Source organism: Phenylobacterium sp. (assembly GCF_030697305.1).
Taxonomy (GTDB): domain Bacteria; phylum Pseudomonadota; class Alphaproteobacteria; order Caulobacterales; family Caulobacteraceae; genus Phenylobacterium.
This window is the reverse complement of sequence record NZ_JAUYQL010000115.1, coordinates 1-53,796: the sequence shown is the minus strand read 5'-3', so window position 1 is coordinate 53,796 and position 53,796 is coordinate 1. Positions and strand designations below refer to the sequence as shown.

The 53,796-nt window shown below is 68.0% G+C and carries 59 protein-coding genes, 1 tRNA gene and 1 riboswitch; of the genes, 21 read left to right on the top strand and 39 right to left on the bottom strand.

The genetic code is table 11. The features are described 5' to 3' along the window. On the bottom strand, positions 1–143 hold a 143-nt coding region (locus Q8R27_RS14505; RefSeq protein WP_371134697.1), incomplete at its 3' end, for a Mur ligase domain-containing protein. 40 nt (positions 144–183) lie between these two features. Continuing rightward, positions 184–1,686 (bottom strand): glycerol kinase GlpK, encoded by a 1,503-nt coding sequence (glpK, locus tag Q8R27_RS12460; protein ID WP_305699323.1) that lies wholly within the window; start codon positions 1,684–1,686, stop codon positions 184–186. Between the two features lie 206 nt (positions 1,687–1,892). Between glpK and Q8R27_RS12455 the strand changes: the two genes are divergently transcribed. Then, positions 1,893–1,968: transfer RNA gene (locus Q8R27_RS12455), tRNA-Asn, on the top strand. A gap of 52 nt (positions 1,969–2,020) precedes the next feature. Here Q8R27_RS12455 and Q8R27_RS12450 read toward each other — a convergent pair. After that, a complete protein-coding gene (locus Q8R27_RS12450) occupies positions 2,021–2,455 on the bottom strand; it encodes a DUF3995 domain-containing protein (protein ID WP_305699322.1) in 435 nt (144 codons plus the stop codon). 11 nt (positions 2,456–2,466) lie between these two features. Beyond that, the gene (locus tag Q8R27_RS12445) at positions 2,467–3,513 is read right to left on the bottom strand and encodes a hypothetical protein (protein WP_305699321.1); all 1,047 of its coding nucleotides are present in this window, start codon (positions 3,511–3,513) and stop codon (positions 2,467–2,469) included. A gap of 178 nt (positions 3,514–3,691) precedes the next feature. Between Q8R27_RS12445 and Q8R27_RS12440 the strand changes: the two genes are divergently transcribed. Both Q8R27_RS12440 and Q8R27_RS12435 read left to right on the top strand, forming a co-directional pair. Then, positions 3,692–4,138 (top strand): phasin family protein, encoded by a 447-nt coding sequence (locus tag Q8R27_RS12440; RefSeq protein WP_305699320.1) that lies wholly within the window; start codon positions 3,692–3,694, stop codon positions 4,136–4,138. A 47-nt stretch (positions 4,139–4,185) separates the two neighbouring features. Next, a complete protein-coding gene (locus Q8R27_RS12435; RefSeq protein ID WP_305699319.1) occupies positions 4,186–4,359 on the top strand; it encodes a hypothetical protein in 174 nt (57 codons plus the stop codon). 59 nt (positions 4,360–4,418) lie between these two features. Here Q8R27_RS12435 and Q8R27_RS12430 read toward each other — a convergent pair whose 3' ends face one another. Both Q8R27_RS12430 and Q8R27_RS12425 read right to left on the bottom strand, forming a co-directional pair. Continuing rightward, positions 4,419–5,246, bottom strand: coding sequence for an aldo/keto reductase (locus Q8R27_RS12430; RefSeq protein WP_305699318.1), 828 nt, complete (start codon positions 5,244–5,246; stop codon positions 4,419–4,421). Between the two features lie 22 nt (positions 5,247–5,268). Beyond that, positions 5,269–5,709, bottom strand: a complete 441-nt coding sequence (locus tag Q8R27_RS12425; protein ID WP_305699317.1) for a VOC family protein — start codon at positions 5,707–5,709, stop codon at positions 5,269–5,271. A gap of 222 nt (positions 5,710–5,931) precedes the next feature. On the opposite strand from Q8R27_RS12425, the gene Q8R27_RS12420 reads away from it, so the two are divergent. After that, the gene (locus tag Q8R27_RS12420) at positions 5,932–7,008 is read left to right on the top strand and encodes an efflux RND transporter periplasmic adaptor subunit (protein WP_305699316.1); all 1,077 of its coding nucleotides are present in this window, start codon (positions 5,932–5,934) and stop codon (positions 7,006–7,008) included. A gap of 22 nt (positions 7,009–7,030) precedes the next feature. After that, positions 7,031–10,258, top strand: a complete 3,228-nt coding sequence (locus tag Q8R27_RS12415) for an efflux RND transporter permease subunit (RefSeq protein WP_305699315.1) — start codon at positions 7,031–7,033, stop codon at positions 10,256–10,258. Positions 10,259–10,263: 5 nt separating this feature from the next. Here the strand turns inward: Q8R27_RS12415 and Q8R27_RS12410 are convergent, their stop codons facing one another. Together Q8R27_RS12410 and Q8R27_RS12405 are read right to left on the bottom strand one after the other, a co-directional pair. Next, the gene (locus Q8R27_RS12410; protein WP_371134695.1) at positions 10,264–12,111 is read right to left on the bottom strand and encodes an ABC transporter ATP-binding protein/permease; all 1,848 of its coding nucleotides are present in this window, start codon (positions 12,109–12,111) and stop codon (positions 10,264–10,266) included. A 10-nt stretch (positions 12,112–12,121) separates the two neighbouring features. Next, complete coding sequence (locus tag Q8R27_RS12405; RefSeq protein ID WP_305699314.1) at positions 12,122–12,874, bottom strand: hypothetical protein; 753 nt, start codon at positions 12,872–12,874, stop codon at positions 12,122–12,124. A 132-nt stretch (positions 12,875–13,006) separates the two neighbouring features. Between Q8R27_RS12405 and Q8R27_RS12400 the strand changes: the two genes are divergently transcribed. Continuing rightward, positions 13,007–13,609 carry a TIGR00730 family Rossman fold protein gene (locus tag Q8R27_RS12400; RefSeq protein WP_305699313.1) on the top strand — a complete coding sequence of 201 codons (603 nt, stop codon included), beginning with the start codon at positions 13,007–13,009 and terminating at the stop codon, positions 13,607–13,609. On the opposite strand, the gene Q8R27_RS12395 is transcribed toward Q8R27_RS12400, so the two are convergent. From Q8R27_RS12395 to Q8R27_RS12385, 3 genes are all read right to left on the bottom strand, one after another. Continuing rightward, complete coding sequence (locus tag Q8R27_RS12395; protein ID WP_305699312.1) at positions 13,606–15,270, bottom strand: NAD+ synthase; 1,665 nt, start codon at positions 15,268–15,270, stop codon at positions 13,606–13,608. The two genes, Q8R27_RS12400 and Q8R27_RS12395, sit on opposite strands and share 4 nt — an antisense overlap. A gap of 43 nt (positions 15,271–15,313) precedes the next feature. Continuing rightward, a complete protein-coding gene (gene dksA / locus Q8R27_RS12390; RefSeq protein ID WP_371134694.1) occupies positions 15,314–15,748 on the bottom strand; it encodes an RNA polymerase-binding protein DksA in 435 nt (144 codons plus the stop codon). A 95-nt stretch (positions 15,749–15,843) separates the two neighbouring features. After that, positions 15,844–16,278: a flagellar assembly protein FliX gene (locus tag Q8R27_RS12385; protein WP_305699311.1), complete on the bottom strand. Its 435-nt coding sequence runs from the start codon at positions 16,276–16,278 to the stop codon at positions 15,844–15,846. 185 nt (positions 16,279–16,463) lie between these two features. Here Q8R27_RS12385 and Q8R27_RS12380 point away from each other — a divergent pair, with 185 nt between their 5' ends. From Q8R27_RS12380 to uvrA, 6 genes are all read left to right on the top strand, one after another. Continuing rightward, positions 16,464–17,579, top strand: a complete 1,116-nt coding sequence (locus Q8R27_RS12380; RefSeq protein ID WP_371134696.1) for a flagellar basal body P-ring protein FlgI — start codon at positions 16,464–16,466, stop codon at positions 17,577–17,579. Beyond that, positions 17,579–17,890 carry a rod-binding protein gene (locus tag Q8R27_RS12375; protein ID WP_305595055.1) on the top strand — a complete coding sequence of 104 codons (312 nt, stop codon included), beginning with the start codon at positions 17,579–17,581 and terminating at the stop codon, positions 17,888–17,890. The genes Q8R27_RS12380 and Q8R27_RS12375 overlap by 1 nt, the downstream gene beginning before the upstream one ends. Before the next feature lie 9 nt (positions 17,891–17,899). Further along, the gene (locus tag Q8R27_RS12370; protein WP_305699310.1) at positions 17,900–18,340 is read left to right on the top strand and encodes a flagellar basal body protein; all 441 of its coding nucleotides are present in this window, start codon (positions 17,900–17,902) and stop codon (positions 18,338–18,340) included. 93 nt (positions 18,341–18,433) lie between these two features. After that, positions 18,434–18,586: riboswitch (FMN riboswitch) on the top strand. 91 nt (positions 18,587–18,677) lie between these two features. After that, complete coding sequence (locus tag Q8R27_RS12365) at positions 18,678–19,175, top strand: 6,7-dimethyl-8-ribityllumazine synthase (protein ID WP_305699309.1); 498 nt, start codon at positions 18,678–18,680, stop codon at positions 19,173–19,175. A 78-nt stretch (positions 19,176–19,253) separates the two neighbouring features. After that, a complete protein-coding gene (locus Q8R27_RS12360) occupies positions 19,254–19,964 on the top strand; it encodes a 2OG-Fe(II) oxygenase (RefSeq protein WP_305699308.1) in 711 nt (236 codons plus the stop codon). 112 nt (positions 19,965–20,076) lie between these two features. Next, positions 20,077–22,974 (top strand): excinuclease ABC subunit UvrA, encoded by a 2,898-nt coding sequence (gene uvrA, locus Q8R27_RS12355; protein WP_305699307.1) that lies wholly within the window; start codon positions 20,077–20,079, stop codon positions 22,972–22,974. An 18-nt stretch (positions 22,975–22,992) separates the two neighbouring features. Here uvrA and Q8R27_RS12350 read toward each other — a convergent pair whose 3' ends face one another. Beyond that, on the bottom strand, positions 22,993–23,895 hold the full coding sequence (locus tag Q8R27_RS12350; RefSeq protein WP_305699306.1) for a glycerophosphoryl diester phosphodiesterase membrane domain-containing protein: 903 nt from the start codon (positions 23,893–23,895) through the stop codon (positions 22,993–22,995). A 148-nt stretch (positions 23,896–24,043) separates the two neighbouring features. Here Q8R27_RS12350 and trmFO point away from each other — a divergent pair, with 148 nt between their 5' ends. Next, a complete protein-coding gene (trmFO, locus tag Q8R27_RS12345; RefSeq protein ID WP_305699305.1) occupies positions 24,044–25,447 on the top strand; it encodes a methylenetetrahydrofolate--tRNA-(uracil(54)-C(5))-methyltransferase (FADH(2)-oxidizing) TrmFO in 1,404 nt (467 codons plus the stop codon). Between the two features lie 123 nt (positions 25,448–25,570). Here trmFO and Q8R27_RS12340 read toward each other — a convergent pair whose 3' ends face one another. The 6 genes from Q8R27_RS12340 to yajC all read right to left on the bottom strand — a co-directional run bounded on the left by Q8R27_RS12340 (position 25,571) and on the right by yajC (position 30,315). Next, positions 25,571–26,245 (bottom strand): squalene/phytoene synthase family protein, encoded by a 675-nt coding sequence (locus tag Q8R27_RS12340; RefSeq protein WP_305699304.1) that lies wholly within the window; start codon positions 26,243–26,245, stop codon positions 25,571–25,573. Positions 26,246–26,315: 70 nt separating this feature from the next. After that, positions 26,316–26,921 carry a urate hydroxylase PuuD gene (locus Q8R27_RS12335; protein ID WP_305699303.1) on the bottom strand — a complete coding sequence of 202 codons (606 nt, stop codon included), beginning with the start codon at positions 26,919–26,921 and terminating at the stop codon, positions 26,316–26,318. A 140-nt stretch (positions 26,922–27,061) separates the two neighbouring features. After that, positions 27,062–27,421 (bottom strand): Mth938-like domain-containing protein, encoded by a 360-nt coding sequence (locus Q8R27_RS12330; protein WP_305699302.1) that lies wholly within the window; start codon positions 27,419–27,421, stop codon positions 27,062–27,064. 18 nt (positions 27,422–27,439) lie between these two features. Further along, positions 27,440–28,408, bottom strand: coding sequence for a protein translocase subunit SecF (gene secF / locus Q8R27_RS12325; RefSeq protein WP_305699301.1), 969 nt, complete (start codon positions 28,406–28,408; stop codon positions 27,440–27,442). Between the two features lie 11 nt (positions 28,409–28,419). Then, positions 28,420–30,024 carry a protein translocase subunit SecD gene (gene secD / locus Q8R27_RS12320; RefSeq protein ID WP_305699300.1) on the bottom strand — a complete coding sequence of 535 codons (1,605 nt, stop codon included), beginning with the start codon at positions 30,022–30,024 and terminating at the stop codon, positions 28,420–28,422. Between the two features lie 15 nt (positions 30,025–30,039). After that, entirely contained in the window at positions 30,040–30,315 is a 276-nt protein-coding gene (yajC, locus tag Q8R27_RS12315; RefSeq protein ID WP_305597909.1) for a preprotein translocase subunit YajC, read from the bottom strand. Between the two features lie 196 nt (positions 30,316–30,511). Here yajC and Q8R27_RS12310 point away from each other — a divergent pair, with 196 nt between their 5' ends. After that, complete coding sequence (locus Q8R27_RS12310) at positions 30,512–31,378, top strand: ATP-binding protein (RefSeq protein ID WP_305699299.1); 867 nt, start codon at positions 30,512–30,514, stop codon at positions 31,376–31,378. A 109-nt stretch (positions 31,379–31,487) separates the two neighbouring features. Here Q8R27_RS12310 and Q8R27_RS12305 read toward each other — a convergent pair whose 3' ends face one another. From Q8R27_RS12305 to Q8R27_RS12250, 12 genes are all read right to left on the bottom strand, one after another. Beyond that, on the bottom strand, positions 31,488–32,942 hold the full coding sequence (locus Q8R27_RS12305; protein ID WP_305699298.1) for a peptidoglycan DD-metalloendopeptidase family protein: 1,455 nt from the start codon (positions 32,940–32,942) through the stop codon (positions 31,488–31,490). Between the two features lie 89 nt (positions 32,943–33,031). After that, positions 33,032–33,688: a protein-L-isoaspartate(D-aspartate) O-methyltransferase gene (locus tag Q8R27_RS12300; protein WP_305699297.1), complete on the bottom strand. Its 657-nt coding sequence runs from the start codon at positions 33,686–33,688 to the stop codon at positions 33,032–33,034. Between the two features lie 11 nt (positions 33,689–33,699). Next, positions 33,700–34,476 carry a 5'/3'-nucleotidase SurE gene (surE, locus tag Q8R27_RS12295; protein WP_305699296.1) on the bottom strand — a complete coding sequence of 259 codons (777 nt, stop codon included), beginning with the start codon at positions 34,474–34,476 and terminating at the stop codon, positions 33,700–33,702. After that, on the bottom strand, positions 34,473–35,753 hold the full coding sequence (gene serS / locus Q8R27_RS12290) for a serine--tRNA ligase (RefSeq protein WP_305699295.1): 1,281 nt from the start codon (positions 35,751–35,753) through the stop codon (positions 34,473–34,475). Before serS ends, surE begins: the two co-directional genes overlap by 4 nt. A gap of 93 nt (positions 35,754–35,846) precedes the next feature. Then, positions 35,847–36,740: a twin-arginine translocase subunit TatC gene (tatC, locus tag Q8R27_RS12285; RefSeq protein ID WP_305699294.1), complete on the bottom strand. Its 894-nt coding sequence runs from the start codon at positions 36,738–36,740 to the stop codon at positions 35,847–35,849. Beyond that, on the bottom strand, positions 36,737–37,246 hold the full coding sequence (gene tatB, locus Q8R27_RS12280; protein ID WP_305699293.1) for a Sec-independent protein translocase protein TatB: 510 nt from the start codon (positions 37,244–37,246) through the stop codon (positions 36,737–36,739). Before tatB ends, tatC begins: the two co-directional genes overlap by 4 nt. Positions 37,247–37,319: 73 nt before the next feature. Further along, entirely contained in the window at positions 37,320–37,532 is a 213-nt protein-coding gene (locus Q8R27_RS12275; protein WP_305598123.1) for a twin-arginine translocase TatA/TatE family subunit, read from the bottom strand. Between the two features lie 135 nt (positions 37,533–37,667). Beyond that, positions 37,668–38,333, bottom strand: coding sequence for an SMC-Scp complex subunit ScpB (gene scpB / locus Q8R27_RS12270; protein WP_305699292.1), 666 nt, complete (start codon positions 38,331–38,333; stop codon positions 37,668–37,670). Beyond that, positions 38,330–39,133 (bottom strand): ScpA family protein, encoded by an 804-nt coding sequence (locus tag Q8R27_RS12265; protein ID WP_305699291.1) that lies wholly within the window; start codon positions 39,131–39,133, stop codon positions 38,330–38,332. The genes scpB and Q8R27_RS12265 overlap by 4 nt, the downstream gene beginning before the upstream one ends. Beyond that, entirely contained in the window at positions 39,130–40,152 is a 1,023-nt protein-coding gene (gene nagZ, locus Q8R27_RS12260) for a beta-N-acetylhexosaminidase (RefSeq protein WP_305699290.1), read from the bottom strand. Before nagZ ends, Q8R27_RS12265 begins: the two co-directional genes overlap by 4 nt. Further along, positions 40,149–40,961 (bottom strand): SPOR domain-containing protein, encoded by an 813-nt coding sequence (locus Q8R27_RS12255; RefSeq protein ID WP_305699289.1) that lies wholly within the window; start codon positions 40,959–40,961, stop codon positions 40,149–40,151. The genes nagZ and Q8R27_RS12255 overlap by 4 nt, the downstream gene beginning before the upstream one ends. A gap of 165 nt (positions 40,962–41,126) precedes the next feature. Next, entirely contained in the window at positions 41,127–42,305 is a 1,179-nt protein-coding gene (locus Q8R27_RS12250) for a deoxyguanosinetriphosphate triphosphohydrolase (protein WP_305699288.1), read from the bottom strand. 81 nt (positions 42,306–42,386) lie between these two features. Here Q8R27_RS12250 and erpA point away from each other — a divergent pair, with 81 nt between their 5' ends. The 3 genes from erpA (at position 42,387) to Q8R27_RS12235 (ending at position 44,401) form a co-directional block, all read left to right on the top strand. Beyond that, the gene (erpA, locus tag Q8R27_RS12245; protein WP_305597178.1) at positions 42,387–42,719 is read left to right on the top strand and encodes an iron-sulfur cluster insertion protein ErpA; all 333 of its coding nucleotides are present in this window, start codon (positions 42,387–42,389) and stop codon (positions 42,717–42,719) included. A gap of 149 nt (positions 42,720–42,868) precedes the next feature. Beyond that, a complete protein-coding gene (xth, locus tag Q8R27_RS12240; RefSeq protein ID WP_305699287.1) occupies positions 42,869–43,648 on the top strand; it encodes an exodeoxyribonuclease III in 780 nt (259 codons plus the stop codon). Positions 43,649–43,702: 54 nt separating this feature from the next. Beyond that, a complete protein-coding gene (locus Q8R27_RS12235; protein WP_305699286.1) occupies positions 43,703–44,401 on the top strand; it encodes a hypothetical protein in 699 nt (232 codons plus the stop codon). A 42-nt stretch (positions 44,402–44,443) separates the two neighbouring features. Here the strand turns inward: Q8R27_RS12235 and ilvD are convergent, their stop codons facing one another. From ilvD to Q8R27_RS12220, 3 genes are all read right to left on the bottom strand, one after another. Next, positions 44,444–46,177 carry a dihydroxy-acid dehydratase gene (gene ilvD / locus Q8R27_RS12230; RefSeq protein WP_305699285.1) on the bottom strand — a complete coding sequence of 578 codons (1,734 nt, stop codon included), beginning with the start codon at positions 46,175–46,177 and terminating at the stop codon, positions 44,444–44,446. A 101-nt stretch (positions 46,178–46,278) separates the two neighbouring features. After that, a complete protein-coding gene (locus Q8R27_RS12225; RefSeq protein ID WP_305699284.1) occupies positions 46,279–46,755 on the bottom strand; it encodes a glutathione peroxidase in 477 nt (158 codons plus the stop codon). 35 nt (positions 46,756–46,790) lie between these two features. Further along, entirely contained in the window at positions 46,791–47,714 is a 924-nt protein-coding gene (locus Q8R27_RS12220; protein WP_305699283.1) for a Gfo/Idh/MocA family protein, read from the bottom strand. A gap of 134 nt (positions 47,715–47,848) precedes the next feature. Here Q8R27_RS12220 and Q8R27_RS12215 point away from each other — a divergent pair, with 134 nt between their 5' ends. Further along, positions 47,849–48,850: an NADP-dependent oxidoreductase gene (locus Q8R27_RS12215; protein WP_305699282.1), complete on the top strand. Its 1,002-nt coding sequence runs from the start codon at positions 47,849–47,851 to the stop codon at positions 48,848–48,850. Between the two features lie 4 nt (positions 48,851–48,854). On the opposite strand, the gene Q8R27_RS12210 is transcribed toward Q8R27_RS12215, so the two are convergent. Next, positions 48,855–49,193, bottom strand: coding sequence for a copper-binding protein (locus Q8R27_RS12210; protein WP_305699281.1), 339 nt, complete (start codon positions 49,191–49,193; stop codon positions 48,855–48,857). 124 nt (positions 49,194–49,317) lie between these two features. Between Q8R27_RS12210 and Q8R27_RS12205 the strand changes: the two genes are divergently transcribed. After that, positions 49,318–50,217 (top strand): cobalamin biosynthesis protein CbiG, encoded by a 900-nt coding sequence (locus Q8R27_RS12205; protein WP_305699280.1) that lies wholly within the window; start codon positions 49,318–49,320, stop codon positions 50,215–50,217. A 10-nt stretch (positions 50,218–50,227) separates the two neighbouring features. Here Q8R27_RS12205 and Q8R27_RS12200 read toward each other — a convergent pair whose 3' ends face one another. From Q8R27_RS12200 to Q8R27_RS12190, 3 genes are all read right to left on the bottom strand, one after another. After that, positions 50,228–50,671 carry a hypothetical protein gene (locus Q8R27_RS12200; protein WP_305699279.1) on the bottom strand — a complete coding sequence of 148 codons (444 nt, stop codon included), beginning with the start codon at positions 50,669–50,671 and terminating at the stop codon, positions 50,228–50,230. After that, on the bottom strand, positions 50,653–51,111 hold the full coding sequence (locus Q8R27_RS12195; RefSeq protein WP_305699278.1) for a hypothetical protein: 459 nt from the start codon (positions 51,109–51,111) through the stop codon (positions 50,653–50,655). Before Q8R27_RS12195 ends, Q8R27_RS12200 begins: the two co-directional genes overlap by 19 nt. A gap of 321 nt (positions 51,112–51,432) precedes the next feature. Next, positions 51,433–52,071, bottom strand: coding sequence for a hypothetical protein (locus Q8R27_RS12190; protein WP_305699277.1), 639 nt, complete (start codon positions 52,069–52,071; stop codon positions 51,433–51,435). On the opposite strand from Q8R27_RS12190, the gene Q8R27_RS12185 reads away from it, so the two are divergent. After that, entirely contained in the window at positions 52,070–52,210 is a 141-nt protein-coding gene (locus Q8R27_RS12185) for a hypothetical protein (protein ID WP_305699276.1), read from the top strand. The two genes, Q8R27_RS12190 and Q8R27_RS12185, sit on opposite strands and share 2 nt — an antisense overlap. An 11-nt stretch (positions 52,211–52,221) precedes the next feature. On the opposite strand, the gene Q8R27_RS12180 is transcribed toward Q8R27_RS12185, so the two are convergent. After that, the gene (locus tag Q8R27_RS12180; protein WP_305699275.1) at positions 52,222–52,404 is read right to left on the bottom strand and encodes a DUF1508 domain-containing protein; all 183 of its coding nucleotides are present in this window, start codon (positions 52,402–52,404) and stop codon (positions 52,222–52,224) included. Here Q8R27_RS12180 and Q8R27_RS12175 point away from each other — a divergent pair. Beyond that, the gene (locus Q8R27_RS12175) at positions 52,403–52,633 is read left to right on the top strand and encodes a hypothetical protein (RefSeq protein ID WP_305699274.1); all 231 of its coding nucleotides are present in this window, start codon (positions 52,403–52,405) and stop codon (positions 52,631–52,633) included. The genes Q8R27_RS12180 and Q8R27_RS12175 overlap by 2 nt on opposite strands. A gap of 57 nt (positions 52,634–52,690) precedes the next feature. Here Q8R27_RS12175 and Q8R27_RS12170 read toward each other — a convergent pair whose 3' ends face one another. Beyond that, complete coding sequence (locus tag Q8R27_RS12170) at positions 52,691–53,629, bottom strand: IS1595 family transposase (RefSeq protein ID WP_305699273.1); 939 nt, start codon at positions 53,627–53,629, stop codon at positions 52,691–52,693. Positions 53,630–53,796: the final 167 nt, after the last annotated feature.

Sequence of the window (53,796 nt, the reverse complement as noted above, 5' to 3'; positions counted from 1 at the left end):
GGAAAGCCCAGGCCGGCGACATAGGTCGACATCGGCGGGAAGACGTCCTCGTCCGACCCGGAAACCTGATGGCCGGCGTCGCGCATCATCAGCGCAGCCGCGCTCATGCCCGCCCCGGCGACCCCGGTGAAATGGATGCGCACAACGGCTCCGATTCGACTGGGCTAACAATCCTCCCGCTGACTAACCTTGCGCGTCGTCGGCGTCGACCCAGTCAAGAGAGCGGTCCACCGCCTTGCGCCATTTGCGATAGCCGCGCTCGCGGACCTCCGCCGACGCTTGCGGCGCCCACTCCGCGTCATGCCGCCACTGGGCGCGAAGGGTCTCCAGGTCCGGCCAGACGCCGACCGCCAGACCCGCAGCATAGGCGGCCCCAAGACAGGTGGTCTCGGCGACCGCGGCGCGGATCACCGGCGCGCCCAGGGCGTCGGCCTGGATCTGCATCAGCAGGGCGTTGCGGGTCATGCCCCCGTCGACCCGCAGGGACGCCAGCGGTGTCCCGGTGTCCGAAGCCATGGCGTCGGCGACCTCTCGGGTCTGCCACGCCGCCGCTTCCAGCACCGCGCGGGCGATGTGCGCCTTCGTGATGTAGCCGGTCAGGCCGGTGATCACGCCACGCGCGTCGCTGCGCCAGTGCGGCGCGAACAGCCCCGCGAAGGCCGGGACGAAATAGCACCCGCCGTTGTCCGCGACACTGGCGGCCAGCGCCTCGATGTCGGCGGAACTCTCGATCAGGCCGAGATTGTCGCGCACCCATTGGACCAGCGCGCCGGTCACCGCCACCGAACCCTCAAGCGCATAGGCCGCCGGCTGGTCGCCGATCCGGTAGGCCGCCGTGGTCAGCAGGCCGTGGCTGGAGAACACCGGCTCGGTGCCGGTGTTCACCAGCAGGAAGTTGCCGGTGCCGTAGGTGCACTTGCCCTCTCCCGCCGCGAAGCAGGTCTGGCCGAACAGCGCCGCTTGCTGGTCGCCCAGGGCGGCCGCCACCGGCACCCCGGCCAGGCCATCGCGGGCCTCGCCATAGACCTCGGACGAGGCGCGGATCTCGGGCAACAGGCTGCGTGGCACGCCCAGGCCGTCCAGTAGGGCCTCGTCCCAATCCAGCGTCCGCAGGTTCATCAGCATGGTGCGGCTGGCGTTGGTCACATCGGTGACGTGCCGCCCGGTGAGGTTCCAGATCAGCCAGGTGTCCATGGTGCCGAACATCAGCTCGCCCGCCTCGGCGCGGGCCTGGGCGCCCGCCACATTGTCCAGCAGCCAGCGGATCTTCGGGCCCGAGAAGTAGGTCGCCAGCGGGAGGCCGCAGATGTCGCGGAACCTGTCGGGGCCCGCCTCCCCGCCGATCTCACGGACCAATCGGTCGGTGCGGGTGTCCTGCCAGACGATGGCGTTGTGGATCGGCTTGCCGGTATCGCGCTCCCAGATGACTGTAGTCTCGCGCTGGTTGGTGATGCCCACCGCGGCCAGATCCGCCGCGGCGATGCCCGCCGCCTCCAGCGCCTCGCGCACCACCTGCTGCACATTGTCCCAGATCTGCACCGCGTCGTGCTCCACCCAACCGGGCCTCGGGAAGATCTGGCGGTGTTCCTTCTGCGCCATGGCGACGATGGCGCCCGCCTTGTCGAAGACGATGCAACGCGACGAGGTGGTCCCCTGGTCGATGGCGGCGACGTAGGCGGTGCTCATAGGAAGGACTGCGAAGCGGTTGGCGTCATTTACAATTCCTTAACCATGAGAGCCGAGTCTCACAGCGTCTTCCTTGAAGACACCCACCATCACCGACTTTTTAAGCCCGGCGCACGCGTCGGGCTTTTTTTTGAGACAGTAGGGTTGGCCCGGCGCTTGCTTCCATGGAATGGCCAGCGTATACGGCCGGCCCGCTACGGTGCTGTTCCTCGGTAGCTCAGTTGGTAGAGCAGTCGGCTGTTAACCGACTTGTCGCAGGTTCGAGTCCTGCCCGAGGAGCCAGCAGCGCCCGATTAGGCGGTGTTTTTGCAGCCCGTCGCAGAGGTCGAGCCGATCAGAGCGAACTGCGCTCGATCCACATCAGGCTGGCGACACCGATCCCTAGCACCAGGCAAAGCGGCGAATAGAATAATGTGTCGAGCCGCGCGAAGCGGCTGCCGTTCGGCCGTTTGAAGAAGCCGACGAGCTTGAAGTCGCCGATGGCGCGCGCCAACAGCACCAGCGCCAGTCCGATGGCGGCGAACGCCAGTATCCAGTGCGGAACCGGCGTCGGCAGGACGCCCGCCAACGCCCCGAGCAATGCCGCGGCGCCCATCAGCGCGACCGCCACCAGCAACGTGCCAGCCCGCGATGGCCGGAATGTCGCCACCCCATCCACCTGTGGAACGGCTGCGGCCTTTCCGTGCTGACCGCCCATCGCCCAATAGACGTGCGTCAACGAGAGCACAGCGAAGACGCTCGCGAGCAACACCCCCAGAACCACGCCCATCGACGCCTCCTTCAGCGCAGCTTCAGCGCCAGGATCACCAGCAGCGCGGACACCCCGAGATGCACGAGCATGAAGCGCACGAGCACCTGACTGTTCGACCAGCCCAGTTCCTTGCGGCAATGGTCGTGGAGCGGGAATCTGACGCCGCCCAGCACTTTCAGGCCCAGGAAGCGCATCAGCGCGACCTTCACCAGGCCCGTAGCGCCATTCAGCAGCAGCATCGAGGCCACCAACGCCAGGAACAGCGGATTGTTTGTGGCGACCACCAGCATGCCGATCATCAACCCGATCGGCCGGGAGCCTGCGTCGCCCATCAGCACTTGGCTGGGCGGTGCGTTGTACCAGAGGTAGCCCGCGAGGCAGCCGACCATCAGGAACGCCATGATCGCCCAATTGGCGCCTTCACGGACGAACGGGATGTGCAGGTGACGGACGACCTGCTCATTGCCGAGGACCGCGTACAGCAGGCCTCCGAGCAGCATCATGGCGGTTGCGCTCAGGCTTCCCGACACCCCGTCGACCCCGTCGGAGCAATTGGTGGCGTTGATCGCCAACCAGATCACGCCGGTCGCGATAAGTGTGGCGAGCCAGGGTGCAAGCACGACCGCATCCCTCCAACCCGGCAGCCAGATTGCGGTCGGCTTCAGGCCGTAGACCACCATCGCCGCGCCAAGCGCGATGACCAGATCCATGACCGCCAACTGATACTCGGTGAACCCGCCGCGGCGATCGTCCAGGTAACCGACGACCATGGCCGCGAGGATGAAGGGCAGCGTCAGCAGCGGTCGCGCCGTCAGCGGAACGAACAGCGCAGCAGCGATGCAGAAGATGGTTACGAAGATCAGGCCGGCGCTTATCGGCTTGCCGACGCTCTTGTCGGCGTCGACCGCGAAGGCGCGTCCCCGGTCCATGGGCAAACGGGCCCAGAGCTTCGGCAGTGCGACCCAGGTGGCGAGCGCGGACACCGCGAAGCCCGTGGCCGCAAGAAAGAAGAACGAGTCGAACAGGCGAAGCGGCCCCCAGGCGTGGCCGGCCACCTCGTAGATCCAATTCAGCATGCGATTCGACCCCGACTCGGCGACCGATCATCGGTTCCCCAGGCGCGCGTGTCGATCAACCCGTTGCTGGCCGGTCAGTGTCCGAGGCTACACACCCCAGCGGTATTCTTCTTGGTGGCGGAACCGCGCCCGACCCATCCCGCTTCCAATCGTGACGCGTACAGCCAGCGAGGAACAGATGAGCGATCCCCTAGGACAGTCCCCGCTCGGCGGTGGCCCGGAGGTGTTGAAGGACGTGCTTCAGCGATCGCAATCGGCGATGCAGGAGCTGAATGTCGCCACCCGCCACAGCCTCGAGGCCATGGCCGTCAGCGTCCAGACCGCGCAGCGTGGGGCGGAAGCCGTGCGCGCGCAGACGCTGTCTTACTGCCAACAGGTGGCGCAGGACGCGAGCGCCGCGGCCCACGCGATCGCTTCGGCCAAGACCCCCATCGAGGCGTTCCAAGTGCAGGCCGACTACAGCCGCAAATGGTTCGAAGGTTACATGACCGCGCTGCGAGGCATCTCGGAGGCGATGGGCTCGTCGGTGCAGGCGACATTGCAGGCGACGCAGAACGCCATGCCTTCAGCGACCAAGCCCCTGGGCGACCGGCCCGCGCATGCAGAAGGCGGTGTAGAGTCCTGACGCGCGCGCCGTCCCGAAATCTCATGACCATAGGAGTTCAACGGGTGATGACCGCCAAGGACTATCGCGCGCGCGCCGACGAAGCGCTGGAGATGGCCGATGTCGCGTTCAGCTATGACCTGATCCTGACCTACGAACGCCTTGCCCGCGATTGGATGAGGCTGGCGACAGCCTGCACCATCGGGCGCGACGACCGCTCAAGGCCCGCCGACCCGCGGTAGCGCCGCGCCGAAGCCCCACAGCGCGAGCGCGTCCGCGTCGATCGTGCGCCGTAGCCTACTCAGCCGAACGCGGCAGGGTCCGGGCCGATGCGGCCATTGGCGTCGTCCAGGGCGCTGATCGCGGCGATGTCCTGGGCGTCGAGCTTGAAGTCGAACACCTGGAAGTTCTCGACGATGCGCGACGGCGTGACGCTCTTGGGGATCACCATCAGGCCTAGGTCCAGGTGCCAGCGGATCACCACCTGAGCAGGCGTGCGTCCGTGCTTGGCGGCGATGGCGACCAGGGCCGGATCTGCCAGCAACACGCCCTGACCCAGCGGGCTCCAGCTCTCGGTGATGATCCCCAGGGCGGCATCCAGGTCGCGCATGGCCTGCTGCTGCCAGCGCGGATGCAGCTCGATCTGGTTGATCGCCGGCGTCACCCCGGTCTCGTCGATGATCCGCTTCAGGTGCTCGGCTTTGAAGTTCGACACGCCGATGGAGCGGGCGCGGCCCTCCTCCTTCAGGCGGATCAGCGCGCGCCAGCTGTCGACGTACAGCTCGCGCGACGGGCACGGCCAGTGGATCAGGTAGAGGTCGACGTAATCGAGGCCCAACCGCCCCAGGCTGTCGTCGAACGCCTTCAGCGCGCTGTCGAACCCCTGTTGTTCGTTCCACAGCTTGGTGGTGACCGCCACGTCGGCGCGCGCCACGCTGGCGGCGCGAAGTCCCTCGCCGACGCCCTTTTCGTTGCGGTAGATCGCAGCGGTGTCGACCGACCGGTAACCGGTGTCGAGGGCGGCCTTCACGGCCTGCGCCGTCTCGTCGGCTGGGGTTTGCCAGACCCCGAGGCCCAGTTGCGGCATTTCGCGCCCGTCGTTGAGACGCAGGCTCGGTTGTACGCTCATGATCACTTCCTGTTTCGTGTGTTCACCAGACCCCGACGTTCGGGGCCGACATCCAGGGCTCGGCTGGCGCTAACGCCGCGCCGGCCTGGAGCAATTCGATTGAAACGCCGTCCGGCGAGCGGACGAACGCCATGCGACCATCGCGCGGCGGGCGCGAGATCGTAACGCCGCCAGCCTGCAGCCGAGCGCAGGCGGCGTAGATGTCGTCGACCTCATAGGCCAGGTGGCCGAAGTTCCGGCCTCCCGTGTAGTCTTCGGGATCCCAGTTGTAGGTCAGCTCCACCAGGGGCGCACGGCCGGCCCGCGCGGCCTCGACGTCGTTCGGGGCGGCGAGGAACACCAGGGTGAAGCGGCCGTTCGGGTTTTCCGAGCGCGACACCTCCTCCAGGCCCAGCTTCGCGCAGTAGAAGTCGAGCGAGGCCGGCAGGTCGCGCACGCGCACCATGGTGTGCAGATACTTCATGGGCAGCCTCCCGCTTGTGCAGTCCATCTCGTCGGACGGCGTCGTCGCCCCGCTGTTCCGGGATGCTTAACGACCTTCGGCGCACTATGCCCGCGCGCCAGCCCGAGGGGGAATTTTCATTTCAGATTCACGTAACGGTGGCATCAAAAGATCGGTCTCCGCAAGCGGCGGCCGGGGCGCGGTCGGCCGCATGAAAGCGGGTCGTTCGCACGGGAAAGTCGGATGCGCGTAAAATCCTCTTACCTGTTCGTCGCGGTGGTCGCCGCGGCGGTGGCGCTCTACTTCATCGTGGGGTCGTTGCTGCACGCCGGCAAACCCTCTGGCGAGGCCCAGGCCAAGGCGGCGGCGAGGCCCGTCGACGCCATACCGACAGTCCAGGTCCAACTCGCCGAACCCGCGGCGCGCGAACAACTGATCCTGTTGCGGGGCCGTACGGAGGCCGCGCGCAATGTGACGGTGCGCGCAGAGACCGCCGGCGTGGTCGCCCGCACGCCCGCCGTCGAAGGCTCCCAGGTCGGCAAGGGCGCGCTGCTCTGCCAGCTCGCTGTCGACGCGCGCCAGGCCGCCGTCGACCAGGCCCGCGCCGCGCTGAGGTCCAAGCGCCTGCAGCAGCAGGCCTCTGCCGAACTCGCCCGCAAGGGCTACCGCTCCCAGACCCAGGTCCTGCAGAGCCAGGCCGAACTCGATGCCGCCCAGGCTGTCGCCCGGCAGGCGGAGATCGCGCTGGAGCAGGTCAACATCCGCGCTCCGTTCGCCGGCGTATTCGACCGCCGCGAGGCCGAGATCGGCAGCTATCTCGCGCCCGGCCAGCCCTGCGGCACGGTGATCGAGCTCGACCCCATACTCATCGTCGGCGATGTGCCCGAGACCCAGGCCTCGCAGCTCCGCGTCGGCTCCGGCGCGCGCGCCGCTTTGGTTTCCGGCGGTACGTTGGACGGCACGGTGCGCTACGTGGCGCGCGACGCCGACCCGCAGACCCGCACCTATCGCGTCGAGATCACCGCCCGCAATCCCAGCCTGCTGGCCCGCTCGGGCCTGTCGGCGGACGTCAGGATCAACGCCGGGATGGGCGCCGCCCATCTGATCCCGCTATCCTCGCTCGTGCTGGATTCCGCCGGTCGCCAGGGCGTGCGTTTCGTTCAGGCGGACGGGCGCGTCGCCTTCGGCGCGGTGACCGTGCTGGAAGAAACACCCCAGGGCGTCTGGGTGTCCGGTCTGCAAGGAGCGGTTCGGGTGATCACGGTCGGCCAATCCTATGTGGCGGAGGGCCAGAAGGTCCGCCTGGCGGCGGCCCACTGATCATGCCCGTGGATCGCCAGGCATGATCTCGGCCCTGATCCAGGGCGCCATCGCGCGTCGCAAGGTGGTGCTGGGCGTCACCCTGGTCGCCTTCCTGTTTGGCGTCGGCGCCTATGTGTCGATGCCCAAGGAGTCCAACCCAGACATCCCCTTCCCGTTCGTCTCGGTGGTGGTGCCTTATCCCGGCGTGAGCCCCGAGGACGCCGAGCGTCTGCTGGTCAAGCCGATGGAGGTGCAACTCCAGACCATCGAGGGCGTCAAGGAGATGAACGCCGTGGCCCGCCAGGGCACTGCGATCGTCAATCTCGAGTTCGAGGCGAACTTCGACAAGGATAAGGTCATCGAAGACGTCCGCGCCAAGGTCGACCTGGCCCGCGCCAAGTTCCCGCCGGACGCCGAAGAGCCGATCATCTCCGAAGCCAACGCCAACGACAGTCCGGTGATCGGCATCGTGCTGTCGGGCGCCGCGCCTGAGCGTGAGCTCTATCGGCTGTCCCGCGAACTGAAGGACCGGTTGGACAGCCTGCCCGGCGTCCTCGAGGCCGACATCCGCGGCGCGCGCGACGAGGTGCTGGAAGTCACCATCGATCCACTGCGCATGGAGACCTACAACGTCACCACCGGCGAACTCGCCCAGGTGATCGGCCGCAACAACCAACTCGTGCCTGCCGGCGACCTGCGCTCGGGCGCCGGCCAGTTCGCGGTCAAGGTGCCTGGCGTCGTCGAGAAGCCTGAGGACATCCTGTCGCTGCCGGTGAAGACCAACGGCGACCGGATCGTCACCGTGGGCGACATCGGCGAGGTGCGCCGCACTTTCAAGGAACCCTCGACGATCACCCGCATCGACGGTCGCCCCGCCTACACCGTCGAGGTCACCAAGCGCACCGGCGCCAACATCCTGAAGACCGTCGAGGCGATCCGCGCCGTGGTCACCGAGGAGCAGGCGCGCTGGCCGGAAACGATCCGCGTCGACTACACCTTCGACGAAAGCGAGTTCATCGGACGCAGCCTCTCGGTGCTGGAATCCGGCCTGCTGATCGCCACCCTGCTGGTCATGCTGATCGTCGTCGCCAGCCTGGGCGTACGCCAGGGCCTGATGGTGGGTGCGGCGATTCCCGTCTGCTTCATGCTGGGCTTCCTGATGCTGCATGCGCTGGGCGTCACGCTGAACCAGATGGTGATGTTCGGCATGGTGCTGGCCGTGGGCATCCTGGTCGACGGCGGGATCGTCGTGGTCGAATACGCCGACCGCAAGATGGCCGAGGGGATGCCGCGCGCGGAGGCGTTCGCCGCCGCCGGCACGCGGATGTTCTGGCCCGTGGTCAACGGCACCATGACCACGCTGTGCGCCTTCATCCCGTTCATGTTCTGGAACTCGATTCCGGGCAAGTTCATGAGCTTCCTGCCCCTGACGCTGTTTTTCGTGCTGGGGGCCTCGATCTTCGCCGCGCTGGTTTTCACCCCGGCGCTGGGCTCTCTGGTCGGCCGCTCGACCGGCGTCGATGCGCGCCACCTGATTGAGATCGAGAAGTCCGAGCACGGCGACCCGCGTACGATGACCGGCTTCATGGGCCGCTACGCCCGCGCCATTGCGTTGCTCGGCCGCCACCCGTTCATGGTGGGGGCGGCGGCGATCGCTTGCGTGGCGCTGATCGGCGTGTGGTTCGCGATGACACCGCATCGCACTGAGTTCTTCCTGGAGTCCGACCCGGAGACGGTGTCGATCTACGTCAAGGCGCGAGGCAACCTGTCGCCCGAGGCCGACGACGTGCTGGTGGGCCAGGTGGAACGTCGCCTGCAGGGCCTGTCCGGCGTGAAGTCGACCTATGTCCGCACCGGCGCGATGAGCCCGGCCGGCGGCGGTTACGGCCCACCCAACGACACCATCGGCCGCATCCAGGTCGACTTTGTCTCCTACGAGGATCGCAAGGCGTTGGGCCTGAGCGGCCGCGCTCTGTCCGACGAGATCCGCAAGCGCGTCGCCAACCTTCCCGGCCTTCAGGTCGAGGTGCGCGAGCCGCAGAACGGGCCGCCGACCGGCAAGGACATCCAGGTCGAGCTCCGCAGCCAGGACGCCGCCGCCCTCGATCGGGCCGCCAACCTCGTGAAGGCCAAGCTCGCCGCCGACCCGCAACTGGTCGAGCTGGAAGACAATCGCACCTCCCCAGGCATCGAGTGGAACCTCAGCGTCGATCGCCAGGCGGCCGGCCGCTACGGCGTCGACGTGGTCAGTGTCGGCCAGGCGATCCAGTTCGTCACGGGCGGCGTGCTTGTCGGCCGCTTCCGGCCAGACGACGCCGACGACGAGCTGGACATCCGGATGCGCTTCCCGATGGGCGCGCGCGGCATCGGCGCCCTGGACGAACTGAAGATCCCGACGCCGTCAGGCCCCGTTCCGGCCAGCTACTTCATCAAGCGCACGCCGACCCAGCAGGTGACCAATATCCAGCGCCGCAACGGCCAGCGCGTGGTGATCATCCAGGCCAACGCCGCCGACGGCGTCGCAGCCAATCAGAAGATCGAGACCATCAAGCCCTGGCTGGAGAAGGCAGGCATCGAACGCAGCGTGCGCTGGAAATTCCGCGGCGCCGATGAAGAGGGCCAGAAGGCGGCGCAGTTCTTCGGCATCGCCATGCTGGTCTCGCTGTTCATGATGGGCGTGATCCTGCTGTGGCAGTTCAACAGCTTCTACGGCGTGATGGTGACGCTCTCGGCGGTGGCGCTGTCCACGGTCGGCGTGCTGCTGGGCGTCCAGGTGAACCTGGGGCACACCTTCGACTACATCTCGGTGATCATGCTGGGCACCGGCGTGGTGGCTCTGGCCGGCGTGGTGGTCGGGCACAACATCGTGCTGGTCGACACTTTCTACCAGCTCAGGCGCGCCGGCTACGCCGCGGACGACGCCTCGGTGCGGGCCGCGACGCAGCGGTTCCGCCCGGTGATGCTGACCACCGTGGTGACTGTGGTGGGCCTGCTGCCGCTGATGTTCCAGATCCACCCGAACTTCCGGTTCGGCACGCTCGAGTACAAGGCGCCTGGCTCCGAATGGTGGGTGCAGCTTTCCGGAGCCGTGGTCTGGGGCCTCAGCTTCGCGACCCTGCTGACCCTGGTGGTCACCCCCGTGCTGCTCGCCGCACCCAAGGTGGTCGCCGACCGCTTCGACACGCTGCGCCGCAGGTTCAGTGGCCGGCCGGCGACGCCGCAGGATCAGCCCGAGGCGCGGCACGACTATCCCGCGGCGGCCGAGTAACCACCTCAGGCCTCGCGGGTCTGACGCCGCCACAGCGCGGCGTACTCTCCAGCGTTCTCCAGCAACTCGGCGTGCGTGCCGCGCTCGACGATGCGGCCGCGCCGCAGCACCAGGATCTGGTCGGCGTCGACGATCGTCGACAGCCGGTGGGCGACAACCAGGGTCGTGCGGCCGGCGCGCACCCGGCGCAGGGTGTCCTGGATCGCAGCTTCGGTCGGTCCGTCGAGTGCGCTGGTGGCCTCGTCGAGGATCAACAGGCGGGGGTTGGCCAGCAGGGCGCGGGCGATGCCGACCCGCTGGCGTTCGCCGCCGGAGAGTTTCAGGCCACGCTCTCCCACCCGAGTGGCCATGCCTTCGGGCAAGCCGTCCACGAAAGCGCCAAGCTCGGCGGAGTCGGCGGCGGCGCGCACCTCGTCAGGGCCGGCGGCTGGCCGCGCGAAGGCGATGTTGGCGTAGAGCGTGTCGTTGAACAGGGCGACATCCTGTGGAACCAGGGCGATCGCGCCGCGCAGACTGGTCTGGCGTACATCGCGCAGATCGAGCCCCTCAAGCGTCACCGCCCCGCCCTGGGGATCGATCAGACGCAGCGCCAGGCGCACCACGGTGGTCTTGCCGGCGCCGGACGGGCCGACCAGCGCCGTCGTCGTGCCCGGGGCCGAGACGAAGCTCACGTCCAGCAAACCGGAGGCTCGCGCGTCGTGGCGGAAGTCCACATGCTCGAACGCGAGCGCCGCGCCGCGCCCAGTGGCCGGCGGCAGGTCGACCGCGGCCGGCGCGTCGGTGATATCTGGCTGCACGCCGGTCAGCACCGCCATCTGCTCCATGTCGATGAACGCCTGCCGGATCTCGCGATAGTTCGAGCCGAGCGTGTTCAGAGGCGTGTAGACGCCGATCAGCAGCAGCACCGCGGTGGTGACATCGCCGACGCTCATGCGTCCGGCCAGCACCTCCGTGCCGGCCATCACCGCCAGCAGCGCCAGCCCGCCGTTCAGCACCACCGCCTGGACGCCGTTGAGCAGCTGCAGCGACACGTTGGAGCGCACGGCGGCCTGCACATAGTCCTGCATCGCGCCTTCGTAGCCGCTGACGGTGCGCACCTCGGAGCCGAAGGTCTTGACCGTCTCGTAGTTGATCAGCGCATCGACCGAGAGGCCGGCGGCGCGGCTGTCGGCCTCGTTCAACTCGCGTCGGTGGGCGATGCGCCAGTTGGTGATGCGGAAGGTCACCGCGCCGTAGATCAGGATGGTCGCCGCCGTGGCGACCGCGAAACGCCAGTCGAGCCGCACCGTCATCACGACCATGGCCATGATCAGTTCCAGGCCCGTGGGACCCAGGTTAAACACCACGCTGCGGATCAGGAATTCGGTGGAGCGGGCGCCGCGGTCGATGATCCGCGAGAGCGTGCCCGTCTGCTTGGTCTGGTGGAAGTCCAGCGACAGCACCAGGGAGTGCGCGAAGGTCTCGGTGGCCGCCTTGGCCATGGTCGATTGGGCGACGGGCGTGAAGATCGCGTCTCGGGCGTAGGGCGCGCAAGCCGACACCAGCCGCAAGAGGGCGAACACCACCGCCAGCGCCACGAAGCTCGCCCCCACGCCAGTCGCCACGCCGACGGTGGTCGTCGCAGGCGCGAGGCGATTGATTGCGGCGCCGATCGCCACAGGCGCCGCGACGCCCGCGGCTTTGCCGACCACCACCAGAGCCAGCGCCGCCGCCAGCCTGTAGCGCAGGTTCGGAGCGCCGGAACGCAGCACCAGACGCCAAAGCTCGGCCATCGAAGCCCAGCCGTCGAACTTGACGCCAGCGGGCGCTACCGGTCCAGCCCGACCGCCTGCGCGCATATTGGCGAATGTCATCGCCCGCCCCTCAGTTCAGCAGCAGGGTCGACTGAACCCCGCCGCCGGGCGTGATCCAGTCCACCCGCAAGCCGTAGGGGGTGTTGATTGCGCGATACGGCTGGCCGGCCAGCGGGGCGGCCGGCGTCACGCCGACCTCGACAGTGCGCCCCCCGGTGTCGCCGGTCAGCGCGAAGCTGTGCGAACCCTGGCGCAGCGGCTGGGTGAGCGCCAGCGTCAGGCGGCCAGATGCGTCGGCCCGTCCGGTGGCGGATGGTCGACCGTCGATCTCCAACGCCAACGGAGCGTCCGGCTGGGCGACGCCCGAGACCACCGCCCCGCCGCCCTGGTCGAAGTCGATGGCGGTCAGGCGCGTCGCTTGGCCCGCGGCCAGCACCGCGGCCCCCGCTCCGGCGCGGAGCTGCGCCACCTCGCCAGCCGGGGTCACCAGCACATAGCCCTGGGCCTGGGCGACGCGGCCCGCGAGGTTCATCGACAGGCCGAAGATCCTCGCCTCCCCGGCGTTCGGCAGCACCAGGCTCCAGGCGCCGCGCGCGTCGGCCTGGGCGGTACGAGCCTCGCCGGCCGGAGTAGCCAGGCGCACGCTGGCGCCCGGCGCGGCCTGACCTAGCAGCGCCACCTGGCTCGACTCGCGACGCACGCCGCGAATCGACGGTGGCGCGAGATAGCCGGAGTCGCCAACCGCCTCGGGCTTCGCCGCAGGCCCCGATGGCGGCCGGCTCGGCGCGTCGCAGGCGCACAGCGACAGCAGCGCAGCCGCCACGGCGGCGCGACCGGCGTACAGCCCTGCGGCGAACGACGTCGTCAGCTTGCAACTCCCTGATCCAGGCCATAGCTAATCGGGCTTTCGGCGGTCATGTACAAGCCGCCCGCCCTCCAAAGGAGACGCTCGCCGATGCGGCGCCCGCCCGAACGCCTCGAATCGGTCTGCGTGTTCTGCGGCTCGTCTGACGACGCCGACCCGGCGCTGTTGCTCGACGCTGCGGGCGTGGGCCGCGAGCTGGCGCAGGCCGGGCTGAAGCTGGTCTATGGCGGCGGCGGCGTCGGCCTGATGGGCGCCTGCGCGCGGGCCGCCCACGAGGCCGGCGGCGCGGTGCTGGGCGTGATCCCGGACTTCCTCACGGCGCGGGAAGGCGCTCTCGATCTGGTGGAGACCCTGGTCGTCACCTCGATGCACGAGCGAAAGCAGATCATGTTCGACCGCTCCGACGCCTTCGTGGTGTTGCCTGGCGGGATCGGCACGCTGGAGGAAGTGGTCGAGCTGTTGTCGTGGCGCCGGCTCGATATCCATCGCAAGCCGGTGGTGTTCTACAGCCCGCAGGGGTTCTGGACGCCGCTGTTCCAACTCTTCCAGCACACCGTCGACCACAGGCTGACGCCGGTCGAGTTCATGGATGCGTGGACGGCCGTCGACTCGGTCGAGGGCGTGGTCCCGGCTTTGCGTGCGGGGTTCACCGGCGAGACCGACACCGCGCCCGCGGCCCTGCGCCTGACCTAGCGCGAGACCATGTCGCGAAAGCCGTTGACCAGCGGATAGCGGCGGTCGCGGCCGAACGCCTTGCCGCCGATCTTCACACCGGGCGGGGCCTGGCGGCGCTTGTATTCCGACCCGTAAAGCAGCCGCTGAATGCGCTCGACCGTCTCCGGCGCGTGACCGCGCGCGGCGATTTCGTCCAGGGTCGCCTCCTGCTCCACCAGGCCGAACAGGATATCGTCCAGGTCCTCGTAGGGCGGCAGGCTGTCCTGGTCCTTCTGGTCGGGGCGCAGCTCGGCCGACGGCGGCTTGGTGAGGATGCGGATCGGGATGGGATCGGCGGCGACGCCGAACGGGTCGTTGGCGTTGCGCCACTCGCAGACCGCATAGACGTCGGTCTTGTAGAGGTCCTTGAGCACGTTGTAGCCGCCGCACATGTCGCCGTAGAGGGTGGCGTAGCCCACCGCCATCTCCGACTTGTTGCCGGTGGTCAGCAGCATCAGCCCGAGCTTGTTGGACAGCGCCATCAGCGCCACGCCGCGGCTGCGGGCCTGCAGGTTCTCTTCGGTGATGTCCGGCGCGCGGCCTTCGTAGAGCGGGCGCAGCATGCCGTCGAAGGCGGCGACCGCAGGCTCGATGTCGATCTGGTCGAGACGGACGCCGAGCGCCTGGGCGCAGCCGGCGGCGTCCTCCAGGCTTTCGGTGCTGGTGTACTTGGACGGCAGCATGAAACAGCGCACGGCGTCGGGACCCAGGGCGTCGGCGGCGACCACCGCGGTGATCGCGGAGTCCACCCCGCCGGACAGGCCCAGCAGCACGCCCGGGAAGCCCGACTTGCGCACATAGTCGCGCAGGCCCAGCACCATGGCGCGGTAGATCTCTCCCGGCCCGGTCGGCCAGTCGACCATCGGCGCCTCGACGCAAGCCCAGCCGCCTTCGCCGCGCTCCCAGACGCTGAGCGCCAGCGCCTCCTCGAACATCGGCAGGCGCATGCAGATCTCGCCCGCCGCGGACAGCGCGAACGAGCCCCCGTCGAACACCAGCTCGTCCTGGCCGCCGACCTGATTGACGTAGACCATCGGCAGGCCGGTCTCGGCCACGCGAGCGCGCGCGGCGCGCATCCGCTCGTCGTCTGCGGTGCGGCGGTAAGGCGATCCGTTCGGCACCAGCAGGATCTCCGCGCCATGCGCCTTGAGGTCGGCGCAGACCTTGTCGGCCCAGATGTCCTCGCAGATCGGCGCGCCCAGCTTGATCCCCTTGAGGTCGAACACCTCGGGGCCGAGGCCCGGTTCGAACACCCGCTTCTCGTCGAACACGCCGTAGTTCGGCAGGTCGCATTTGAAAGCCACGCCCTTGATTACGCCTTCGGCGAGATAGGCGAGCGCATTGCGCGGACGCCCGCCCTCCTTCTCGGGCGGCCAGATCAGGCCGATCAGGGCGGCGCAGCCGTCGGCGGTGTCCGGGGCGAGGTCTTCAAGCGCACGCTTGCAGGCGCGCCAAAGCGCCGGCTTCAGGGCCAGGTCCTCCGGCGGATAGCCGACCAGGAAGAGTTCGCTGAACAGGGCGATATCGGCGCCGGCGGCTCGCGCCTCAGCCAGCTTTTCACGCGCCAGGGCCGCGTTGCGCGCCACGGCGCCCACGGTGGGATTGGCCTGAACGGAGGCGATCACGAGACGGTCGGACATGGCGGTCATTTAGACCGCCATCGCGTGTCGCGCCACTGGGGCCTCAGTCGTCGCGGTGGACGCGTTCGCGGCGCTCGTGCCGCTCCTGGGCTTCCAGGCTGAGGGTGGCGATCGGCCGGGCGTCGAGACGCGCCACGCCGATCGGTTCGCCGGTCTCTTCGCAGTAGCCGTAGCTGCCGTCCTCGATACGGCGGATCGCCTCGTCGATCTTGGCGATCAACTTGCGTTGTCGGTCCCGGGTGCGCAGTTCAAGGGCGCGATCGGTCTCCGACGACGCGCGGTCGGCGATATCGGGATGATTTTCAGTTTCGCTCTGAAGATGAGTCAGCGTTTCGCGCGACTCCTTCAGAATGTCTTCTTTCCAGTTCAGCAGCTTTTGTTTGAAGTACTCAAGCTGCCGCAGATTCATGAACTCCTCGTCCTCGGATGGACGATATTGCGAGTCCGCAATCAACACTTCATCAGACGTCACCGACATCGTAAACCCCCAGACGCCCCCAGGAACACACCGTCGAGGCGCGGCTTATATCAAAACATCCGCCGGTTTCAATGAACCGGCAGAACGGCGTGCGATTACGCCGCACGACCGCCTTGTTCAAGCTTGGCCATCTCAACCGCAGCGCGGGTCTCGATCTGATCGAGCAGCGCTTCAAGGCCGGGATCGTCGGTTTGCGAGCGTTCGTCGCGAATGGCGCGGCGAAGCCGGTCAAGGTCGCCGCCGTCCAGCGCGCCGTCGAGCAGCGCCACCTTCACATCGTCCAGCACGTCGAGGATTCGCCCTGCTCGGCCAACCGCACGGCGGCGACGCTCCAGCGGTCCGCCGACATCCTGCAAGGCCAACAATGCGTCGACGCTGGCGACGCCCGCGACGCCGTTGGCGCGCGCGGTCTGCGCAGGCCCCGCGGCCGGCGCCGCAGTGTCTATCCGGAATCCGCCACCGACCCCGGCGGGTCGCGCGGCCTTCGCCCCGCTGGCCGATCCGACGCCGCTGGTTCCGTTGACCTTCATGCACGTCCTTCGCGCGAACGCATTACTCTAGGCTCCTTCATCGCACGCACGTGCTTAGGGCATGGTTAATGCCGGGCAATTTCTGCCCAGGGTCGAGGATGCGTGGGCTCCCCATCTCGCCACACGCTGAATTTGCTTCCTTTTCAGGCTGGCACGGGGATCGCAAGGCGTGCGCGGTGAAACACATCGCCCCCCGCCTTCCCCTGCGCCTGTTCGCCGCCGCCCTGCTGGCCGCGGCGTTTTGCGCGCAGCCGGCGTCCGCCAAGTCGCGGATCAAGGACATCGTCGAGTTCGAGGGCGTGCGCGAGAACATGCTGGTCGGCTACGGCATCGTCGTCGGCCTGAACGGCACGGGCGACTCCCTGCGCAACGCGCCCTTCACCAAGCAAAGCCTCGAGGCGATGCTGGAACGGCTGGGCGTCAACACGCGCGACGCCAACCTCAACACCAAGAATGTCGCCGCCGTGATGGTCACCGCGCGCCTGCCGGCGTTCGCCGCCACGGGCGCGCAGATCGACACCTCGGTCTCGGCGATGGGCGACGCCAAGAGCCTCCTGGGCGGCACGCTGCTGGTCACCCCGCTGCTCGGCGCCGACGGCCAGGCCTACGCCGTCGCCCAGGGCACCGTTCAGACGGGTTCGGTCAGCGCCGGCGGCGCCTCAGGCTCCAGCGTCTCCAAAGGCGTGCCGACCGCCGGCCGCATCGCCTCGGGCGCCTTGGTCGAGCGCGAGATCGGCTTCCAACTGGCGAACATGACCCAACTGCGCCTGACCCTGCGCAATCCGGACTTCACCACCGCGCGACGCATCGCCGACGTGGTCAATTCAAGCTTCCCCGGCACCGCCGTCGCCGAGAATCCGACGATCGTCGCGGTGCGGCCGCCGGCGGGTCAGGACATGACCAGCTATCTCGCCCGCGTCGAGAACCTCAGCGTCGAGCCGGATGGTCCGGCCAAGGTGGTGATCGACGAGGTCGCCGGCGTGATCGTCATGGGCGACGCCGTGCGCCTGTCGACCGTCGCCATCCAGCAGGGCAATCTGACGATCACCGTGCGCGAGAGCCCGCAGGTCAGCCAGCCTGCCCCCTTCAGCCGGACCGGCGAAACCGCCGTCACGCCGCAGAGCGACGTGTCCGTGGACGAGGAGAAGGGCCGCCAGTTTGTCACCGTCAACAGCGGCGCCTCGCTCTCCAGCCTGGTCAGCGGGCTGAATGCGTTGGGCGTCACGCCGCGCGATATGATCTCGATCCTGCAGACCATCAAGGCGGCCGGCGCGCTGCAGGCCGAAATCGAGGTGATGTGATGGCTGACGCCGCACTCTCCGTCTCGCCGAACCTGCTCAGCACGCCGCAGGCGGCCACCGGCGCCGAACTCGCCAAGCGCGGCGAGATCGAGAAGACCGCCAAGGATTTCGAGGCCTCCTTCCTGTCGATCATGCTGCAACAGATGTTCTCGGGCCTCGACACTGAGGCGCCGTTCGGCGGCGGGTCGGGCGAGAAGATGTTCCAGTCCTTCCTCACCGACGCGATCGCCAAGCAGACGGTGAAGTCCGGGGGGATCGGCGTCGCCGACATGGTGAGCCGCGAGATGTTGAAGCTGCAGGGGCTGGAGTAGGAACACGCCATGGCCATCGACGCCCAGGACGCGGACGACCGCGTCGACCAGCTGATCATCCTCACCGAGCGCCTGACCGAACTGGTCGCGATGGAAGCCCAGGCCTTCGAGCAGCGGCGCCCGCAGGACGCGGCCCAGAACATGGAAGAGACGTCGCGGCTGGCGAACCTCTATCGCCACGAATCCGCGCGCGTCCGCTCCAATCCGGCGATGGTGGCCTCCGCGCCGCTGGCCATGCGCGCGCGGCTTGTGCGCGCCACAGAGGCCTTCGACGCCGTCCTCGCCCGCCAGGGCCGCGCCCTGGAAGGCGCCAAGACGGTGACAGAGGGCCTGGTCAGGGCGATCGCCGAGGAAGTCGCCAACCAGCGCGGCGGCGGCGCCTCCTATGGTCCCGGCGCGACCCCCGGCGCAGGCCAGGCCACCTCCATCACCCTGAACCGCCGGGCGTAGCGGCCTCACTCCGCACGTCATCGGCGAGCCTGCGCCCTTGCCTGCACGTGTCCTGCGCGGCATCATCGCTGTGCTGTCGGACCTTCCGACGGCACGCGTTCTCAGGGCGGGGTGAGACTCCCCACCGGCGGTGATGGCGTCCTTTGCAGGATGTCGAGCCCGCGAGCGCCCGCCCGCAAGGCGGGGTCAGCAGACCCGGTGTGATCCCGGGGCCGACGGTCATAGTCCGGATGGAAGAGAACGACTGGTCGTTGCGACGGCGCGCCTCGGCGTGGCGTCGGGCCGCCCGGTCAGACGCGCCTTGAGTCGTGGTCACCCCTGCTTTCGGGAGCAAACCATGACCCAGAGTCCCTATCAGATCCCCGTCCACGCCGCCCAGTCCGCCGAGGCCCGGATCGCCTTTGTACAATCCGGCTGGCATGGCGACATCGTCGACCAGTGCCGCCAGGGCTTCCTGGAGGCGATGGCCGGCCTCGGCCTCGCCGACAACCCGGTCGACGGCTTCGAAGTGCCCGGCGCCTTCGAGATCCCGCTGCACGCCAAGCTGCTGGCCAAGAGCGGCCGCTACGTGGCGATCGTCGCCGCCGGCTTTGTGGTCGACGGTGGCATCTACCGCCACGAATTCGTCGCCCAGTCGGTGATCGCGGGATTGATGCAGGTTCAGCTCGAGACCGAGACGCCGGTGTTCTCCGCCGTGCTGACCCCGCATCAGTATCAGGAGAGCGAGGCGCAGCGGCGGTTCTTCCACGACCACTTCCGCATCAAGGGTGCGGAGGCCGCGGAGGCGTGCGCCCGGACGCTGAAGAGTCTGGGGCGTCTGCCGATCGCCGCCTGACGCCTGAAATCGCGGGATCCGGACTTTGCGCGCGGGCGGCAGGTTCCGCTCGCGCGCCGAGACGGGCAGACTTGTCCGATGGACAGCATCGAGACGCGGGTGGACGCCCAGGACTGGTCGGCGGCGCAGGTCGCGCTGGACGCCCGCGGCAACGCAGTGCTGCCAGGGTTGCTGAGCGCAGCGGAATGCGCGGCGCTTGCCGAGCTGTATGCGCAGGAGACGCCGTTCCGCAGCCGTGTGGTGATGGCCCGCCACGGGTATGGCCAGGGCGAATACCGCTACTTCGCCTATCCCCTGCCCGACCTGGTCGCGAGCCTGCGCGCGAGCCTTTATCCGCAGCTTGCGCCGATCGCCAACCGCTGGAACGCGGCCATGGGCCTGCCGGCGCGCTATCCGCCGGCCCACGCCGACTTCCTCTCCCGCTGCCACGAGGCCGGCCAGACGCGCCCCACCCCGCTGCTGCTGCAGTATGGCGAGGGCGACTACAACTGCCTGCACCAGGACATCTATGGCGAGCACGTCTTTCCGCTGCAGGTCGCAGTGCTGCTGTCGACGCCGGGCGCCGATTTCACCGGCGGCGAATTCGTTCTGACCGAACAGCGCCCGCGCATGCAATCCCGCGCCGAGGTCGTGCCTCTTAGCCAGGGCGACGCGGTGGTGTTCGCAGTGCGCGAACGGCCGGTGCAGGGCGCCCGGGGAACCTATCGGGTGAACATGCGCCACGGGGTCAGCCGGCTGCGGTCGGGGGCGCGGCGCACAATGGGCGTGATCTTCCACGACGCCCTTTGACGCGGGTTCGATTGTTCGCTTAATGTTCCAGTGTCATCGGCGAGTCTCGCCACTACATTAGCCAGGCCCTTCGAGCGCGCCCGACATGGCGCAAAGCGTTTCCCGGGACAGCATGGCCGAACAGTTGAATTTCATCCGCGTGCGTGGCGCGCGCGAGCACAATCTGAAGAACGTCAGCGTGGACATCCCCCGCGGCGAGCTCGTCGTGCTGACCGGGCTCTCCGGCTCGGGCAAGAGTTCGCTGGCGTTCGACACCATCTACGCCGAAGGCCAACGGCGCTACGTCGAGAGCCTGTCGGCCTACGCGCGCCAGTTCCTGGAGCTGATGAGCAAGCCGGACGTGGACCTGATCGAAGGCCTGTCGCCGGCGATCTCCATCGAGCAGAAGACCACCAGCCGCAATCCGCGCTCCACCGTCGGCACGGTGACGGAAATCCACGACTACATGCGCCTGCTGTGGGCGCGGGTCGGCGTGCCCTATTCGCCGGCGACCGGCCTGCCGATCGAGAGCCAGACCATCAGCCAGATGGTCGACAAGATCTCCGCCCTGCCGGAAGGCACGCGGCTGTATCTGCTGGCGCCGGTCGTCCGCGGCCGCAAGGGCGAGTACCGCAAGGAGATCGCCGGCTGGCAGAAGCAGGGCTTCCAGCGCCTGAAGATCGACGGCGAGTTCGTGCCGATCGAAGACGCGCCGGCGCTGGAGAAGAACCTCAAGCACGACATCGACATCGTCGTCGACCGGCTGGTCACCAAGTCCGGCCTCGACAGCCGCTACGCCGACAGCCTGGAGACGGCGCTGAAGCTCGCTGACGGCATCGCCGTAGCGGAGTGGGCCGACAAGGATCCCGGCGAAGAGGAGGCTCGGCGGCTGATCTTCTCGGAGAAGTTCGCCTGCCCGGTCAGCGGCTTCACGATCAGCGAGATCGAGCCCAGGCTGTTCTCGTTCAACAACCCGTTCGGCGCCTGTCCAGCCTGCGACGGACTGGGGGCCAAGCTCGCCTTCGACGCCGACCGCGTGGTGCCGGACAAGGACAAGCCGCTGCACAAGGGAGCCATCTCGCCCTGGGCCAAGGGTCCTTCGCCCCTCTACACCCAGACCCTGCAGGCGCTCGCCCGCCACTACGGCTTCTCGATGGACGAACCCTGGCGGAAGCTTTCCGATGAGGCTCGCCAGGTCGTGCTGCAGGGCTCCGGCGCGGACAAGATCCGCTTCATCTACGACGACAACGCGCGCAAGTACGAGGTCAACAAGACCTTCGAAGGCGTGCTGCCGAACCTCGAGCGCCGCTGGCGCGAGACCGATTCCGCCTGGGTGCGCGAGGAACTGGCGCGTTATCAGTCCGAGACGCCCTGCGAAGTCTGCCAGGGCTATCGGCTGAAGCCCGAGGCGCTGGCGGTGAAGATCGACGGCCATCACATCGGTCAGGTGTCGCTGCTGTCGATCCGCCACGCCCGGGAATGGTTCGAGAGCCTCGAGACCGCGCTGACGCCCAAACAGATGGAGATCGCGCGGCGGATCCTGAAGGAGATCACCGACCGGCTGCGTTTCCTCGTCGACGTCGGGCTGGACTATCTGAACCTGTCGCGCGGCTCGGGCACGCTGTCCGGCGGCGAGAGCCAGCGCATCCGGCTGGCCAGCCAGATCGGGTCAGGGCTCACTGGCGTCCTGTATGTGCTGGACGAGCCATCGATCGGCCTGCACCAGCGTGACAACACCCGCCTGCTGGCCAGCCTCAAAGGCCTGCGCGACCTCGGCAACTCGGTGCTGGTGGTCGAGCACGACGAGGAGGCGATCCTCACCGCCGACTATGTGATCGACATGGGCCCAGCCGCCGGCGTGCACGGCGGCGAGATCGTCGCCGAGGGCAAGCCCGCCGACATCCTGGCCAATCCGGCCAGCATCACCGGCCAGTACCTGTCGGGCGTCCGCGAGATCGAGATCCCGGCGCAGCGGCGGCCGATCTCCAAGAAGAACGTGCTGCGCGTGATCGGCGCCACCGGCAACAACCTGAAATCGGTGACCGGCGAGATCCCGGCCGGCGCCTTCACCTGCATCACCGGGGTGTCGGGCGGCGGCAAGTCCACCTTCACCATCGAGACGCTGTACAAGGCCGCCGCGCGGCGGCTGCACAACGCCTCCGACGCGCCCGCCGCGCACGATCGCATCGAAGGGTTGGAGCTGTTCGACAAGGTCATCGACATCGACCAGTCGCCGATCGGCCGCACGCCGCGCTCCAACCCGGCGACCTATACCGGCGCCTTCCAGCCGATCCGCGACTGGTTCGCCGGCCTGCCCGAAGCCAAGGCGCGCGGCTACGGGCCTGGACGCTTCAGCTTCAACGTCAAGGGCGGCCGCTGCGAGGCCTGCCAGGGCGACGGGCTGATCAAGATCGAAATGCACTTCCTGCCGGACGTCTATGTCACCTGCGACGTCTGCCACGGCCACCGCTACAATCGCGAGACCCTGGAAATCCTGTTCAAAGGCAAGAGCATAGCCGACGTTCTGGATATGACAGTCGAAGAGGCGGCCGAGTTCTTCAAGGCGGTGCCGCCGGTGCGCGAGAAGATGGCGACGCTGAAGCGGGTGGGCCTCGGCTACATCAAGGTCGGGCAGCAGGCGACGACGCTGTCCGGCGGCGAGGCCCAGCGGGTGAAGCTGTCCAAGGAGCTAGCTAGGCGCGCCACCGGCCGCACCCTCTACATCCTCGACGAGCCGACCACCGGCCTGCACTTCGAAGACGTGAAGAAGCTGCTGGAGGTGCTGCACGAACTGGTCGACCAGGGCAACACCGTGGTCGTCATCGAGCACAACCTGGACGTCGTGAAGACCGCCGACTGGATCCTCGACTTCGGTCCTGAAGGCGGCGACGGGGGCGGCGAGATCGTCGCCTTCGGCTCGCCGGAGAAGGTGGCCGCCGACGCGCACAGCTGGACCGGTCGCTACCTCGCCGAACTGATGGACCGCCAGAACGCGCGCCGCCCCTCTCCCGGACGCCGCAAACGGGCGTGAGCCCGCGCGACTGGCGTTCTAGACGTTCGCCTCGACCGCCGTCGACTCCGCGGCGCGGCGGCCGTGGGGCGTCGGGACGCCGGCCAACTCGCCGTAGGCGACGGCGAACGGCGCGTTGATGGTCACCGCCTGGATCACCGGCATGATCATCGGCACGATCACCGAGGTGATGATGAAGGCCGCCAGCGACACCGGAGTCAGTCTGGAGATGTTCTTGACCGCTTCCATCCCGCCGGACAGGGCGACGATGATGGTCATCAGAATGTACACCAGGATGAAGATCATGATGTAAAAGATCAGTGACAATACACACATGCCCAGGATCGACCAGAAGCTGCCCTTGGACAGATTCCAGGCCGACATGAATTTCACCTTCTTCTCATAGAAGATCAGCGGCATGGTCAGGGACAGGCGGATACCCATCCACACCATGCCGACGACGATCACCGCCGCCAGCAACCACATAGACGGATGCCCGCCGGCGCGCAGCGCCGAAAGCGGGAAGTCGAGCCCGATCAGGAACAGAATGCCGATCGCGCCCAGGACCACCTGACCGACCGCCAGGCGCACCTCGTCCATCCCGATCCGCACATAGGCGAATTTGGAGTCCTCCGGCCGCAGGATGGAACGGTAGATCGCCGCCTTCAGCATCGACCAGAAGAACACCGCGACGGACGCGACGATGATGAACGCCGGCCAGGATTGGGCCAGCAGGTCGCCGAGCGCATCGGTGTCTTCGATCTGCCCGCCGCTCTCGCGCATCAACGCGACGAACTGCGGCCCGAGCGCCGCGCCCATGGTCAGGATCAGCAGCATGATGCCGAGGAAGTAGAGGCCCGCCCAGGTGGCGATCAGGCCCGGACGCTCCCGCGTCAGCCTGAAGCCCTCCAGAGCCGCCTCGCTCGGCGAAAACTTGCTCATGCCTATCCTCGCGGCCTGCGGCCCAGCCAAGGGCGCGCGACCCATCAACGAGTCGCCGAGGCCATTGGCTGCAATGCTTTGGCGAGCCGCAGGCTCATGCGCAAGGCCGCGCTCGCGACGCGTCGCATTCGTTGCTAGTTAGTCGCCCATGACCTTGCCCATTCATGTAATCGGCGGCGGGCTCGCCGGCTCCGAGGCCGCCTGGCAGATCGCGCAAGCCGGCGCGGATGTCGTCCTGCACGAGATGCGCCCCGTCCGCGGCACCGACGCCCATCAGACGGACAAGCTCGCAGAGCTCGTCTGCTCCAACTCGTTCCGGGCCGACGACTGGACCGGCAATGCAGTTGGCCTGCTGCACGCCGAGATGCGGCGGCTGGGGTCGATCATCATGTCGGCGGGCGATCTGCATCAGGTCCCGGCCGGCGGCGCGCTGGCGGTTGACCGCGACGGGTTCGCCGCCGAGGTCACGCGCCGCCTCGAGGCGCATCCGCGGATCAGCATCGCGCGCGGCGAAGTGGCGTGCCTGCCACCGGCGGAATGGGACAGTGTGATCGTCGCCACAGGACCCTTGACGTCACAGGCCCTGTCCGACGCGATCCTGGGCGTGACCGGCGAGGGCCAGCTATCGTTCTTCGACGCGATCGCGCCGATCATCCATCTGGAGTCGGTCGACATGAATGTGGCGTGGCGACAGTCGCGCTACGACAAGGAAGGCCCGGGCGGGGACGCCGCGGCCTACATCAACTGCCCGATGGACCGCGACCAGTACGAGGCGTTCATCGACGCCCTGCTGGCGGGCCCCAAGGCCGAGTTCAAGGACTGGGAACATGTCCCCTACTTCGACGGCTGCCTGCCGATCGAGGTGATGGCCGAGCGGGGCCGCGAGACGCTGCGCCACGGGCCAATGAAGCCGGTGGGCCTGACCAACGCCCACAATCCCACGGTCAAGCCCTGGGCGGTCGTACAGCTGCGCCAGGACAATGCGCTGGGCACCCTGTGGAACATGGTCGGTTTCCAGACCAAGCTGAAACACGGCGCCCAGAGCGACGTTTTCCGGATGATCCCCGGCCTGGAGAAAGCGGTGTTCGCCCGCCTGGGCGGCCTGCACCGCAACACCTTCATCAACAGCCCACGCCTGCTCGACGGCGCATTGCGCCTGAAGGCGGTACCGCGCCTGCGCTTCGCAGGCCAGGTGACCGGCGTCGAGGGTTATGTGGAGAGCGCCGCAGTGGGCCTGCTGGCCGGTCGCTTCGCGGCGGCCGAGCGGCTGGGCCGCTCGATCGAAGCGCCGCCCGCGACGACTGCCCTGGGCGCGCTTCTCGGCCACATCACCGGGGGGCATCTGGACGGCGGCGCGCGGTCGTTCCAGCCGATGAACATCAACTACGGCCTGATCCCGCCGCTGGAGGACGCGCCCCGGCGCGACGCCGAAGGCCGCCGCATGGGCTCGAAGGAAAAGGGACGCACCAAGAAGCGCCAGATCGGCGAAAGGGCATTGGCAGATCTCGACGCCTGGCTGTCCGCCGCGACCGTGCCGGAGCCGGCGGAATAGCCACACCCAACTCCGCTCACCCCGGCGAAAGCCGGGGCCCAAGCTGAGTTACGGTTTGTGCACGGCCAGCCCGCTTGGGTCCCGACTTTCGCCGGGATGAGCGGATGTGGATATGCTGGCGGTTCAGACCCTGCCGCGGGCGACCGCCCAGGTGATCCGCAGGCGTCGGCCAAGATCGGAGCCTGCCCGCCCACGAGCCAGCGCGGCGTGGGCGACGGCGGGAAAGCCGGCCGGCGTCAGGCGCGACGCGCCGCGCTTAGCCTCCGCACGCAGGGCGGCATCGTCCCCGTCACGCTTCCAGAGCGCCCACAACGCGCCGGCCGCGCGCGCCGGCTCGGGGTCATGGGCCGGGTCCAGGATGCGGGCCGCCAGCACGGCGACGCCGCCGCCGGTCTCGCGCGCGAACTCCAAAGCTTCGGCGGCGTCCATCGGGGCCTCGTCCAGTTCGCGGTAGCGGGCGTCGATCAGGGCCTCCAGGCTTGGGCGCGCCAGGCCGTGCCCGGCGATCGCCGCGGCCAGGGCTTGGGCGGTGGGGTGGCGGCGCACGGCGCGCGCCTCGAACGCTTCGTCGAGGACCTCCCGCCACCAGGCCAGCCGCATCTCGCCCAGCAGCGGATTCGACGCCACCCGTGGGGCCCGCGCCAGCTCATGGTCGAAGGCGTAGACCGCCTCCACACCTGCGCGCGCACGCAGATCGCCGATGAAGCGGCTGGACAGCCAGCGGTCCGGGTCGACGCGACGCAACAGGTCGTCCAGACCCTCGTCCTGGGTGTCGATGTCGGGTTGGACGGCGGTCATTCGCAACTGCCCAAAGCAAAAGGCCCGCCTCGGGGGCGGGCCTTTCTAGTCGCTCATATCGACCCTGGCGTCAGCCGAAGATCGTCTGGTTCATGGTCATGGTCGCCAGCATCGGCACCGACAGCAGGGTGTTGACCCGCGAGAACAGCATGGCCTTGCGGCCGGCCGCCGCCTTCGCGTCGGCGTCGCCTTCGACGATACCCAACGCGATCTTCTGCGCCGGCCAGATGAAGGCCCAGACGTTGAAGAACATCACGGTGCCCAGCCACATGCCGACGCCGATGAAGGTGTGCTGCGGCACGGTGAAGCCTTCTGTAGCGCCCAGCGTGACCGTCTGCAGCAGGTAGCCGCGATTGATCGCCAGGATAATGCCCATCACCCAGGTGAACAGCGCCGCCCAGCGGAACCAGAACAGCGCTTCAGGCGCGATGTACTTGGACACCGCCGGCTTCAGCTCGGCCGGAATCTCCGGCATTTTGCGGATCTGGACGAAGTTGAAATAGTACAGCAGGCCGATCCAGAGGATCCCGAACACCACGTGCAGCCAGCGGAAAACGCCCTGCCAGAAGATGGCGTCGGCCGCACCGTTGTGCATGCCGTAGCCAGCGATCAACACCAGCGCGAGTAGGAAACTCACGATCAAGGTGTTGCGGAGGTTCGAAAGAAGTCCGGCCATTTTAGCGCCCCTCGTGATTCCTACCCTACGGCACCTATAGATTGTTTCATGGGCGACGAAAAGGCGACCAGAAACTCAGCCGGGCTGGGCCGCCAGGCGCACCACGCGGCCAAGGAGGGTGTTTTGCAGGGCGCCTCGGTTCAGACGGCGATGAGCGCACAGGCCAAGCGGCGGCCCTCCGAGGTCAGCACGTTGTACAGCCTGGCCGCCGACGGCGTGTCCATGAATTCCAGCCCGAGGCCGGCGGCGCGCACCGCGTCGCGGACCTCGCGCGTCGGCAAGGCGTTGGACGCCCCCATGCCCAGCAGCAGGAACTCGACCTGTGCGCGCCCCGCCGCGAACACCGCGGCCAGTGACTCGACGTCGAGGTCCTCGCGTCGGCGCACGGGCCAGTCATACGCCGCGTCCCCGACGATCAGCAGCGAGCCTTCATGGCGAGCGCCGGCCACGCGGAATCCGCCGTCGCCGTAGGCGTCGATGGGAGGAGCATCGCGCGCCATGGCCGCTGCCTTAGGCGCCTAGGAGCGGACGTTGGCGGGCTTGAGCGGCTCGGCTTCCTCTTCGCCGCGCTTGACGCCCCACAGCAGGATCACCGGGGCCGCCACATAGATCGACGAATAGGTGCCCAGGATGATCCCGAACATCAGGATGATCGACATGCCGAACAGCGTCGGCCCGCCGAAGATCGCCAGGCCGCCCAGCGCCAGGATCGCGGTGAGGCCGGTGATGATGGTGCGCGACAAGGTCTCGTTGATCGACAGGTCGATCACCTCACGCAGCGGCATGCGCTTGTATTTGCGCAGGTTCTCCCGCAGCCGGTCGAACACCACGACTGTGTCGTTCATCGAATAGCCGATGATGGTGAGGATCGCGGCGATGGTCTGCAGGCTGAATTCCAGCCGGAACGCCGCGATCACCCCGAAGGTCAGGATGACGTCGTGGAACAGCGCCATGACAGCGCCCAGGCCGAACTGCAGTTCGAAGCGGAACCAGATATAGATCAGCATCAGGCCGATCGCGAGGCCCAGGGCCAGGATGCCGCTGCGGAACAACTCCCCCGACACCTTCGGCCCGACCACGTCGGTGCGTTCGAATCTGATCGGGCCCAGCGCCTGGCGGAGCGACGCCTTGATCTTGTCGACCTCGACCGTGGGGTTGGCGCCCTCGGGCGTCTCGAAGCGGACCATCGCCTCGGCCGGCGAGCCCATGGCCTGAACCTGAACGTCGCCAGTGGTCATATTGGACAGGGTGCTGCGCACCACGCCAAGGTCGATCGGCTTCGCCGACGCCATCTCCAGCACCGTCCCGCCGCGGAAGTCGATGCCGCAGGCGAGGCCGGCGCAGGGCGCCTCGAACGGCAGCAGGGTGCGCGCCAGCGAGGCGATGACGCAGACGACCGAGATCGCCGCAGCGATCCGTGAGAACGCGACGAACCGGAAGTTCGTCCTGATCGGGACGATCTTGATGAGGGGCCACTTGGAGGACACGTCGAGGCTCCTTACGAGATCGGCAGGGTCTTGGGACGGGTGGCGCGGAACCACCAGGCCAGCAGGACCTGCGTTATCAGGACGGCGGAGAACACCGAGGTCACCACGCCGATGGACAGCGTCCAGGCGAAGCCTTTGACCGGACCGGAGCCGAACTGGAACATGATCAGCGCCGCCAGCAGCGTCGTTACGTTGGCGTCGATGATCGTAGTCATGGCGCGCGAGAAGCCTGCGTCCATCGAGGCGATGACGCTTCGCCCTGCCCGCAGCTCGTCGCGCATCCGCTCATAGATCAGCACATTGGCGTCGACCGCGACGGCGAGCGTCAGGATCAGCCCGGCGATCCCGGGCAGTGTTAGCGTCGCCTGGGTCAAGGACAGGGTGGCGATGATCAGCAAGCCGTTGACCAGCAGGGCGACCACGGAGACCCCTCCGAACAGCAGGCCGTAGGCCAGCAGCATGAACACCAGGATGGCCATGAAGCCCACCAGGGTGGAGGTTTGGCCGGCCTTGACCGCATCGGCGCCGAGTTCGGCGCCGACCGTGCTTTGCTGTTCGACCTTCAGCGGCGCGGGCAAGGCGCCGGCGCGCAGCAGCAGAGCCAGGTCGTTGGCGCTTTCCTCGGTGAAGTTGCCGGTGATCTGACCGGAACCGCCGGTGATCGCGCCCTGAATGACCGGTGCGGAGATCACCTGCTTGTCGAGGACGATGGCGAAGCGCTTGCCGATGTTCTGGGTGGTGGCGTCGCCGAAGCGCCGCGCGCCCTGCCCGTTGAAGCGGAACGACACCACTGGACGGCCGCTCTGCTGGTCGAACTGCATGCGTGCATCGGTCAGCATCTCGCCTGAGACCAGCGCGCGCTTTTTGATCAGATAGCCGGTGCTGTAGCCGTCCTGGCTGGGCAGCAGTTCGGAACCCGGGGGAATGCGGCCGGCGGCGGCTTCTTCGGACGAGACGGTTTCGTCGACCATCTGGAAGGTCAGCTTGGCGGTCTGGCCGATGACGTTCTTCAGCCGCTCCGGATCGCTCTCGCCCGGCGCCTGGACGACTATGCGGTTGGAGCCTTGGCGGATGATCGTAGGTTCGCGCGTCCCGAGCTCGTCGATGCGGCGACGGATGATCTCAATGGATTGTTCGACGGCCTGGGCGGACTCGGCCGCGAGGGCCTGGGGCACGAAGGCGATGCGGACGCGCTGGCCGTCCTCCGAGCGCACGGTGACATCACGCCCGCCGGGCACGCCCGCGAGCGGCGCGCCGACCGCGTTGCGGATCGCCGTGGTGGCCGCCTGCACCTGAGCGGGGTCGGTGACGCGCACCAGCACCTCGCCGTTCACCTGTGCGAGGTCGCCGAAATCGATCCCCTCCTCGCGCAGCGTCTTGCGGACGTCTTCCAGCACGTTGGTCAACCGCTCGGCGCGCAGGGCTCCGGTGTCGACCTCGAGCAGAAGGTAGGACCCGCCCTGCAGGTCGAGGCCCAGGTTCAGCACGTTCTTCGGCATGAAGCTCGGCAAGGCCGCGCGCTGCGACGGCGTCAGCAGGTTCGGGAGCGTGAAAAGCAGGCCGAACACCACCGACAGGACGACGGCGATGATCTTCCAGCGTGAGAGGGTCATCATGGCGCTGGGGCGCCCCTATTTCTTGGCGTCGTTCGCCGGGGCGGGCTCGCCCCGCGTACGCACTTCGGAGATCATCCCGCGGACCACCTTGATGGTTACGCCGGTGGCGATCTCCAGGCCCACCTCGCGTTCCTCGACCCGGACCACCTTGCCGATCACGCCGCTGTTCAGCACCACGGTGTCGTTGCGCTTCAAGTTGGCGACCATCGCCTGGTGCTGCTTCATCCGCTTCTGTTGGGGGCGGATCATCAGGAAATAGAACAGCACGACCAGGCCCACGAGCGGAAGCATCGAGCCGATCGGCCCCGCCAGGAAATTGGCGGCGTCGCCCGAGGCGCCGGCGGTTTGGGCGAAGGCGGGGGTCGCGAACATGAGGTCTCCGAGGTGCAGATCGCACGGCGCGGGAGCGCCGGTTTCGAGGTCGGCGGAAGCTATGCGCTGGCGCCCTGTTTTGCAATGGAACGCCCGCCCGGTTATGGACCGCGGCATGTCCCTAGAGCCCAACTCCTTCGCGAACGCCGATCTGAAAGCTATTCTGGAACGCATCGCCGAGGCGCTGGAGCGGCTGGCCCCGCCACCGTCAGGCGCGCCCTCGTTCGCCGACGCGCGCCTGTTCCGTCACGAGCCCGACGACAACAGTTTCCACGCCGCCCCTGACTATCCCCTTCCTCTCGACGCCCTGGTGGGGGTCGATCGCCAGAAGCAGCGCTTCATGGAGAACCTGGAACGCTTCGCAGACGGCCTGCCGTTCAACCACGCGCTGCTGTGGGGCGTGCGGGGCGCGGGCAAGAGCTCCATGGCCAAGGCCGCCTTCATGGCCGCGGGCGAATCCCGCACGCATCTGAAGCTGGTCGAGGTCGATCGCGACCAGGTGACCGCCCTGCCCGGCCTGTTCGACGCGCTGCGGGTCGCCGAACAGAGTTTCGTGGTCCTGTGCGACGACCTGTCGTTCGAGGAGGGAGCGGCCGCCGCGAAAGCATTGAAGTCGGCGCTGGAAGGTGGCGTCTCCGGCCCACCGGAGAATGTGCTGTTCGTCGCCACCTCGAACCGGCGCCATCTGATGCCGCGCGGCCACGGAGAAGGCGATCGCGGCGCCATCGCCTCGGCCGAGGACGCCGAGGAAGAGGTAAGCGTCTCCGACCGTTTCGGCCTGTGGATCGGTTTCCCGCCGATGGACCAGCAGACCTACCTGCAGGCGGTGAACACCTACGCCAAGCGTTACGAGCTCGCCTCGCCCGAGCTGGAACGTCGGGCGCTGCAGTGGGCCCAGCTTCGCGGGGGGCGTTCGGGTCGCGTCGCCTTCCAGTTCATCCGCGACCTGGCCGGCGAGCTGGGCAAGGCGCTGCCGCTGTAGGCAGCGCCCTACCCGCTCACCCCGGAATTTCCGGCGTAAGCGCCCTACCCGCGCGCTAATTCAGAATCACCTTCGAGCCCGGCTTTCACCGGGATGGGCGACCGAACCCCTAAGGCAGCACCAGCGCTGGGTTGATCGGGCGGGCGCGATCGGCGGGCGACGGGGCGTAACGGACCTCGAAGTGCAGCTGCGGCTCGGCCGCCCCCCCGGACGAGCCGGCCTGGCCGATCTGCTGACCCTGCGTGACCTTCTGCTGCATCTTCACGTCGACGCGCGACAGGTGGCCATAGGCGGTGACCCAGCCGTCGGTGTGCTTGATCAACACCAGGTTGCCGAAGCCGGGCACCTGGTCGCCGGCGTAGACGACGTCACCCGCCGCAGCGGCGCGCACGGAGTCGCCCTGGTTGGCGCGCACGTTGAGGCCGTCATTGCGCTGGCCCGTGCCCTTGGGACCGAAGTCGGAGATCACCTCGCCTCGCAGCGGCCAGGCGAAACGTCCCCGACCGAGCTGCGAGATCTGCACGTCGCTGAGTGCGCCGCTGCTGGGCACGATGGTCGGCGCGGGCGTGGCCGGGCGCCCCGGCGTGGTGGTCGCTGGCCGTGGTGCGGGCGGCTGCGGGGTCGTCGGCCGCGAATAGGGCTGCGGCGCGGGCGGAAGCGTCGCCGGCGGCTGCACCGGCCGCGAGTAAGGCGGCGGCGTCGGGCCGACCACCGGCTGGGTCGGGCGCTGGTAGGGCGGCGCGGCGGGCGGCGGCGCGGCGACCACCACGGGCGGCGCGGCCGGCGCAGGCGCCGGCACGGTGACCTTCACCTGGATCGGGCCCTTGTCCTTGTATCCGTCCGGCAGCACCAGCTTGCGGCCCGAGCGGATGGTCGCGTTGGGTTTCAGGTCGTTGGCGTCGGCCAGGGCTTTGGCGGTGACGCCGAAGCGGCGGGCGACGGCGAACAGGGTGTCGCCCGATCCGACGACATAGGCCTTGGCCTTGCTGGATGGCCCTTTCAGCGTCTGGCCGGGCTTCAGCGCGTAGGGCGATTTCAGCTTGTTGTCGTCGGCAAGTTGCTTGCGGTCGGTGTCCAGCTTGCGGGCGATGCCGTCGAGGTTGTCGCCCTTCTGTACGGTGTAGGTCTTGGGCGGCGCGTCGACCTCGACCACCTTGCCGGTGACCGTGGCGCGGGTGACCGTACGGGTCGCTGGCGCCTGAGGCCGCACTGGCGGCGCAGCGATCACGGCGGGCGGCGGCGAGGTTGGGAACGGGTTGTAGGTCGGCGCGGGCGAAGGTTGCGGGCGCGGGCCCTCCGGCGGCGTCGAGGGCGTCACATAGCCTGGACCGGACGGTGCGGCGGGTTCCAGCGGGCGGGCCTGAACCGGCGTCGTGGGACGAGCCTGCGGTGCGGCGGGATCGTACTGCGGAGCGGGTGTGGCCGCGCCGTCCGGCAACCGCGTGGGAAAATTCGGCCGCGGCGCCTCCATCTGAGTCGCCTCGAACGGCTCGTAAGACGCGCACCCAGCCAAGGCCAGAGCGCCGGCCGCGACCGATGCGGCTCGAATCAGGAATTGGGTCATCGCCGCTCCTGCCAGAGAGTCTGAATCACTCGGGGCGCCATGGTTGACGGCGAGTTAAGACCGCGGAGATGGATGCTCCGCGAATGCGCTCAGAGATCCTTCGCCACACCGTCGAGCAGGGGCACGAAACGAACCTCGGTCAATTCCTCGACCGTGATCCCGCCCCCGCCGTCGCCGGTATAGCGTTTGAGGCTCTGCACAGGACCGCGACCGACGGGCGCGACCAGGATTCCCGACGGCTTCAGTTGCGCGAGAAGGGCTGTCGGCTCGTCCGGCGCCGCGGCCGTGACCATAATGCGGTCAAAAGGCGCCTGCTCGCGCCATCCCTCCCCCCCGTCGCCGAAGCGGGTGATGATATTGGTCAAGCCCAGGGTACGAAACCGCGCCTCGGCCTCGCTCATCAGCGTGCGGTAGCGTTCGACCGTGTAGACCAGCCGCGCGAGCTTGGAGAGGATTGTAGTCTGGTATCCAGACCCGGTGCCGATCTCCAGCACACGCGAGCGCGGCTCCAGGTTCAACGCCTGGGTCATCAGGCCGACGATGAATGGCTGGCTAATCGTCTGGCCGCAGGCGATCGGCAGGGCCGAATCCTCCCATGAGCGCTCGCGGAACAGGTCGGGAGTGAACAGGTCGCGCGGCGTGCTCTCGATGGCGTTCAGCACCGCAGGCTCGGTGACCCCTTGCGAGCGGAGCACGAGCACCAGGCGGGCCAGGCGTTCCTGCGGCGTGTCGTCGTCTTGGGCCATGGCGGGTGTCGTCAAAGCGATGGGGCCGCGCCGTCCAGCACCTTCTTCAAGGCCTCGACGGTGGCGGCGTGCGTAAGATCAATGTGCAAGGGCGTAACCGAGATCCGGCCCTCGTAGAATGCGCGCAGGTCGGTGCCGGCCGCAGGCTCCGAACGGAATTGCCGAAAGCCGATCCAGTAGTAGTCGCGGCCACGCAGGTCGGTGCGCCGCTCCGCGTGGCGCACCTGCACGTCACGGAATCCCTGGCGGGTGACCTCGACCTCGGCGGCGGCGCCCGGCTCGATCACCGGGAAGTTGACGTTCATCACGACATCCCCCGGCCAGCCCTGCGCGGTCAGACGGCGGATGATGCCGGGCGCGAAGGTCTCGGCGGGGGCGAAGAAGCCTTCCATGTCATCGGGGCGGCCGGCCTGCGAGAGGGCGATTGCGGGGACGCCCAGCGCCATGCCTTCGATGGCGCCGGCGACGGTGCCCGACATGGTCACGTCCTCGGCGATGTTGGGGCCGCGGTTGACGCCTGACAGCACCAGGTCCGGCCGATCGCCATCGATCAGTTCGTTGATCGCCAGCATTACGCAGTCGGTGGGCGTGCCCGTGGCGGCGAAGCGCCGGTGGCCGACCTTGCGCACGCGGATCGGCTCGGACAGCGTCAGCGCGCGCGAGGCCCCCGACTGCTCGTATTCCGGCGCGCACACCCAGACGTCGTCGCTCAGCGAGGCGGCGATACGCTCCAGCGCCCCCAGACCCTCGGCGTGGATCCCGTCGTCGTTGGTGACCAGGATCCTCATCGCGGCGCGCCGATGTGCGTCGCGTCCGACAGATAGGGTTGCAGGACCTTGGGAATGGCGATGCGGCCGTCCTCTTCCTGGTAGTTCTCCATCACCGCCACCAGGGTGCGCCCGACCGCGAGCCCCGAGCCGTTGAGCGTGTGAACGAAGCGCGTGCCCTTCTCACCGGCCTTCTTGGCGCGGGCGTCCATCCGCCTTGCCTGGAAGTCGCCGCAGTTGGAGATCGAGCTGATCTCGCGATAGCGGCCCTCCGAGGGGATCCAGACCTCAAGGTCGTAAGTCTTGCGCGCACCGAATCCCATGTCGCCCTTGCAGAGCAGCATGGTGCGATAGGGCAATTCCAACGCCCTCAGCACGGCCTCGGCGCAACCGACCATTCGCTCGTGCTCGGCCTCGGACTCCTCGGGAGTCGTGATCGAGACTAGCTCGACCTTGTAGAACTGATGCTGGCGGATCATCCCGCGTGTGTCGCGGCCCGAAGCCCCGGCCTCGGAACGGAAGCATGGCGTCAGCGCCGTGAAGCGCATCGGCAGGTCTTCCTCGGCGACGATCTGTCCCATGACCAGGCTGGTTAGCGGCACTTCCGCCGTCGGGATCAGCCAGCGTCCGTCTGTGGTCTTGAAAAGGTCTTCGGCGAATTTCGGCAGCTTGTCGGTACCGTAGGCGGCCGCGTCATTGACCAACAGCGGCGGCGAGACCTCGATGTAGCCGTGCTGCTGGGTCTGCAGGTCGAGCATGAACTGGCCAAGCGCGCGCTCGAGCCGCGCGATCTGGCCCTTCAGGATCACGAAGCGCGCGCCGCTCATGCGTGCGGCGGCCTCGAAATCGACCAATCCCAGCCGCTCCCCGAGGTCCACGTGGTCGCGAGGATTGGCGATAGCGGCGGGTTCGCCCCAGCGCCGAACTTCGACATTGTCGTGCTCGTCAGCCCCCGCCGGAACGTCGGGAAGCGGGATGTTCGGCATTTGCGAGAGCAGATCCTGCAGCGCGTCGGCCGCGGCGCGCTCGGCCTCGGCCTGCTCGGCCAGCACGCCTTTGACCTGCTCCACCTCGGACATCAGGCGCTGGGCTTCGGCTTCGTCCTTCTTGGCCTTGGCCTGGCCGATCAGTTTGGAGGCTTCATTGCGGCGGCTCTGGGCGGTCTCCAGCGCCAGCTTCGCCGCACGCAACCTGGCGTCCAGCGCAATGGCCTCGGCGGCGACGCCTGACTTGCCCTTCGCGGCCCAGGCGTTTTCGTAGACCTCGGGGTTTTCGCGAATGGCTCGGATGTCGTGCATGGATTCGCCGCGGCTCGTGGTGTCAGGCGGCCCTGTCTAGAGCGCGTTGAGGAACCGGCCAACCCTGCAGCCGCAAGGCGGAGCCGAGAATCGCTAGACCGGGACCACGCCACGGGCTTCGTCCTCGCGCCGGCGACCGCGCTCGATGAGGCGCACGCACAGGATCGAGATCTCGTAGAGAAGGATGATCGGCACCGCGAGCAGGGTCTGGCTGATCGGATCCGGCGGGGTCAGCACGGCGGCGACCACGAACACCGCGACGATCGCATAACGCCGGCCCTGCGACAGCGCCTTGGAGGTGACGATCCCGCCCATCCCCAGCAGGGTCAGCACCACCGGCAACTGGAAGCAGAGCCCGAACGCCAGCAGCAGGGTGGTGACCAGGGTCAGATAGTCCGAGACCTTGGGCAGCAGCTCCACCGAGATCGCACCCGCGCCGAAGATCTGCTGCGACAGCGAGAACCACAGCACGAACGGCAGGATGATGAAGTAGACGAGCGCCGCCCCCAGCGCGAACAGCGCCGGCGCGGCCAGCAGGAACGGCAGGAAGGCCTTGCGCTCGCGGCGATAGAGGCCGGGCGCGACGAAGGCGTAGACCTGCGAGGCGAGCACCGGGAAGGTCAGCACCACCGCGCCGAACGCCGCCAGCTTAAGCTTGGTGAAGAAGAACTCGAGCGGCGCGGTGAACACCAGCTTCAGGCCGGCCCCGGCGACGCTGGGCACCTCCTTCATGCCGACCAGGGCCAGCAACAGATCGAAGGCGCCGTGGCTGTGACCGGTCTTCTGGGCGGCCAGCAGTTGGGCGGCGATCTCGAAGGGATGCAGCAGCGCGATGTAGATCTGCTTGGAGAAGCCGAAGCAGATGGCGAAGCCGATGATGATCGCCGCCACGCAGACGATCAGCCGCTTGCGCAGCTCGATCAGGTGATCCAGCAGCGGCGCGCGGGAAGCCTCGATCTCTTCCTCGTCGTGATGCGGCGCGCTCACGTCGCCTTGGCCTTTGACTTGGCGCGTGGCTTGGGCGCGGCGCTTGCCGACTTGGACTTCGGCGCCGCGCGCACGGTCTTGGGTTTCGCCGCCGCCTCGCCGGCCGGCTTGGCGGCGCGGGGCTTGCGCGGCTTCGGCGCTGACGCCGGCGCCTCTGGAACAGGATCGTCGGCAGGCAATGCGGGTTGCGGCTGCGTTGTCACGCCCGACAGGCCACGCCCGAGTTCGTCGTAGATGTCGGCCATCTGGGCTTCGCTGGCGGCCAGGGAGGCGTGGTCGGCCATCTGGCCGCGGCGCATCGCCTCGACCTCGGCGCGCAGTTCGTCCAGCTCTGACTGGCGGGCCATCTCGTCGAAGCTGGCGCGGAATTCCGCCGCCATACCGCGCAGGCGGGCCATCATCTGGCCGAGCTTACGCAGCAGCACCGGCAAGTCCTTAGGACCCACGACGATGAGGGCGACCACGGCGATCACCAGAAGTTCAGTCGCGCCAATCTCGGGAAGCATGGCCCAGGCCTAAAGAGCATGGCCGGCGCGCGCGCAAGCGCATTGAAGCGCCGCGCACGGGTCCGCCGGGAAATCAGCCGCGAACTTCGTCCTTTTCCCGCTCGGCGGCGGTCAGCGGCTTGGCCGCAGCATCGGCTTTCTCCGGCTCGTCCTTGAGGCCGTCCTTGAAGGCGCGGATGCCCTTGGCCGCGTCGCCCATGATGCCGGAGAGCTTGCCGCGTCCGCCGAACAGCAGCGCCACGACCACCAGCACGATCAGCCAGTGCCAGATCGAAAATGAGCCCATCAGGCGAAACTCCTATCGCGGCGCGGCGTCCTGCGCCGCACCCATCGTCATAGCGGCTATATAGACGCTCGCGCGCACCAGCGCCACGGCGGGCCGAACGGTGCGGCGAGGATCGCGACATCTGGCCACCAAGCGTCAGGCGTCCGATCCGTCCGCGGCGAGGTAGTCGGTGTGGAATTGCGCGGCGTCGGCGTCATCCAGCGGGTCCTCGTCGGGATGGCCGGCGGCCGGATCGGGCACGGCGAAGTCCGGCCCCATGTCGAGGGTCAGGAGGCCGGCGGCCTTCATTTCCGCGGCGCCCGGCAGGTCGACCAGGTTGGCCAGCCCGTATTGTTCCAGGAAGGCGTCCGTCGTCCCGTAGGTCACCGGCCGGCCGGGCGTGCGACGGCGTCCGCGCATGCGCACCAGGCCCAGCTCCAGCAACACGTCGAGGGTGCCCCGACTGGCCTGCACGCCACGCACAGCCTCGATGTCGGCCCGGGTCACCGGTTGATGGTAAGCGATGATCGCCAGCGTCTCCTGCGCCGCGCGCGACAGCCGCCTCGGCTCCTCGCGCTCCAGGGTCATCAGCCAGGCAAGGTCCTGAGCTGTCTGGAAGCGCCAGCGCCCGGCGACGCAAGCCAGCTCCACGCCCCGGCCCGCATAGCGGGCCTGCAGGGCGGCGAGCGCGCCGTCGATGTCCGCGCCCTGCGGCAGGCGCAGGGCGAAATCATCCAGGCCAAGCGGGCCCGCCGCGGCGAACAGCAGCGCCTCGACTTCGCGCTCGGTCTGGCTCCCATTCGTCTGACCGGGATCGCTCACGCGGCGTCCCGCCGTGTGCGCAGGAAGATGTCGGCGAAGGCCTCCAGCTGGCGGGACTCCAGAGCGCCTTCCTTGACAAGCTCCAGGCTCGCCGACAGCGTCGAGGCGAGATAGGAGGCGCGGCTGGGTCCCGCGCCCCTGCCTTCCAGCGGCGCGACCCCGGCGAGCGGCGTCCAGCGCTCCAGTTCCGGCAAAAGGGCACGCAGGCGCGCGCGCGCATCCTCCAGCGGATAGGCCTTGGGCGCGGCCGGCGTGTAGCGGCGTTCACGCACCCTCGCCCGCTGGCCGACATAGGCGCTCATCAGGCCATAGAGGTCGCCCTCCAATCGAGTAGAGGGAATCACCTGGATCGCCTGCGGATCGCCGCGACCGAACACGTCGCGGCCCAGATGCGGCAGAGCGGCCAGCGCCTCGGATGCGCGGCGCATGGCGTCCAACTTGGCCAGGCGGAAGGCCAGCCTGGCGGCGACCTCGTCGGCCGGCGGCTCCTCAGCGGTCGGACGCTCGGGCTTCGGCAGCAGCAGTCGCGACTTCAGGTAGGCCAGCCACGCGGCCATCACCAGATAGTCCGCAGCGAGCGAAAAGCGCGCGCGCCGCGCCTGATGGACGAAGGCCAGGTACTGGTCGGCAAGCTTCAGCACCGACAGCTTCAGCAGGTCGACCTTCTGGCTGCGCGCCAGCGCCAGCAGCACGTGCAGCGGGCCTTCGTAGCCGTCCAGGTCGACGATCAGGCCCTCCCCCGCCTCGGCCGCGACGCCTGCGGCCTCGAAATCGAGTTGCGGTTGGAAACCCTCGCTCATGCGGCGTAGCGCCCGTCGAAGGCGGCGTCGAACCGCGCGCGGGCCTCCTCCACGTCGAACGGTTCGCGCGCGCGTGCGATGCGGCCGAGGGCCGCAGCCGCCCGGCGCTTGGCCTTGCCGGACAGCGAACCGACGCCCGCCACCACGGCCTTCATCTCGTCCATGTCGCCGTTGCAGTGCAGGACGATGTCGCAGCCGGCGGCCAGCGAGGCCCTGGCGCGATCGGTGAAGTCGCCGGACAGCGCCTTCATCGACAGATCATCGGTCATCAGCAGGCCGTCGAAGCCCAGCTCGCCGCGAATCACCCGGCGGATCGCCTTGCGTGAGGTGGTCGCCGGGCGTTTGGCGTCGATCGCCGTGTAGACGACGTGCGCGCTCATCGCCATCGGCATGTCGGAGAGCATACGAAATGGCGGGAAGTCACGTTCAGCGAGCTCTTCGTAGCTCGCCTCCACCACAGGCAGCGCCAAGTGGCTGTCGGACTTCGCCCGCCCGTGCCCGGGCATGTGCTTGATCACCGGCAAGACGCCGCCGGCGATGAGGCCCTCGGCGGCGGCGCGGCCCAGCAGGCCCACCGCGTCCGGCGTGTCGCCATAGGCCCGGTCACCGATGATCTCGTGGCCGCTGGGGTCGGGCACGTCGAGCACCGGCACGCAGTCGACATTGATCCCCACCGCCGCCAGGTCGTGGGCCAGGAGCCGCGCGCCGAGGCGGGTGATCTCGCGGCGCGTCAGCATGTCGTTTCCGGCCAGCTCGCCGTAGGCGCGGCCGGGCGGATAGCGCCGCCAGTGCGGCTGGCTCAAGCGCTGGACGCGGCCACCCTCCTGGTCGATCAGCACCGCCGCGTCGGGCCGTCCGACGCAGTCACGCAAGGCGTCCACGAGCGCGCGCACCTGATCGGGCGTGTCGACGTTGCGCTTGAAGAGGATGAACCCCCACGGACGCACGTCGCGGAAGAAGGCCTTCTCCTGCGGGGTAAGCTCCAGGCCGGAGCAGCCGAGGATGCAGGCCTGCGTCACTTGACGAAGCAGCTCTTGCCGGCCGCCTTGAGCTGCCCGCAGAAGGCCTGGGCGTCGGCGCGCGAGGCGAAGCCTGCGACCGAGGTGCGGTACAGGGTCTGGCCGCCGCGTTGGATCGGCTCGACCCGACGTGCCTTGCCGGCGATGGCGCCGGGCGCGATCCGAGCCGCATCCGCCCAGCCGCTCTCGACCTGGGCCTGCGACGAGAAGGCGCCGATCTGCACGGAGGCCGCGCCGCCGCCCGTCGCCGGGGCCGGCGTCGCCTTGGCGACCGGAGCCGCGGCGGGGGGAATTGTCTTCGCGGCAGGAGCCTTGGCGGCCGGCGCCGGGATCGGCTGTGCGGGCTTCAGCCCGGCGGCGGTCGCGGCCGGCGCAGGCTTGGCGACGACCGGCGAGGTCGGCGCGGCCTTGGGCGGCGGCGGCGTAGCGGCCGGCAGCGGTGCGGGTTCTGGCCGCGCGGCGGGCTGTTCCGGCGGAGCGGTGAAGGTCGGCGACACCGGCGTCGCCGGCTCTCCAGCCTCGGACTTGTAGATCTGCAGCCCCGCGGCGGCGTCCTGAGGCTGGGCGTCGGCTGGTGCAGGCGCGGTGATCTCGCCCACCGGCACGCCAACCGTCCGTGGGGCTTCGCCCGCCTGCCGCACGCCGGACCGGTAGAACGCGACGATGGCGATCGCCAGCAGCACCAGCACCACGCCGCTGGCGATCAGGGTCAGCGGCAGCGGCCGAGACCCCCTCACCGGCTGGCGCGCGTCGAACGACAGCGGCGAGTCGGTGGGCGGGGTGTAGGCGCCGCGATCTTGGTCGCTCATCGCGAAGGCTCCGAAACGAATGGCGGCGCGCGATCAAGGCGAATCACGCGTGCGCAGGCATGCAGTCTACCGAAGCGGCGCCGCGTTCGAACCGCCCCTTTGCGACCAATCGTCCCTCTGTGGACGCTGGCGGCCTGGGTCTGCGAAACAGGCCCGGCGCGGGCTCTAGTTCCAGACCTCGAGGTGGAACAGCTTGCGGTGCTCTTCAATGGCGAAACGGTCGGTCATCCCCGCGATGTAGTCGCACACCACCTGGGCTGGCCCGTCCTCGTCGCGCTTCTGCGACCGGGCGAACCACTCCGTCGGCAGGACGTCGGGTTCGGCCATGAACAACTGGAACATCTCGGCCAGAATACGGCGGGCTTGGCTGCGCGTCCGATTGACGCGCCAGTGGCGGTACATCCGCTCCATGAGGAAGCTGCGCAGCCGCGCCAGGTCCTCGGCCATGTCGCGGGAGAAGCCGACCAGGGCGTGGTCCAGGTTGCGCACGTCCTCTACCGTGGCCACGCGGCTGTCAGCGGCCCGACGGCGGGTCTCGGCGAGGACGTCGCCGACCATCGCCCCGATCATCTCGCGCACCGCTTCCAGCCGTTGGATTGACGGATCGGTGTCAGGGTATCGGCGTTGGACGTCGGCCAGGATCGGACCGATCAGCGGCACGTCCAGCAGCTCGGACAGCCTGAACAGCCCAGCCTGCACCCCGTCGTCGACGTCGTGGTTGTTGTAGGCGATGTCGTCGGCGATCGCCGCCACCTGCGCTTCGGCCGAGGCCCAGCCGTCCAGCCGCAGGTCGAACTCCGAATCGAACGCCGCGATCGCCCGCCACGACGGGCGGTTCAGGCGGTCGGACACCGGGCCGTTGTGCTTGATCACGCCTTCGAGCGTCTCCCACGTCAGGTTCAGGCCGTCGAAGCGCGGATAGCGGCGCTCCAGCCGGGTGATCACGCGGAAGGTTTGGACGTTGTGGTCGAAGCCGCCGAAGTCGCTCATCTGGCGTTCCAGCTCATCCTCGCCGGCGTGGCCGAACGGCGGATGGCCGAGGTCGTGGGCCAGCGCGATGGTTTCGGCCAAGTCGGCGTCGAGACCCAGCGCCGTGGCCAGGGACCGCGCGATCTGCGCCACCTCCAGCGAATGCGTCAGACGTGTGCGGAAATTGTCGCCTTCGTGGGCCACGAAAACCTGGGTCTTTTCCTTAAGCCTGCGGAAGGCGGTGGCGTGGATGATGCGGTCGCGGTCACGGGCGAACGGCGTGCGCGTCGCGCTCTCGGCCTCCGGGAATCGGCGTCCGCGCGATCGGGCGGGGTCTTCGGCGTAGACGGCGCGGGGGGTCGGCATGACGGCCATGGAACCGATCTGGCTAGAGGCCTCTTGGTCGAAGCCGGTTGTGATCACATATAGAACAGGCCAAGGTTTGGTTTAACGCACATGACAACACAGTCCGTCACTCTCTCCCCCTCGGCCGCGCGCCGAATCCAGGCGCTCGGCATGACCGAGGGTCGCCCGCTGAAACTGCGTGTCGCAGTCGAAGGCGGCGGCTGCTCGGGATTCCAGTACCAGTTCGATCTGGTCGAGGATGTGGAGCCCGACGATCTGGTGGTCGAGCGCGATGGCGCGGCGGCCCTGGTGGACGTGGTCTCGCTGGCCCTGCTCAACGGTTCGGAGATCGACTACGTCGACGAACTGGCCGGCGCGGAATTCAAGATCCGCAACCCGAACGCCAAATCCAGCTGCGGCTGCGGCGTCAGCTTCTCGATCTGAGGTCTGAGCCCGGTTTTCCAGTCAGACGTCGTCCTTGGGACAAGCCCGAAGATGACGGGCGGTGATGGGGCGTGCGAATCGCCCCTGCCAGTGGCGCGCCCTCGCTGCGGCGCCTAAGAAGGTCGCGTAGAGCCTAGGAGCACCGGCCCATGCGAATCGCCACCTGGAACGTGAACTCGGTGAACGCGCGGCTGGAGACCGTGCTGAAGTGGATCGAGGAGGCGAGCCCCGACGTCGCCTGCTTCCAGGAGATCAAGTGCGTCGACGAGAAGTTCCCCGCCGAGGCCTTTGAACGGCTTGGCTATAACGTCGCCGTCCACGGACAGAAGTCCTACAACGGCGTCGCCATGCTGTCGAAGACGCCGCTCGAGGATGTGCGCCGAGGTCTGCCCGGCGAGGATGAAGACGACCACGCCCGCTACATCGAAGCTGTGGTCTCCGGACCGCAACCGGTGCGGGTCGCCTCGATCTACCTGCCCAACGGCAACCCCATCACCACCGACAAGTTCGCCTACAAGCTGCGCTGGATGGAGCGGTTGAACGCCCACGCCCGCGACTTGCTGGCCCTGGAGGAGCCGCTGGCTCTGGTCGGCGACTACAATGTCATTCCCGAGACCCGTGATGCGGACCGCCCCGACGCCTGGTTGGGCGATGCGCTGTTCCAGCCGCAGAGCCGCGGCGCCTTCCGGGCGCTCAAGTGGCTGGGCCTCACCGACGCTTTCATGGAGATCGACGGCGCGCCGGAGACCTACACCTTCTGGGATTACCAGGCCGGCGCCTGGCAGCGGAACAACGGCATCCGCATCGACCATGCCCTGCTCTCTCCCCAAGCCGCGGACAAGCTGATCGGCTGCGTGGTGCACCGAGACGTGCGCGGCTGGGAAAAGCCGTCGGATCACGTGCCGGTGGTGGTCGAGCTCGACCTTTGACCCGCACGGCCGCCTTGCTTCTCGTCGGCGTCGAAGCGGGCTAGCGTCGCAGGCATGAGCGAAATCGCCCGCCTCCTGCTGCTGCTCCTGCTGGCGGGCGCGGCCCTCACCGCGCTGGGGGCCGCCGCCGTCTGGTGGATGGAGGAGGAGCGCCGCCTTCGCCGGGCGATGCGCCGCGTGCTGAGCGGTGAGGCCGATGCGGTGGTGATCGCCCACGGGCGCGGTCGCGCGGCGGGATTCAACTTCACCTCGGGGTCGGTGGCGGTGGCCTGGGATGCCGGCGCCTGGTGTCTGGTCTATCGGATCGACGAGTTGGTCGGCGCCGAGCTGATCGTCGACGGCCTGGTCACCGCGCGCGCCTTCCGCGACGAACCGCGCCGCGCCCTGGACGAGATCGCCGGCATGGCGAACGAGGTGGTGCTGCGGCTGGTGTTCGACGACGTGCGCCACCCCGACTTCGAGCTGGAACTCTGGAACGACGACGGCGTCGCCCGCAAAGGCGGCCCTGCCACCGCGGCCAAGGCCGTGCAGGAGGCCAACCGATGGCTGGCCCGGGCCGAGGCGATCCTGCGCCGGCACGCAGCCTGGCGTGAGGGGCCCGCCCCCGTTCGGCCGCCACAGCCGCCGCCGCCGCCGATCCCGCCCGAAGAGCAGCCCGAGCTGTTCGAGGAACCGGAACTGGCCGACGCGCCGCCCTGGGATGAGCCCGGCGACGATCTGGACGAGGACTTCGACGACGATCGCAAGTCCTGATCCGCCCGCCCGGCGCAAAGCCGGGCAGGCGGACGAGGCGTATCAGATGTCGGCGTAGACGTGACGCTCGGCCACGCCGCCTGGATGGGTCACCGCGCCCAGATAGGCCGGTCCGACAGTCTGGGAGAACTTCCAGATCGCGCCGGTGGCGTAGTCTGTGACGCGAGGCTTCCAGTCCCGCGCCCGATGCTCCAGCTCGATCGGGTCGACCTCCAGGTCGATGGTGCCGGCGTCGCAGTCGATGTTGATGATGTCGCCGTCGCGCACCAAGGCGATCGGGCCGCCGGCCTGAGCTTCCGGGCCGACGTGGCCGATGCACAGGCCGCGCGTGGCGCCGGAGAAGCGGCCGTCGGTGATCAGGGCCACCTTGTCGCTAATGCCCTGACCGTAGATCGCCGCCGTGGTCGACAGCATCTCGCGCATGCCGGGGCCGCCGCGGGGGCCTTCGTAGCGGATCACCAGCACGTCGCCGGGCTTGTAGTCACGCGCCTCGACGGCGGCGAAGCATGCTTCCTCACCGTCGAACACCCGAGCCGGGCCGCGGTGCTTGGTGTGGCCCAGGCCCGCGACCTTGACGATGCCGCCTTCGGGCGCGAGCGAACCCCAGACGCCGACCACGCCGCCGGTGGGCGACAGCGGGTTGGAGACCGGACGGATGACGTCCTGGTCCTCATTGAACACCACGCCTTCCAGGTTCTCACGCAGGGTCTTGCCGGTCACGGTCATGCAGTCGCCGTGGATCAGGCCGGCGTCCAGCAGTGTGCGGAGCAGGATGGGCATGCCGCCCGCCTCGCCCATCTTCTTCGCCGGATAGCGGCCGCCGGGCATCAGGTCGGCGAGATAGGGCGTGCGGCGCATGATCTCGGCCACGTCGCGCAAGGTGAAGGAGATCCCAGCCTCATGGGCCATGGCCGGCAGATGCAGTCCACCGTTCGTGGAGCCACCGGTGGCCGCGACCACGACCGCGGCGTTCTCGAAGGCCTCGCGGGTGCAGATGTCACGTGGGCGGATGTTGCGCTCGATGAGCTGCATCACCGCCTTGCCGGTGGCCACCGCATAGGCGTCGCGGTCAAGGTAGGGCGCCGGCAGCGCTGACGACAGCGGCAGAGCGAGGCCGATCGCCTCCGACACGCAAGCCATGGTGTTGGCGGTGTACTGGCCGCCGCAGGCCCCGTCGCCCGGACAGGCGTGCTGCTCCAGGTCGCACAAATCCTCCAGGCTCATGGTCCCGGCTGAATGAGCGCCGACGCCTTCGAAAATGTCCTGCACGGTGACTTCCTTGCCGCGCCAGACGCCTGGCAGGATCGAGCCGCCATAGAGGAAGGCCGAAGGCACGTTGAGGCGCAGCATGGCCATCATCATGCCGGGCAGCGACTTGTCGCAGCCGGCGACCCCGACCAGGGCGTCATAGGAGTGCCCGCGGATGGTCAGCTCGACCGAGTCGGCGATCACCTCACGGCTGACCAGTGTAGAGCGCATGCGCTCGTGGCCCATGGCGATGCCGTCGGTGAAGGTGATGGTGCAGAACTCTCGCGGCGTCCCGCCTGCGGCCTTCACACCCTCCGACACCGCGTGCGCCTGGCGCATCAACGAGGTGTTGCAGGGCGCGGCCTCGTTCCAGCAAGACGCTACGCCGACGAACGGCTGGTTGATCTCACGGGTGCCGAGCCCCATCGCATAGAGGTAGGAGCGGTGCGGCGCGCGCGACGGCCCCTCCGTCACGTGGCGGCTGGGCAGCTTGGACTTGTCCCAAGTTCCGTCCGGGTTCCTGGTCATGAAGACGCCTCCGAGAAACAGCCGTCTTCCCTAACGGTCGCGCTGGTGGGCGCCAAGTGACGCGCCGAACTTGCGAACCGTCCGCAAGTCGGACGCAACCCTCACAGCGCCTGCTTGACCGCGGCGACGACGTCCGGGTCGAGGGGATCGGTGCGCGAGCCGAACGCGCGGATCAACTGGCCGTCCTTGCCGACCAGGATCTTGTGGAAATTCCACGCCGGCACGGCCGCCTCGCCCAGCCCGGCCTCAGCCCATTTGTAGAACGGGTGCGCGCCCTCGCCCTTCACCTCGACCTTGGCGGTCATCGGGAAATCGACGTCGTAGGTCAGCGCGCAGAAATCCTGGATTTCGGCCTCGGTCCCCGGCTCCTGGCCGGCGAACTGGTTGCAGGGCACGCCCAGCACCACCAGCCCCTGGTCGCGGTAGTCGCGATAGAGCTTCTCCAAGCCTTCGTACTGCGGAGTCAGGCCGCACTTGGAGGCGGTGTTGACCACCAGCACCGGCTTGCCTTTGAAGCTGCTCAGCGGCAGCGGCCCGCCGGCGATGGCGTCGAACCCGTAGTCGTAGGCATCAGGCATGGTCGTCTCCTTGTCCCTGCCGAGCGTAGACCCGATCAGCCGTGCTCCTCCAGGGCCTGTTCAATCGCCAGCGCCAGATCGAGCGCGCGTGTGGCCTCGGCGGCGGTGACTTCGGGGCGCGGGGCGTCGCCGCGCACGGCGTTGAGAAAGCTCTCAACGCTGGCGCCGAGCGTGTCCTTGACGGCAGGGGCCTCGGCGAAGTCGGGGTCCAGCGGCCAGCCGGTGGTGTTGCGGAAGGCGCGTGAGATGAAGTCGATCTCCACCTCGCCGGTGGCGTAGACCACCCGCATGGTGCGCTTGCGCTCCGGCGCCATCCGCGAGACGTCGAAGGCGGCCGTGAAACCGTCGGCGAAGGTCACCTCGGCGCGCGCCGCATCCCAACCGCCGCTGTAGTCCCTGACCCCATCACCTTCCGCGGTGACCGCTTCGGACGGCGAAAGCGCCAGCGCCAGGTCGAGGTCGTGGATCATCAGGTCCAGCACCACCGAGACGTCGAGGCTACGGTCGGAAACCGGCCCGTGGCGCACCGCCTCCAGCCGCAGCGGCGGCTCGGGCGCGTCGAACAGGCCGATCGCGCGAAACAGCACGCGCTCCTGATGGCCGCAGGCCACGACCAGGTCGCGCTGCGCCGCCAGCGCCTGGATGCGCTCGGCGTCGTCGAGACTGACCGCCAGCGGCTTCTCCACGTAGATCGGCTTGCCGGCGGCGAGCGCGGCCAGGGCATGCTCACCATGCAGCACTGCGGGCGAGGCTACCGTGACCACGTCCACCGCCTCGAAGAACGACGCGAGGTCGCCGAAAGCCCGCCCGCCCAGCGGCATGGCCAGGGCAGCGGCGCGCTGGGCGTCCACGTCATAGACCGCCGACAGCACAGAGCCCGGCAGCGACGCATATTTGCGAGCGTGGTGGGCGCCGAACACACCGGCGCCGATGACGCCGCCTCGCAGGATCTGTGACATGGATTCGCGCTCCGCAACCGCCGCGGCCCGAGCGCTAGCACGGCCAGGGCGGCGGCGGCAAAGTGGCGCGCCACAGCGCGTCGAGCGTATGGTCGCGCAACATCCAGGAACAACACTCAAGGGAAGGCTGCGCCATGACCGCTACGCGCGAGATCCACCTGGTCGGCCGCCCGTCCGGCGCGCCGACCCCCGACCTCTTCGAGATCATCCAGGTGGAGCTGCCTGATCCGGCGCCGGGCGAAGTGCAGGTGCGCAACCGCTGGATCTCGGTCGATCCCTACATGCGCGGCAAGATGAACGCAGGTGGTCCCGCGCCCTATGCCCTGGGGACGGCCATGGCCGGGCGCTCGGTTGGCGAGGTGACCGTTTCCAATGCTCCGGGCCTCGGGGTGGGCGACTGGGTGTTCGGCGACTACGGCTGGCGCGAAGGCTACAACGCGCCTGCCGACAAGATCGAAAAGCTCACCCTGCACGGCCTGCCGCCGCACGCGTTCCTGAGTGGCGCGGGCGCGCCAGGCCTCACCGCCTACGCGGGTCTGCTGCGAACCGCCGAGATGAAGCCGGGCGACGTGGTGTTCGTCTCCGCCGCGGCTGGCGCGGTGGGTTCGATGGCCTGCCAGATCGCCAAGCTGCGTGGCCACACCGTGATCGGCTCGGCCGGCGGCGAGCGTAAGCTGAGGTTCCTGGTGGACGAGCTCAAGATCGACGCGGCGATCGACTATAAGCAGGCGCAGGGCTCTCTCGCCCAGGCGCTGCGCCATGCCGCGCCCGGCGGGATCGACGTCTATTTCGAGAACGTCGGCGGCGAGCACCTGGAAGCCGCCATCGATTGCGCCAAGCCCGGCGGGAGGGTGGCGATCTGCGGCATGGTGTCGACATACAACGCGGCGACCCCGCCGCCCGGGCCGCGCAATCTGATGCAAACGATCGGCAAAGGCCTGACCCTGCGCGGGTTCAACGTGAGCCAGCATATGGATATGCGCGGCGAGTTCCTGGCGGAGGTCGCCGCCTGGCATGCCCAGGGCAAGCTCAAATTGACCGAGACCGTGGTCGAGGACCTGGAAGCCGCCCCCGATGCGTTCATTGGGCTGTTCCGCGGCGAAAACCTCGGCAAGATGCTGGTGCGGGTGGGCTGAGCCCCTACCTTGCCTTAACCTCGGTGAGTACAGGTTCCGGCTTCCAGTCCTGGTAGTTGAAGGCGACGCGCGCGCCGGGCTCCAGCGGGGCCTGAGCGGCCACGTCGCCGTACAGGCGGAAGGTGTTTCGGCCCGCAGGCAACCCGCCTTCGACCGCTTCGTGGTCGATGACCAGGGTCCGCAGGCTGACCTCGGCGACCGTGCCGACGCCGCTGAGGACGGGACCGGTGGGCGCGGGGTCGGCGGCCTTGGCCGAGGGGGCCTTGGGCGCCTCCTTCGACGGCTCTGCGCCGCAACCCGCCAGCAACAGCGTCGCCGCGAGGCTCGGGACCAGGGTTCTCACGAATCGTAACTCCTAACGGGCGTCCCGGCATGGTAACGGCGCAGACGCGGTTGTGAACGCTGCGCCATTGGCCCGTTTCGGCGGAACCGCTACAAGCCGCAAGTCTGTGCATGGGAGCCCTGTGATGGCGCCGCGTCTTTTTAGCGCCTACGTCGTCGTCGACTGGAGCGCCGCGGCTAAGCCGTCGACGGGGCCCGACTCCGTATGGATCGGCGTGCTCAAGCGCGACGCCCGTTTCCGCATGCACTTCGAGTCCCACAACCCGCCGACGCGGGCGGCGGCAGAAAAGCTGCTGGCCGGCGTGCTCGACGACCTGAAGAAGCGCGGCGAGCGCGCCCTGGTGGGCTTCGACTTTCCGCTGGGCTTCCCGCGCGGGTTCGCCAGCGCCTTGAACCTCGCGGGCGACGCGCCGTGGCAGGCGGTCTGGACGCAGATCGATCGGATGGTCAAGGACAAGGCCGACAACACCAACAACCGCTTCGGCGTCGGCGCGGAGATCAACCGGCGGCTGACCGGGGGCCCCTTCCCGTTCTGGGGTTGCCCACCCAAGGACACGCTCACCACGCTGCAGCCGAAGCGTTCGCGCCCGCATGGACCGGACGACCTGCCGGAATTCCGGCACGCGGATTTGGCGGCCAAGGGCGCGGCGTCGATCTGGAAGCTCTATTACAACGGCTCGGTGGGCGGCCAGGCGATCCTCGGCATCCCGGCGGTGCGCCGGCTGAAGGCCGCGCGCGGCGAGGCTGTGCGGGTCTGGCCGTTCGAGACCGGCTACCGCGCGCTGAGCGCCGCCGACCTCGACGGCGTCGAGGTGGTGGTGGCCGAGGTCTATCCCTCGCTGATCAAGGTCCAGCCGGCGGCTGGCGAGGTCAAGGACCTGGCCCAGGTGCGCGCAGCCGCCGAGCACTTCGCCCGCCTCGACGAGGCCGGCAAGCTGGGCGCCGCCTTCGCCCCCGGCAAGGACACGCCCCCCGACACCGTGGTCGACGCCGAACGCGAAGAAGGCTGGATCCTCGGGGCTTAGAGGCGGCGCCTCACGGGCAGACCGTCGAAAACGGCCGCAAGACGACCATTGGCTCGGCGAGGTCGCTGTATCTGGCGAGCGATGGAGACTCTCCGACCCTTCTGAGCGTCGCGACGAGCGACATGTCAGGCTTGATCGTCAGACGCAGCAACCAACTCTCCGTTGGCGGTCGCTCAAGCCTGGGAACCTCGTAGTGATGCTTGCAAAGCCCGCTCGTAATGCTCAAGGTCGGGTACGCTGGGATCGCTCCCGTCAGCAGGGTTCTTGAGCGCCCAGGTTGAACGGTCACGCTCCTGGCTCTGGGCTTTTCCTCCACGGTCTCCAGTTGCAGCGTCACGATCCGATCGGTGGCGTTTGTGAAGATGAACTGGCTCGGCAGCGCACAGCCGGCCAGCAAGCCCAAGAGGGCCACAAACGCCGCGGCTCGCGCGACGGTCACTTGCGCGAAGGCCATGGCCGCGGCGGCGTCGACTTCGGACCCGCCTCGTTCCAGTTATGATCTCCGTGCCAGCGGCGGTCGAGCAGCAACCCCGCCAACCCTCCAAACAGGTTGGATGGAAAATATAGAGGCCCCAGTACTTCGCCCTGGCGAGTATGTGCGTCTTCGTGCTTTTCAGGTAGATTATCCTGACCCCTCGGCACTTCTCCGCACCAGAAATCATCGCTCATATTGTACGGATCATCTCGATAAATAATGGCATTTCCCAATGTAAGCGCCCCGAACGGTGTCAGCGGATTATTCCTGAACTCTATTGCGTTCCGGCCCAACGAAATCTGTGGATTCTTGCCGGCGATTTCGCCGACCAAATGCCCCGTAAGCCCATACGCCAGGCCGAGTGCGGTGTTGGGAGCGTTCCAGACCTTGCCCGCGATGCTTCGCGCGAAGGGGCCCACACCCGACCGCCTTCGATAGCGCTGGAGCGACTGGAGTTCCTGCGGAGACATGAGCTCGACGTTCGGTAGGCCGGAAAGAGATCGTCCACGCGGCATTGGATCGCCTTTGCGGTGGCTGGGATGCCACCCCCGATAGAGGCGTCGCGCAAACGAACACTGCCATGGATTTCAGATTTTGGGCAGTTATATACTTGACGGAACGTCCCAAAACGAGACACTGATTCGTAGCGTGACAGGCCGGAAGGAATAGCTGCCCTCAGAGTCGAGGACAGACGGTGGCCACCGAGGCCAACAAGGATGCGGTGGTTACCCCCGAGATGATCAGGGCAGGGGTGGCTGCTTATGTGGAATGGGCGACAGCCCCCGACCGCCCGAATGAGGATGAGCACTCCTTAGAAACGCTCGTACGAACTGTCTTTCGTGCGATGGCGGCTCAGGGTCCTCGCCGATAGCGTCAAGCAGGCCATGCATGTGGCCGACGCGCATGAGGAAGGCGCGAAGGCTCTCGGCGCCGTACTCCAGTTCTATCAGCTTGCCGTTGTGCTCCCCGACCGCCTTGAGCACGCCAGACCCATCCGTCGCACCCGTGCGGATCTCGCCGTGGAGCACGATGTTGCGGCGCCAATGAAGCTGCGCCGCCTCGTTTAGCATCCGGTCCAGCGTGGCGCAGATGGTCGGGCACGTCTCGAACACCGAAACCATGTGCTGGCGAAAGAGGGCCTTGCGGGTGCGAAACGGCCCGATGTGGGCGCGTCGTGGGTCCTCGCCTGCTTTGAACAATATGGCGTCAAGCATGGCGTTTAGGTCTCCCTCGAACCCTCCCCAAGCCACTGCGAGTTGACCGACATAGCCGTACAATAATCCATCCGAGGGCGGCCACACCGCTGGTGCTTTCCGTCCCTTCTCAACCATGTAATCCATGATCGGCGCGTAGCCGTGCGGATGCTTGGATGCAGCCATGACCGATAAGCCCCCTGAAGATGAACCCGGCGCTGACGAGCGCTTCAAGCGCGGGATCGCGAACGCGCTGCGGACGCCACCGAAGCCGCACAAACCGAAAGAGGGGCGCGAGCCGAAGCCCGCGCCCAAGGGCAATTAACCAGACGTTAACTAGGCGGCGTACCTGATCGGCGTGCCTGCGCCCTGGCCGGTGCTGGCGACCAGATTGATGGCCGCAATACAGTCCTGCTTGTTGTGGTAGCCCTCGCCGGAACTGGCGATCTTGCGATTGTTCGCCGCGTAAAGCGTCCAACGGTGCTGGCGGTTCACATCGAGATAGACGTAGAAATACATGGGTTCTGATTCCTCAGATGATGCGCAAAGCCGGTTCCTCTTTGAGTACCGGCACGAGGGATCGGAATGGGCCCTGGAGGTGCGGGCTCGCGATCTGAACGACGCCAAGGCTCGGCTGCAAACTCTGCCTTCGGCGGCGTACAGGGGCGAGATCGTCGCCTCCGGGCACATTCCGGCCGCGAATCGATTCGCGACAGAACGAGGTTATCACGTCGCCAACGACCTCTAGGATCGCGTTCCCGGTGCGTTCTTTTGGCGCATCTTCTGGATGCGCTTAGTTTTTTGCTTACGCGTTCGCGCCTTGACCAGACCGCCGATAGGTCAGGCGCTTGCCGGTGGAACCTTTGAGCATCGCGTTCGTACGCATGACGTCATCGACGCCCAGGCCCGAGCGGTTCGAGTAGCGGAAGTCGAACTCGTCGAGGTAGCGCGAGAGGTGCGCTTCCGAGACGTGGTGATAGGTGCCGATCACGCCGCGCTTCAGGATGGAGAAGTAGTTCTCGACCGTGTTCGAGTGGTGGTGCCCCAAGCGGACGTACTCGCCGGACGCGTGATCGACAGCGCTGTGAGCCGCGAACTCGCGACCTACGCGGGGGTACATGCGGGCACCGTCCGTCATCAGGTGCGACTTGCGGCTGGCGTTCTTCACGATCACCGGGCGCAGGGTCTTCGCGGTCACGTTGGCGACGTGGAACGAGCGCGCCGCGCCGCCACGTTCAACTAGGGTTACGACTGCTTCCTTACGGCCGAACATGTCGCGGGAGTTGCGCTTGTTGGCGTGTTTGTTGGCTTCCTTGCCGCCCACGTAGGTCTCATCGACTTCGACAACCTTGCCTTCGCCGCCCAGCGGCTCAGGTGCATCGAGGCGCATTGCTTCGCGGATGCGATGGGCCATGAACCAAGCCGACTTGTAGGTGACGCCCAGCGTGCGGTGCAGTTGGTGAGCCGAGACGCCCTTCTTGCTCGAAGCCATCAGGCGGAAAGCCAGCATCCACTTGGCGAGGCCGATATGCGAGCGTTCGAACACGGTGCCGACGGTCACGGTGAACTTCGTGCGGCAGGACTTGCAGATGTAGGTGCCCGGCTTCGTGGACTTGCCGCCAAGCAGGGTGACGTTCTCAGCCTCGCCGCAATGCGGGCAGTACGCGCCATCAGGCCAGCGTTGAGCCTCAAGGTGGATGCGGGCGGCTTCGTCGTCGTGGAAGGTTTTGTCGGTCAGATTCATCGGCTTGTCCTCTTGGAAACAAGCTATGCCGATGGGTCTGTTCCGTCAAGTATATAACTGCCAGATTTTGTCAAGAACAAATCAAGAACAAATAGATGTTCACGACCTCAGCCAGCGCAGCTCTGGTCCCGACGTTCATCGGCACGTGCTGCGTGGAGGTCAGAGCG

Coding starts and splice junctions, on each gene's coding strand:
- glpK (WP_305699323.1), bottom strand. CDS start 1,686: ATGAGCACCGCCTACGTCGCCGCCATCGACCAGGGGACCACCTCGTCG.
- Q8R27_RS12450 (WP_305699322.1), bottom strand. CDS start 2,455: ATGGGCGTGGTTCTGGGGGTGTTGCTCGCGAGCGTCTTCGCTGTGCTC.
- Q8R27_RS12445 (WP_305699321.1), bottom strand. CDS start 3,513: ATGCTGAATTGGATCTACGAGGTGGCCGGCCACGCCTGGGGGCCGCTT.
- Q8R27_RS12440 (WP_305699320.1), top strand. CDS start 3,692: ATGAGCGATCCCCTAGGACAGTCCCCGCTCGGCGGTGGCCCGGAGGTG.
- Q8R27_RS12435 (WP_305699319.1), top strand. CDS start 4,186: ATGACCGCCAAGGACTATCGCGCGCGCGCCGACGAAGCGCTGGAGATG.
- Q8R27_RS12430 (WP_305699318.1), bottom strand. CDS start 5,246: ATGAGCGTACAACCGAGCCTGCGTCTCAACGACGGGCGCGAAATGCCG.
- Q8R27_RS12425 (WP_305699317.1), bottom strand. CDS start 5,709: ATGAAGTATCTGCACACCATGGTGCGCGTGCGCGACCTGCCGGCCTCG.
- Q8R27_RS12420 (WP_305699316.1), top strand. CDS start 5,932: ATGCGCGTAAAATCCTCTTACCTGTTCGTCGCGGTGGTCGCCGCGGCG.
- Q8R27_RS12415 (WP_305699315.1), top strand. CDS start 7,031: ATGATCTCGGCCCTGATCCAGGGCGCCATCGCGCGTCGCAAGGTGGTG.
- Q8R27_RS12410 (WP_371134695.1), bottom strand. CDS start 12,111: ATGACATTCGCCAATATGCGCGCAGGCGGTCGGGCTGGACCGGTAGCG.
- Q8R27_RS12400 (WP_305699313.1), top strand. CDS start 13,007: ATGCGGCGCCCGCCCGAACGCCTCGAATCGGTCTGCGTGTTCTGCGGC.
- Q8R27_RS12395 (WP_305699312.1), bottom strand. CDS start 15,270: ATGTCCGACCGTCTCGTGATCGCCTCCGTTCAGGCCAATCCCACCGTG.
- dksA (WP_371134694.1), bottom strand. CDS start 15,748: ATGTCGGTGACGTCTGATGAAGTGTTGATTGCGGACTCGCAATATCGT.
- Q8R27_RS12385 (WP_305699311.1), bottom strand. CDS start 16,278: ATGAAGGTCAACGGAACCAGCGGCGTCGGATCGGCCAGCGGGGCGAAG.
- Q8R27_RS12375 (WP_305595055.1), top strand. CDS start 17,579: ATGGCTGACGCCGCACTCTCCGTCTCGCCGAACCTGCTCAGCACGCCG.
- Q8R27_RS12370 (WP_305699310.1), top strand. CDS start 17,900: ATGGCCATCGACGCCCAGGACGCGGACGACCGCGTCGACCAGCTGATC.
- Q8R27_RS12365 (WP_305699309.1), top strand. CDS start 18,678: ATGACCCAGAGTCCCTATCAGATCCCCGTCCACGCCGCCCAGTCCGCC.
- Q8R27_RS12360 (WP_305699308.1), top strand. CDS start 19,254: ATGGACAGCATCGAGACGCGGGTGGACGCCCAGGACTGGTCGGCGGCG.
- uvrA (WP_305699307.1), top strand. CDS start 20,077: ATGGCCGAACAGTTGAATTTCATCCGCGTGCGTGGCGCGCGCGAGCAC.
- Q8R27_RS12350 (WP_305699306.1), bottom strand. CDS start 23,895: ATGAGCAAGTTTTCGCCGAGCGAGGCGGCTCTGGAGGGCTTCAGGCTG.
- trmFO (WP_305699305.1), top strand. CDS start 24,044: ATGACCTTGCCCATTCATGTAATCGGCGGCGGGCTCGCCGGCTCCGAG.
- Q8R27_RS12340 (WP_305699304.1), bottom strand. CDS start 26,245: ATGACCGCCGTCCAACCCGACATCGACACCCAGGACGAGGGTCTGGAC.
- Q8R27_RS12335 (WP_305699303.1), bottom strand. CDS start 26,921: ATGGCCGGACTTCTTTCGAACCTCCGCAACACCTTGATCGTGAGTTTC.
- Q8R27_RS12330 (WP_305699302.1), bottom strand. CDS start 27,421: ATGGCGCGCGATGCTCCTCCCATCGACGCCTACGGCGACGGCGGATTC.
- secD (WP_305699300.1), bottom strand. CDS start 30,024: ATGATGACCCTCTCACGCTGGAAGATCATCGCCGTCGTCCTGTCGGTG.
- yajC (WP_305597909.1), bottom strand. CDS start 30,315: ATGCTTCCGCTCGTGGGCCTGGTCGTGCTGTTCTATTTCCTGATGATC.
- Q8R27_RS12310 (WP_305699299.1), top strand. CDS start 30,512: ATGTCCCTAGAGCCCAACTCCTTCGCGAACGCCGATCTGAAAGCTATT.
- Q8R27_RS12305 (WP_305699298.1), bottom strand. CDS start 32,942: ATGACCCAATTCCTGATTCGAGCCGCATCGGTCGCGGCCGGCGCTCTG.
- Q8R27_RS12300 (WP_305699297.1), bottom strand. CDS start 33,688: ATGGCCCAAGACGACGACACGCCGCAGGAACGCCTGGCCCGCCTGGTG.
- surE (WP_305699296.1), bottom strand. CDS start 34,476: ATGAGGATCCTGGTCACCAACGACGACGGGATCCACGCCGAGGGTCTG.
- serS (WP_305699295.1), bottom strand. CDS start 35,753: ATGCACGACATCCGAGCCATTCGCGAAAACCCCGAGGTCTACGAAAAC.
- tatB (WP_305699293.1), bottom strand. CDS start 37,246: ATGCTTCCCGAGATTGGCGCGACTGAACTTCTGGTGATCGCCGTGGTC.
- Q8R27_RS12275 (WP_305598123.1), bottom strand. CDS start 37,532: ATGGGCTCATTTTCGATCTGGCACTGGCTGATCGTGCTGGTGGTCGTG.
- Q8R27_RS12265 (WP_305699291.1), bottom strand. CDS start 39,133: ATGAGCGAGGGTTTCCAACCGCAACTCGATTTCGAGGCCGCAGGCGTC.
- Q8R27_RS12255 (WP_305699289.1), bottom strand. CDS start 40,961: ATGAGCGACCAAGATCGCGGCGCCTACACCCCGCCCACCGACTCGCCG.
- Q8R27_RS12250 (WP_305699288.1), bottom strand. CDS start 42,305: ATGGCCGTCATGCCGACCCCCCGCGCCGTCTACGCCGAAGACCCCGCC.
- erpA (WP_305597178.1), top strand. CDS start 42,387: ATGACAACACAGTCCGTCACTCTCTCCCCCTCGGCCGCGCGCCGAATC.
- xth (WP_305699287.1), top strand. CDS start 42,869: ATGCGAATCGCCACCTGGAACGTGAACTCGGTGAACGCGCGGCTGGAG.
- Q8R27_RS12235 (WP_305699286.1), top strand. CDS start 43,703: ATGAGCGAAATCGCCCGCCTCCTGCTGCTGCTCCTGCTGGCGGGCGCG.
- ilvD (WP_305699285.1), bottom strand. CDS start 46,177: ATGACCAGGAACCCGGACGGAACTTGGGACAAGTCCAAGCTGCCCAGC.
- Q8R27_RS12225 (WP_305699284.1), bottom strand. CDS start 46,755: ATGCCTGATGCCTACGACTACGGGTTCGACGCCATCGCCGGCGGGCCG.
- Q8R27_RS12220 (WP_305699283.1), bottom strand. CDS start 47,714: ATGTCACAGATCCTGCGAGGCGGCGTCATCGGCGCCGGTGTGTTCGGC.
- Q8R27_RS12215 (WP_305699282.1), top strand. CDS start 47,849: ATGACCGCTACGCGCGAGATCCACCTGGTCGGCCGCCCGTCCGGCGCG.
- Q8R27_RS12205 (WP_305699280.1), top strand. CDS start 49,318: ATGGCGCCGCGTCTTTTTAGCGCCTACGTCGTCGTCGACTGGAGCGCC.
- Q8R27_RS12200 (WP_305699279.1), bottom strand. CDS start 50,671: ATGGCCTTCGCGCAAGTGACCGTCGCGCGAGCCGCGGCGTTTGTGGCC.
- Q8R27_RS12185 (WP_305699276.1), top strand. CDS start 52,070: ATGACCGATAAGCCCCCTGAAGATGAACCCGGCGCTGACGAGCGCTTC.
- Q8R27_RS12190 (WP_305699277.1), bottom strand. CDS start 52,071: ATGGCTGCATCCAAGCATCCGCACGGCTACGCGCCGATCATGGATTAC.
- Q8R27_RS12175 (WP_305699274.1), top strand. CDS start 52,403: ATGGGTTCTGATTCCTCAGATGATGCGCAAAGCCGGTTCCTCTTTGAG.
- Q8R27_RS12180 (WP_305699275.1), bottom strand. CDS start 52,404: ATGTATTTCTACGTCTATCTCGATGTGAACCGCCAGCACCGTTGGACG.
- Q8R27_RS12170 (WP_305699273.1), bottom strand. CDS start 53,629: ATGAATCTGACCGACAAAACCTTCCACGACGACGAAGCCGCCCGCATC.